Source organism: Kitasatospora sp. NPDC023176 (genome assembly GCF_055560495.1).
Genome location: NZ_JBVHIP010000002.1, coordinates 132,964 through 190,634 on the forward strand (window position 1 = coordinate 132,964; position 57,671 = coordinate 190,634).

Consider the following 57,671-nt stretch of genomic DNA (forward strand, 5'->3'; position numbering starts at 1 on the left):
GCCGCTCGCCGTCGAGCAGGCCGACCTTCTCGTAGAAGCGCAGCGTGTCCCTGGACACCCCGGTGCGCCTGGCCAGTTCTCCGATCCGCATGCCCCTCCCGTCGATCGCGTCGACCGCCGGCCACCCGGCTCGTCCGACTTGACCTTGGAGCGTACTCCACGGTTTAGCGTCGGCGGCACCTCAGCAAACCTCCGAAGGAGCCCCGGTGTCCCCGACTTGCCCCGCCTACCTGCGCCTCGTCCGCTCCAGCGGCTGGTACGACCTGATCGTGACGGCCGGCTTCGCCACGCCCTGGACGTACGCGCTGCTGCACCACCTGCTGTCGGCCGCCGGGACCGCCACCGGCCTCGGCGCGATGCCCGCCCTGACGCCGATGCAGACCCTCTACGCCAATCTGATGGGCTCCGTCGTGGTGATCTGGTCGCTGCTGCGGATCCTCCGGCCGCTGCCCCTGCACGGCCTCCTGGACGGGGCCGCGCGCGTCCTGTTCTCGCTGTGGGAGACCTACGCGCTGCTGCATGACGGACCCCGGCTGCTGTCGGTCTTCCTGGTCCTGGAGGTGACGTTCGGGCTCCTCCAGCTGGCCCCCTGGGCCAGGCCCCGCACCGGGCGAGCGGTGGCGACCGGGGCCCGGCACCGATGACCCGGCCCGCCATCGGCGCCTTCCAGGCGGCCACCGCGCCGGCCTGCCTCCCGCACATCCCGGCCTCGTCGCGCGCTGGTCGAAGGAGGACCGCGGCGGTGACCGGCGGCTCCCCCGGGCCTGGTCGTCCTGACCCGGGCCGGCCGAGCCGGACGTGCCGGGGGCTGATTCCTGCCGGGTCCGTGTGGAAGCGCCCGTCCGGGGCAGACGCCGCTCAGGGGCCCACCACCGCCGGCCCCCACCCGTCGGAACCAGGAGAGGAGCCCATCCCATGGGTACCGAGGACAAGCTGCGCAACGCGGCGGAGAAGGCCAAGGGCAAGGCCAAGGAGGTTGCCGGCAAGGCCACCGGCGACCGGGTGGTCGAGGCCGAGGGCCGGGGAACCCAGATCAAGAGCGACCTCAAGCAGGCCGCGGAGAAGGTCAAGGACGCCGGCAAGGACTGACCCCCGTACCCGGCGGGCCCGTCCCGTCGCCAGGAGGGGAAGGCGACCAGGAGGTGAAGGCGATGAGCACCACGAGAGAGCCCGTGCCACCGGATCCGCCGGCGCCGGTCGAGACGCCGGAGGCCCGGATGACCGGCGAGGGCGGTCCGCCACCGGAGCACGAGGAGGACAAGGGGCCGCAGGACGGCCCGGAGTTCGCGGTGACGGAACCGACCCACGAGCCGGGGCAGCGGGCCTGACGCGAACGGGGCCTACCCGCCCGCAGGCTGCTCGGGCGCCGCGCACGGCGGCTGTGCCGGGAGGCCTGCGGGCAGGCCGGCCCGTTCATCAGCGGTGAAGGTCCGGTAGCCGATGATCTGGCAGAGTTCGCTCCGCCACACCTGCGGATCCAGTGTCAGTGGCCCGCCGGCGCCCGAGGAGCGCGCGTAGATGACGGTCCGGCCGTCCCTGGAGACGTCCATGAACTGGTACGAGCTGTCCGTCCGGCCCGGCGGTTTGCCGAACTCGTACGAGTCCTGCGGGACGCGCTCCCCGACCTGGTAGGTCCGCACGGCGTTGTTGGCGGCGAGCAGGAAGTGCCCGTCGCCGTCGAGGAAGGAGGCGACGAACGGGGTCACCAGATCCTCGGCGACGCTCTGCAGCGGGCCGAGTTCCCGGCGGAGCGGGTCGCGGCGCCACAGTTCGACGATCGACCCGCGGCGCATCAGCGCGAAGTAGCGGCCGCTGGGGTCGAACTGGATCGAGAGGACGTCCTCACTGGTCCGCACGGTGTCCGTGACGGTGCCGGTGGTGATGTCGACGATACGGACCTCGGGATCGCCCAGCACGATGACGGCCACCTTGTTCGGCGCCGGGTAGGGGGCGATCACGACCTCCGGCTTGCCGTCCGGCAGCAGGGGCTTCACATCGAACCGCGCGAGTTCCCGGCCGGTGCGCGGTTCCCAGCGCTGCACCACGCTCCCCGAGATGGTCAGGATCTTCCCCTCGGGATCGAAGAAATGGGCGAAGCCCCACTTCCAGGCCTCCCCCGGCGGCAGCGGGGGCTCCACGACGGACGGTTCGGGAACGGGCAGGGGCGGGGGTTCGGCGGCCGTGATCGCGGCGACCTCCCGGAGGGTGGAGACCTCGCGGACGGACACCACGTTCTTCGCCTCCTGGTCGGCGAGCAGCGCGTCGTCCGGGCTGAACCTGACCGGGTCGGCATCCCCCGGCTTCCAGTACGGCTGACGGCGGGTCGCCTCGGCGAGCAGCCGGTCACTGTCACGGGCGGCCGCGGGGCGCAGCTGCAGGCCGGACCCGTCGGAGAGGATGCTGACCGTCCGGGTGCCGTCGCGGGTGAGCCCCTGCTGGCCGACCGACAGGACGTCGGCGGCGGGCGGGAGTTCGGTGTAGATGATCGCCGCTCCGTCCCAGCTGATCTGGTAGAGGTGCCCGGCGGCCTCCACCAGGGAGTTCGTCCCGTAGGTGAGGCTCGGCGCGGGGACGGTGGCGGTCACCTTCCCCTGGTTCAGGTCCACCACCCGGATGGTGTCCATGTGCCCCACAGCCACCCGGGCCCCGGTCGCGTCGACCGCCCGACTGAAGCACATGTTCCCCTGGAACTTCTCGTCCTGCTCGCTGAACGGATGGCCCTGCGGGGCCCCGTCGGAGATCCGGACCAGGCTCACCGTGGAGTTGTCGGCCCCCCGGCGGCACACCACGGCTCCGCTGCGGTCCCCGGAGACTTCGAGGTCGTCCACGCCCGTGACGACGGGGCGGGTGGCTCCGGAGTCCGGGTCGTAGGCCAGCAGGCCGCTGTCGTTCTTCCCCATGCCGGTGCGCCGCAGCAGCAGGGTCCTGTCGTCCGCACCGATCCACAGCGGCCCGTTGTCGCCGCCACCGTCCTTGGGCGCGGGCGTGGTGCGGACCAGGGCGTCGCGGTCGAGGTCCCACCAGACCAGGTGGTCGAGCACCCGGGCGACGATCAGCCTGCCGTCCAGCGACATCGACGGCCCCAGCCCCTTGTCCGTCCCGGTGTCCGCCCCCGGCGCCCCGGGCAGCCGGTGAAGCCCGCCGACCGGCTGGTCGGCGTCGGCGTCGACGGGGAACCACACGGCCTTGCCGTCCTCCTGGAGGTAGCCGGCCCGCCGTCCGTCCGCGGAGACCAGCGGGTACAGCACCTGTCCGACCGAGGGCACCTGGGCGCTGCGGACGGCTCCGGTGGCGGCGTGCACGAAGAGCGTCGCCCGGCCCTCCTGGGAGGTGGCCAGCACCACGTTGCCGTCGCGGCTCGTCACCACGTGGCTGACCGTGCCCAGCAGGCCGGAGAGCACCCGCCCGTCGTCGCTGTGCGCCAGGTACAGGCGCAGCAGCTGGTTGCGGGCCTCCTGGGTGGGCGAGGTCCGGTAGGCCGCCAGTGCCAGCATCACCGCGCGGGCCGGGTCGGTGGCGGTGACGTCCTCCGAGGCCTGCGCCAGGGCACGGGAGGTGGCCAGCGCCTCCCGGTCGCGGCTCTCCTGGCGGGCCGCCACCAGGAGCGTGGTGGAGACCAGGGCGAGTGCGGTGAGGACGGCGACGACGGACACCACGGCCCGCCGGCGGCGGGTCCGGGAGCGGCGGTGGGCCCGGACGGCCGCGAGGTAGGCGTGTTCGGCGGCGCTCAGGTCGGCGCCCCGCTCGTCCACCCAGCGCCGGGTGCTCTCGGGCATGGTGGTCCGGGGTGGCGCCGTCCGCCCGGAGTCCTCCCACTCGGCCAGGTCGTGGCGTACGGACTCCAGCCAGATCAGGAAGGCGCGGTCCTCGGCCGCCCACCGGGCCAGCCGGTCCCAGCTGGTGATCAGTGCCTCGTGCGCGAGTTCCACCGTCTCGTCGCCCTCGGCGTTCCGGCCGGTGACCAACAGCCGGGTGGTGGCGAGCTGTTGGGCGATCCGCCACTCGTCCTCGCCGAGTTCGCCGCGCAGCGCCGTGCGACGGGTAGCGGCCGGGGAGCCCGCCGGGACGCGGATCAGCCGGGTGAACAGCCGGCGGGCCGCCGGTTCGTCCGCGGCCTGGACCTGCTCCGACCAGGCCTGGTCGGCGTGGGCGCTCAACGCGCCCGTGACGCCGCCCAGTTCGCGGTACGCCTGGTAGGTGAGCAGGCCGCCGTGCTGGCGCTGCCACAGCAGGTCGAGGGTGAAGCCGAGCAGGGGCAGGGCGCCCGGTTCGGTGCCGGTGTCCTCCAGGATGCGGTCCACCAGGGCGGGTTCGTAGCGCACGCCGGGGGTCGCGTCGATCGGCGCGGTCACCACCTCGCGCAGCCGCTCGGGGCCCAGCGGTCCGAGTGCGTGGACCCGTCGACTGAGGCGGGGGCCGAGTCGGGGGTGGGCCAGTGCGAGTTCCAGGAAGTCGGCCCGCAGCGTGGTCAGCACCCGGACGGTGCGCGGCAGCGTGTCGTCGAAGAGGACGTCGGCCAGGGCGTCGACAGCGGCCGGGTCGAGGGCCAGCAGTTCCTCGAACTGGTCCACCACGACGAGCAGTCGGTGGCAGTCGCACAGTTCCAGCACCCGGGCCACCACATCGGCCAGACCGCCGTCGGCCAGCCGCTCCGCCAACTCGGCGATCCGGTCCAGGCGTTCGATCTCCGAGGGCTCCGAGGGCTCCGAGGGCTCCGAGGTCGCCGAGGTCGCCGAGGTCGCCGAGGTCGCCGAGGTCGCCGAGGTCGCCGAGGCCTGCGGAAGTCCGGGCTCCAGCAGTGGCAGCAGCCCGGCGGCGAGTGCCGTGAGCGGGCTGCTGCCCGAGGCCGGCCGGACGACCACCGCCTCGGCCCCCGTGGCCCGCAGCAGCGGGACGACCCCGGCCAGGGCCACCGACGACTTCCCGGAGCCGGAGGCGCCGACGATGCTCACCCACTGTTCGGCGAGCAGCGCCGAGGCCAGCTCCGCGCTCTCGGCCCGCCGGCCGTGGAACAGCGCGGCGTCGGCCTCCTGGTACGCCGCCAGGCCCCGGAACGGGGAGGGCGGCAGGGCCAGCTCCCGCAGCTGCGGCCAGGCCCGGAGCAGGCCGGCCGTCGGGATCAGGTAGCTGACCGGGGGCCGGCCCGACTCGGCGACCGCCATCATGCCGACCACGCCGACGAGGTGCTCGTCCCAGGCCGGGCCGCCGCTGAAGCCCCGGGAGACCGGGTAGCCCTGCCCGGCGAGGTCGGCCTGCACCCACCCGTGCGCCTGCTCCGCCCGCAGGACGCCCGAGTGCCACACCCCGCCGGGGCGGCCGGCCGGAAAGCCGAAGGCCCGCACCGGGTGCTCCCACACCTCGTCCGCCTCGATCAGCCGGACCGGTCGGCCGCCGGGCAGCGGGGCGTCCAGCCGGAGGACGGCGACGTCGCCGCCGCCGGACTCCTGGGGCGGCATCCAGTGCTCGACGCTCGCGGTCACACCCCTGCCCTCTCCGGCGGGGGCGGGCTGCAGGGGCAGGTCGACCTCCAGCCGGGCGGAGGCCGCGGGCTCCTCGTCCGGCCGCAGCCCGAGGGCGGCGGACACCACGTGCGCACAGGTCAGCGCCAGCTCTGGGGAGACCAGGAAGCCCAGTCCCACCGGGTCACCGCGCGGGTCGCGCACCCGCAGCACGGCCGAGTTCAGGGCCTTCGGGCCGATGCCCTGGGGCGGCTGCGGAGCCGGCGGCGTCACGCCGTCGGCTCCGCCTGCTCCACCTCTGCCGGTTCCGTCGGTGCGGTCGGTACCGTCGGTGCGGTCGGTTCCGTCGGTGCGATGGGTACCGTCGGCTCCTCCGGCGGGCGGTGCCAGGTGAGCGAGACCTTGAAGTTGGCCTGGGCCGCCGTACTGGAGATGATCACATCGGCCTCGGCGGACAACGACAGCCCGAACTCCAGGTTGAGTTCGTCGGGCGCGTGGGCCATGCCGCGGAAACCGTCGACGAAGCTCTGCGCGACCGGCCGGATCCCGGTCACCATCTCCCCGAGGGAGCGGGTGGCCCGGGCCATCACCTGCCCCGGCCGCGCCACCCGGACCAGGCCGTCCTCGCCGACCGGCGAGACCTCGACTCTGACGACGTTCTGCGCTCCGCCGTCGACATCGACGGGCAACTCCACGTGGTACACGGTGCCTCCCCCTCAGGGCTCCCGGCGGTGCCGTGCCAGAGCTTCTCCTGAAGGTCCCTCGGAGGCTCCCCGCACCGCCCCGCCGGCTACCGTACGCGCCGAACGTACAACAGTGTGCCCATCGGCGCGTACGGAAACACCGAAACCTGGAGGGGGTTGAGGGAGTCAGCGGCCGAGGAGGCGCTCGCCGTCCTGGGCGCGCAGCACCTCGCAGAGTGCGCGCAGGGCGGCCTCGGCCTGGTCGATCCGGGCGTCGGTGATCCCGACGGAGGGCTCGATCCGCAGGGTGGTCACCGCGCTGGCGGTCGGGAAGACCCGTAGCGCGTGGGCGTTGAGGAGGTGCCCGGCGGCGGCGTAGCCGAGGACGCCGGCTCGGGAGAGTTCGCGCAGCACCGGTGACGGGGAGTCGCTCTGGTCGCGCAGTTCCAGGCCGAGCATCAGTCCGCGACCGCGCACGTCCACCACGACGTCCTTGAAGTCGTCGCGCACGCCCGAGAGTTGCTTCAGGATCCGTTCGCCGCGCTCGGCGGCGCGCCGGTACAGGGCGCCGCCGTCCGCCTCCAGCAGGTCGAGGGTGCGGGCGGCGATCAGGGTGGAGAAGGCGTCCTTGGCGAAGGTGGAGCTGTGCAGCAGCTCGAACTCGGGCCGGTGGCGCCCGTGGTGGACCAGCGTCACCGCGGCCTTCGCGATACCGCCGCCGAGGCTCTTGGCGAGCACGTAGTAGTCGCCGCGCAGCCCGATGGCCGAGCTCGCCAGGAAGGTGCCGGTGCGACCCATGCCGCTCTGCACCTCGTCCACCACGATCGGGCAGTCCGCCTCGGCGCAGATCCGCTGCACCTCGCGCGCATACCCGGCGGTGAGCGGCCGGACTCCGCCCTCGCCCTGGACGGGTTCCAGCAACAGGGCGCACAGCCGGGGCAGTTGGTGCTCCACGAGGTCCACGGCGCCGCCGCAGAGCGCGAGGCCGAGCACCGTCCGGCGTTCCTCGGCGATCGCCGCCGCCAGCGCCTCCGGGTCCTCGGCGGGGACGAACCGGCACGGCGCGGCCAGGGCCCGGAACGGCTCCCGGACGGCCGGGTTGTGGGTGAGCTGGACGCTGCCGATCAGCTTGCCGTGGAAGCCCCCGGACAGGGCGAGCAGGACCGGCGGCTCCTCGGCGCGGGCCCGGTTGACGGCGGTGACGGCGGCGGCCAGTGCCTCGAAGTCCCCGCCGTCGGCGAGCCGTTGGGCGGCCGGGCTGAGGGGCGCGCCGTCGCGGGCGGCTCGCCGGGCCCGCTCGATGGACTCGCCGATCCGTTCGAGCAGCGCGGCCGCCTTCAGGCCGCGGTCGAGTTCGGCGTGTTTGACCGCGGCCTCCACCGCCTCGGCCCCGCTGTTGGCGAAGACGGCCAGGTAGGGGCCCGGGTCGCCGGTCTCCCGGCGGAGGATGTCGTTGAGCCGCCGGGCGACGGTCTCGGCGTACGGGTGCAGCGAGAACTGCGCGTGCACCGGCACCTGGGCGGCGAGCAACTCCTGGGCGAGGGAGGTGACTTCGGGGTGGTGGTGGCCGAGGATCGTGGCGCCGAAGCCGCCGACGAGGTCGAGCACGGGGATCTCGCGGCCGTCCTCGCCACGCCGGTAGAGGGTGTCGCCCTCGGCGCGGACGTACTCGACGGCCAGGCCCAGGGTTTCCAGCTGGGCGCGGAGGAACGGTTCGGCCAGACCGGTGGTGGTCATCGCGGTGCCTCTCTGGGGGTGCCGGTCAGAGCCGGGTGTCGATGAAGCGGAGCAGTTCGTCGTCGTCGGCGTCGGCCAGCTCGTCGGCCGCGACGGTGGCGGTCGCCGTGGCCTCCGGAGCAGCTGCCGGTTCGAGCCGCTGCAGCAGCGTGCGCAGCCGGGCGGTGAGGTCCTCGCGGGCGGCCCCGTCCACGGCGGTGAGGGTGCGCTCCAGGGTGTCGAGGGCGGCGGTGGCGGCCCGCTGTTCCTGGACGGAGCCCAGCAGGTGGCGCAGCTGTTCGGCGACGGCGGCCGGGTTCGGGTGGTCGTAGACCAGCGTCGCGGGGAGTTTGGCGCCGGTCAGCTGAGCGAGCCGGTCGCGCAGTTCGAGGGCCATCAGGGAGTCGAAGCCGGCGTACTCGAAGGGTTCCCCGGCCGGGATCCGCTCGTCCGCCCCGAGCACCTCGGAGGCCGCGGCGCGGACCAGTTCGAGCAGGGCGCCCGGGTCGGTGGCGACCAGCCGTACGGGCTGCGGCTCGGCGCTGCCGGGCGCCGGGTCCGTGGTGTGCGGCGCGGCGAGGTCCCGGAGCAGCGCGGGGGCGGGGTGCTGGATCGCTGCGGTGTCCAGGGCCAGGGGTACCAGCACCGGACGGCCGTCGGCGAGGCCCGCGTCGAACAGCCGCAGCGCCTCGGCGGGCCGGAGCGGCCGTACGCCGGTGCGGGCCAGTCGGGCGCGGTCGGCGCGGCCCAGGCTGGCCGTCATGCCGTCGGGGGCGTCCCAGGAGCCCCAGGCCAGCGAGACGCCGGGTCGGCCGGCGGCCCGGCGGCGCGTCGCGAGGGCGTCCAGGAAGGCGTTGGCCGCCGCATAGCCGGCCTGGCCGGCTGTCCCGACGACTCCGGCGGCGGAGGAGCAGAGCACCAGGGCGACGGGGGTGGGGAGGTCGCGGGTGGCCTGGTCCAGCCAGCGGGCGGCGTCCGCCTTCGGGCGCAGCACGGTGGCGAGGCGGTCGGGGGTCTGCGAGCCGACCACCGCGTCGTCCAGGACGCCGGCGGCGTGGACGACGACGGTCAGCGGCGCCTCGGCCGGGACGCCGGCGACCAGCGCGCGCACCTGCTCGCGGTCGGCGGCATCGCACTGGACGGCCTCGGCGTGGGCGCCCAACTCGGCCAGTTCGGCGCAGAGTTCGGCGGCGCCCGGCGCCGCCGGGCCGCGCCGGGAGGCGAGCAAGAGGCGGCGGATGCCGTGCCTGGTCACCAGGTGGCGGGCGATCAGCCGGCCCAGCAGTCCGGTGCCGCCGGTGATCAGTGCGGTACCGGCGGGATCGAGCACCGGGCCGTCGGTCGCGGGCGCGGCCGGGGCCAGGCGGGGCACCCGGACGGCCGCGCCACGGACGGCGAACTGCGGTTCGTCCGCCGCCACCGCCTCGGCCAGGGCGGCGCCGACCGCTCGGGCGCAGGCCTCGGGGGTCGCGTCGGCGGGCAGGTCGAGGTCGGCGAGGAGGAGCCGGCCGGGGTGCTCGGTCTGCGCCGAGCGGACCAGTCCGCCGACCGCGGCCTGCGCCGGGTCCACCGGCTCGTCCTGTTGGGTCGCGACGCCGTACCGGGTGGCCACGACCAGGCGGCGGTCCTCGGAGCGGGGTTCGGCGAGGAAGGCCTGGACGGCCGTCAGCACCCGGGTGGTCGACCGCCGGACGCTCTCGGCGTCGTCGGCGGCCTGGTCGGCCATCGGCAGGAGCAGCAGCCAGTCCGAGGATTCCGGCAGCGCCGTGAGGTCCGCGACCGGCGTCACGCGGACGGGCTCCGCGCCCCGCGCGGGCAGGTCGCGCCAGGCGATCCGGAACAGCGCTCCCCCGTCGGCCGGTGCCTGCGACCGGGGTGTCTCCGGCCAGTACCGCCTCCCCCGGAACGGGTAGGTCGGCAGGTCGACCCGGCGCGCGCCGGGCGGGATCAGCGGCGTCCAGTCGACGGGCACGCCCCGGACGAACGCCTCCGCGAGCGAGCGGGCGAACCGGTCCCGGCCGCCGTCGCCGCGGGTCAGCGTCCCGCAGACCGCGGCCGCCGGACCCGCCCCGGTGTCGGCGAGGGTCGCCTCGATCGCCGCGCCCAGCACCGGGTGGGCGCTGATCTCGACGAAGGCCGCGAAGCCCTCGTCCGCGAGCGCCCGTAGCGCCGGTTCGAAGCGCACCGGCCGGCGCAGGTTGCGGTACCAGTAGTCGGGCCCGACCGGGCCGGTGAGCCACGCGCCGTCGACCGTCGAGTACCAGGGCACCGCCGGGGCCGAGGAGCGCACCCCGTCCAGGAGCCGGAGCAGCTCAGGTTCCAGCTCCGCCACCTGCGCGGTGTGGGAGGCGTAGTCGACCGGGATCATCCGCACGTCGATGCCGCGGCCCGCCAGTTCGCCGTGGAAGTCGCTGAGCGCCGTGCTCGCCCCGCCGACCACGGTGCGCTCCGGCCCGTTCACCGCGGCGATCTCGACTCCCTTGCCGCAGGCGCGGATCCAGTCCCGGACCCGGCGTTCGGTCAGCGGTACGGAGAGCATCCCGCCGCTGCCCGCGAGCCGCTCGCCGATGGCCCGGCTGCGCAGGGCGACCGTCCGGGCGGCGTCCGCCAGGGACAGCGCGCCCGCCACGCAGGCCGCCGCGATCTCGCCCTGGGAGTGGCCGAGCACCGCCGCCGGGCGGACGCCGTAGGACTCCCAGAGGGCGGCGAGCGAGACCATCACGGCGAAGGACACCGGCTGGGCGACGTCCACCCGGTCCAGCGGCGGGGCGTCCGGCGCGCTGTGGACGACGTCGGCGAGCGACCAGTCGACGTACGGGGCGAGGGCCCGCTCGCAGGCGGCCATCCGCTCCGCGAAGACCGGCTCGGCCTGCCACAACTCCCGCCCCATTCCTGCCCATTGGGTGCCCTGGCCGGGGAAGACGAAGACCACGTCCTGGTCCGTCCGGTCGGCCGGTACGGCTCCCGTGACCAGTCCGGGCGCCTCCCCGCCCGCCGCCAGGGCCCGCAGCGCCGCGCGGACGGCCGCCGGCTCCGCCGCCATCACGACGGCCCGCCGCTCGAACAGGGTCCGCCCGGTGATCAGGGACAGCGCCGCGTCCTGCGGGCGGACCCCGCCGTCCAGCAGCTCGGCCAGCCGCCCGGCCTGGGCCGCCAGCGCCTCCGGTGTCCGCGCGGACACCGGCAGCGGCACCAACGGCGGCACGAGCGGCGGCACGAGCGGTGCCGACTCACCGTCAGAGGCGTCCGCCCGCTCTGGCGGGGCCTGTTCCAGCACCACATGGGCGTTGGTCCCGCTGATCCCGAAGGAGGAGACCGCGGCCCGGCGCGGGCGCCGCCGCTCGGGCCAGCGGCTGGTCTCGGTCCGCAGCCGCACCGCGCCCCCGGACCAGTCGACCCGGCTGCTCGGCCGGTCGACGTGCAGGGTGCGCGGCAGCACCCCGTGCTGCAGCGCCAGCACCGTCGCGGCCACGCCGACGGCGCCGGCCGCCGCCTGGGTGTGGCCCAGGTTGGACTTCACCGAGCCCAGCAGCAGCGGCTCGGCGCGGTCCGGCCCGTAGGCCGCGATCAGCGCCTGGGCCTCGATCGGATCGCCCAGCACGGTGCCGGTGCCGTGCGCCTCCACCGCGTCGACCTCGTCCGGGCCGAGTCCGGCGTCGGCCAGGGCCCGGCGGATCACCCGCTGCTGGGCGGGGCCGTTGGGCGCGGTGAGGCCGTTGGAGGCGCCGTCCTGGTTGACGGCGGAGCCGCGCACCAGCGCGAGCGGGCGGCGGCCGGCCCGGCTTGCGGCGGAGAGCCGTTCCAGCACGAGGACGGCCGCGCCCTCGGCCCAGCCGGTACCGTCCGCGGCTTCGGCGAACGGCTTGCACCGCCCGTCGGGGGCGATGGCGCGCTGACGGGAGAACTCGACGAAGGCGTCCGCCGTGGCCATCACCGTCGCGCCGCCGACCAGCGCCATGGTGCACTCGCCGGTCCGCAGCGAGCGCAGCGCCAGGTGCAGGGCCACCAGCGAGGAGGAGCAGGCGGTGTCCACCGCGACGGCCGGGCCGTGGGTGCCGAGGACGTACGCGACCCGGCCGGCCGCGATGCTGGTGGCGCCGCCGGTGACCCGGTAGCCGTCGGCCGCCCGGGAGACCGGGACGCGCTCGGTGTAGCCGTTGGCGAACACGCCGGTGAACACCCCGACGTCCTGGCCGCGCAGGGCGGTGGGGGCGATGCCGGCGCGTTCCAGCGCCTCCCAGGTGGTCTCCAGCAGCAGCCGCTGCTGGGGGTCCATCGCGGCGGCCTCGCGCGGGGAGATGCCGAAGAAGTCGGCGTCGAAGAGCGCGGCGGCGGCGAGGAAGCCGCCGTGCCGGGTGTCGGAGCGGCCGGGGGCCTCGGGGTCGGGGTCGCCGAGGGTGGCGAGGTCCCAGCCGCGGTCCTCGGGGAAGCCGGAGACGGTGTCCCGTTCCTCGGTGAGCAGCTGCCACAGCGCCTCGGGGGTGGTGATGCCGCCGGGCAGCCGGACGGCCATGCCGGTGATCACGACCGGGTCGTCCTCGGCGGCCTCGGGGGGCGGCGGCTGCTCGTCCGCTGGAGTGGTTTCGCCGAGGCGGGCGCGCAGCAGCTCGACCACGGCGGCCGGGGTCGGGTGGTCGAAGGCGAGTGTCACGGGCAGGGTCAAGCCGGTCGCGGCGGCCAGCTGGTCGCGTAGCAGGACGGCCTTGAGCGAGTCCATGCCGAGCGCGGCGAAGCTCGTGGTGGCGCCGTAGCGGCGGCCGGGCGGGAAACCGAGGGCCGTCTCGGTGGCGGCGGCGACCAGGGCGGCCAGGCCGTCCCGGCCGGTCGGGCGCGGATCGGTCGGGCAGGGATCGGTCGGGCAGGGGTCGGTCGGGCGCGGGGCCGGCAGGGCGTCGTCCCCACTGGGCAGCAAGGCCCGCAGCGCCGCCTGGTCCGCCTTCCCGGCGCCGTTGCGCGGGATCTCCTCGACCAGGTGCAGCCGGACCGGGAGCTTGTGCGGAGCCAGCCGGTCGGCGGCGAACTCCCGTAGCGCCTCCAGGGTCGGGGCGTCGCCGGGCTCGGCCACGGCCACCGCCACCACGGTCTCGCCCCACTCCCGGTGCGCGGCCCCGAGCACGGCGACCTCCCGCAGACCGGGGCAGCCGGCCAGGGCCCGTTCGACCTCGGCCGGGTAGACCTTCTCGCCGTTCTGGATGATCACGTTCTTCAGCCGGTCCACCAGGTACAGGCAGCCGTCGGCGTCCAGCCGTCCCAGGTCGCCGCTGCGGAACCAGCCGTCGGCGTCCCGCAGGGTCTGCTCGCCGCGCCAGTAGCCGGGTGAGACGTGCTTGCCGCGCACCCACACCTCGCCCGGCTCGTCCGGCCCGGCGACGTCCGCGCCGGTCTCCGGGTCGACGATCCGCAGCTGGGTGAAGGGCATCGCCCGGCCCGCCGAGCCGGCCTTGGTGACGGTGAGTCCGGCCGGCAGGTAGCTGGCGAAGCAGGCGGTCTCGGTCAGTCCCCAGGCCTGCTGCAGCATCACCCCGCGCGCCGCGTAGTCGAGCACGAGCCCGGCCGGTACGGGCGCGCCGGCCACCACGGCGCCGCGCAGCGCGGAGAGGTCGGCCTCGGCGAAGCCGGGCTGGCGGGCGAGCAGGGCGTACATCGAGGGGACGGCGAAGAAGGTGTCGACCTTCAGTTCGACCAGGTCGCGCAGGGTGCGCTCGGGGTCGAAGCGGCGGCGCAGCACGGTGGTGCCGCCGTGGCCGAGGTTGCGCAGGGTGAAGCAGTTGAGCCCGCCGATGTGCGACAGCGGGGTGACCACCAGGTTGACGTCGTCCTCGCGGGTGGCCATCGCCGCGTCGATGTTGGCGGCGTTCCACCAGATGTTGCCGTGGGTGAGCCGCACGCCCTTGGGGCGGCCGGTGGTGCCGGAGGTGTACAGCAGGACGGCGAGGTCCTCGGCGTCCAGCGGCGCGGGCGGGCGGGGCGGCTGCGCGGCGGCGGCCAGGGCGGCGGCCAGCGGCGTCCAGTGCGCGTCCGGCGCTTCGGTCACCGGGCCCGGCGGTGCGGTCACGGGGGCGGCCGGGTCGTCGTCCACCAGCAGCAGCCGCGCCCCCAACGCCCGGTCCACCAAGGGCGCGTGGCCCGGCTCGGCCACCACCGTGCGGGCTTCGCAGTCCCGCAGCAGCTCGGTCACCTCGGCGGCGCCGAGCCGGTGGTTGACCGGGACGAAGGCGGCGCCGAGCCAGCTGCAGGCGAGGTACGTGACCAGCAGGGTCGGGCTGTTCAGCCCCAGGTAGGCGACCCGGCTGCGGGCCGTCACCCCGCCCTCGGCGAGCACCTCGGCGAGCCGCCCGGCCCGGTCCAGCAGCTCGGGGTAGCCGATGACGGCTTCCTCGTAGTGCAGGGCCGGGCCGGCTCCGGGCCGCTGGGCCGCGCGGCGCAGCGCGTCGATCGGGGTGATCTCCAGATGCATGGTCGTCCTCCTGGTCGGGCGGGGCGCGGTCAGGCGGTGGGTACGGGCGGGCCGGCGGGTCCGGGCGGTCCGGCGGGTCCGGCGCCGGCCGGGGGTGGCGGGAGCCAGCCGGTCCGGACGAAGAAGTCCACGTAGCGCCGGAACAGCGGCAAGTCGATCGGCGGGCAGGCGATGCCGGTGCCTGCCAGGGCCCGTTCGGCGACGGAGACGTCCATCAGCGGGTGGACGGCCTCGTGGCCGGCGATCCGCTCGAACGGGTCGAGCAGCGGGGTGAGCGCGTTGCCCGGGTCGGCACGCACCGCGCGCCGCCAGGCCGACAACTCCACCTCGGGCAGCGAATACCCCAACTCCCTCAGATATCCGGTCAGTTCACCGTACCCCTCGGTGCTGGTGTTCTGCAGGTGGAAGGTCCGGCCGGCGTTCCCGCGCTGTCCGGCGAGGGTGGTGATGGCCGCGCTGATGTAGTCGACGGGGGCCAGATGAACGGCGCCCGCGGCCGCCAGCCCGGCCGGGACGGCCCCGGCCTGGACCAGGCCCTTGAGGCTCAGCCAGAAGAAGTCCCTGGTCTGGCAGGCTCCGTGGACCTGGTCGCCGCAGATCACGTCGGCCCGGTAGACCGTCACGGGCAGTCCGCGCTCCTGGGCGATCGCCACCACCTGCTCGGCCACCCACTTGCTCTGCGCGTAGCCGTTGGCCAGCGCCTGTGGCGGGCCGGTGGGGGCCGACACGGCGCGCGGACCGGGCACCGCGGCCTCGGGCGTGAACACGGCGGTGGAGGAGACGTGGTGCACCGGCACCGTGCGGTGCCGGGCGGCCAGCCGGAGCACCTCCCGGGTGCCGTCCACGTTGGCGGCCCTGAGTTCGGCGTACGGGCGCAGCCAGTTGACGGCGGCCCCGGCGTGGTGGACCACGTCGACGATCCGGGCCAGCCGGTCGAACTCCAGCTCGGTCAGGCCGAGTCGGGGCTGCGCGAGGTCGCCGACCACGATCGCGAGCCGGTCCTGGTCGATCTCGTCCCACACCCGGTACCAGCGCAGCCGTTCGCGCAGCCGTTCGGAGGCCGCGGCGGGGTCGGCGGCGCGCACCAGGCAGTGGACGGTCGCCTTGGTGGAGCGCATCAGGTCGCGCAGCAGGAAGGCGCCGAGGAAGCCGGTCGCGCCGGTCAGCAGGACCTCCCGGGGCTCGGCGGCCTCCGCGACCACCTCGGCGGCCGGGCGCACCTCCTCGTCCAGGCGGACGTCGGCCGCGAAGTCCCAGGCCCCGGTGGTCGTGGTGGTCGAGTTGGTCGAGGTGGTCGAGGTGGACGCGGCGGTCGCGGCGAGTGCCGCCAGCAGGTGGTCCGCCAGCGCGGCCGGGGTCGGGTGGGTGAACACCGCCCCGGGCGCCAGCCGCAGGCCGGTCAACGCGTCCAGCCGGTTGCGCAGGTGGACGGCGGCGAGGGAGTCGAAGCCCAGCGCGGGGAAGGCGTCCTCGGCGCCGACGGCGGCCGCGTCCGGATGGCCGAGCACCCGGCCGGCCTCCCGGCGGACCAGCTCGACGGCCTCCGCGTGCCGCCGCTCCGGCGGCAGCGCGGCGATCGTCCGGGCGAACGGCTCCGGCTCGCCCTCGCCCGTCCCGGCGCGGGGCCGGGGCGGCAGCGGCGCGAGGCCGGTGAACACCGTCGGGAGGTCGGCCGGCCGGCGCCGCAGGACGGCGAGGTCCAGCGGGGCGGCCAGTACGGCGGGCCGCAGGCCGGCCAGCGCCGCGTCCAGCAGCGCCGGGCCGTCGGCGGCGGTGACCGGGCGCAGCCCGCTGCGGGCGATCCGCCGCAGGTCCGCCTCGCCCAGGTGCCCGGCCATGCCGCCCTCGCCCTGCCACAGGCCCCAGGCGATCGAGGTCGCGGGCAGGCCGAGTCCGGCCCGGTGCTCCGCGAGGGCGTCCAGGAAGGTGTTGGCGGCGGCGTAGTTGGCCTGGCCCGGTCCGCCGACGATCCCGGCGACCGAGGAGAACAGCACGAAGGCGGACGGCCGGTACGGGAGCGTCAGCTCGTGCAGGTGCCAGGCGGCGTCCACTTTGGGGCGCAGCACCGCGGCCAGCCGCTCGGGACTCAGCGCGGCGAGCAGGCCGTCGTCCAGCACCCCGGCCGCGTGCACGACGGCGGTCAGCGGCCGGTCGGCGGGGACGGTCGCCAGCAGCGCGGCGAGCGCGGCCTGGTCGGCGGCGTCGCAGGCGGCCACGGTGGCCTGCGCCCCGAGCGCCGCGAGTTCGGCCACCAGGGCGGGCGCGCCGGGGGCCGCGAGCCCGCGCCGGCCGGTGAGCAGCAGGCGGGTCACGCCGTGGCGGCGTACCAGGTGGCGGGCGAACACCGCGCCGAGGGCGCCGGTACCGCCGGTGAGCAGGACGGTACCGCCGGTGGGCAGGACGGTGCGGCGGGCGGGCAGGACGGTGCCGCCGGTGGGCATGGTCGGGGTTCCGGTGTCGGACGGGGTTCCGGTGTCGGACGGGGTCATCGGCACGGCCCGGGCCAGGCGCGGGACCAGGAGGCGGCCGGCCCGGATCGCCGCCTGGGGTTCGCCGGAGGCGAGCAGCCCGGGGAGGGCGGCGGTGGCGGCCGGGTCGCCGTCGAGATCGAGGTCGACGAGGACGATCCGGTCGGGGGCCTCGGACTGGGCCGAGCGCAGCAGACCCCACACGGTGGCGGCCGCCGGGTCGGTCGCCCCGGCCACGGCTCCGCTGGTCGCGACCACCAGCGGCACGGTGGCGGCGCGTTCGTCCGCCAGCCAGGTCTGGGCCAACTCCATCGCCCTCAGGGCCAGTTGATGAGCCTGCGCCGGAACGTCGGCGCCGGCCACGGGCGTCAGCGGGGCGAGCACGGCGTCGTACCCGCCGATCGTGTCCAGTACCTCCGCGAGGTGTTCGACCCTGCGGCCCAAGGGCGTGGTCGGCCCGGCACCGAGCACGGCCCAGGTCAACGGCGGCACCGAGGCCGGCGGGGTGACCGGCACCCAGTCCACCTGGAACAGCCCGTCCCGCGCCCGGGCCCGCTCCGCCTCGGCCGCCTGGTCGCGCCCGGCCGACGGCCGCAGGACCACGGCGTCCACGGAGGCGACCGGACGGCCGACGGGGTCGGTCAGCCGCAGCGCGGTACCGTCCGGCCCGGGGCTGATCCGGGCCCGTACCAAGGTGGCGCCGGCGGCGTACAGCCGGACCCCGCGCCACTCGGCGGCGAGCCCGGGGCCGGTGCAGCGCAGCACCGCGTCCAGCAGCTCCGGCGGCAGGCCCCAGTCGTCCGCCTCCTCCGGGAGGGCCACCTCGGCGAACAGCTCCCCGTCCGTCCGCCAGAGCGCCGTCACCCCGTCGAGGTCCGTGTCCAGCGTCTCCGCGCCCGGCGGCGGCCAGGCCGCACCATCCGCGACCGGCCGGGCGGCACCCCGGCTGAGCGCGCCCGAGGCGGACGGCGCCCAGGCCCCGCTCTCCCCCGCCCGGGTGTGGACGGTGAAGGCCCGTCGGCCGTCACCGTCCGCCGGGGCGAGCACCAACTGTGCTTCCACCGCCGCGCGTTGCTCGTCCACCACCAGGTCGTCCAGCACGCCGTACCCGGCCTCCTCCCCCGCCCGCAGGGCCAGTTCCACCAGCTCGGCCGGCGAGCCGCCGGGCAGCCGGCCGGCGAACACCAGCTCGCCGCGCCCGGCCAGTTCCGTGACGCCGGTCAGCAGCGGGTGTCCGAGCGCCCGGCCGACTGCCTGCCCCACGGTCCGGGAGGGCGTCAGCCAGTACCGCTGCCGCTCGAACGGGTACGTCGGCAGTTCGGCCGCCCCCGTCCGCCGCGGCGGGCCGAGGACCGTACGCCAGTCGACCGGCACCCCGGCCGCCCACAGCGCGCCCAGCGCGCCGATCAGGCCGGGCGCCTCGGCGGTACCCGCCCGTACGCTCGGCAGTGCCGTGACCTGCCGGTCGCCGCCGTCCAGGCAGGCACCGATCAGCGGCGACAGCACCGCGTCCGGCCCCACCTCCAGCGCCACGCCGACCCCCTGGGCCGCCAGGGTGCGGACGGCGTCCAGGAAGCGCACCGGGCGGCGCAGTTGGGCGCTCCAGTGGTCCGGGGAGCACAGGTCCCCGGCGGTGGCGAGGCGACCGGTCACCGTGGAGACCAGCGGCAGCGTCGGCGCGGCCAGCCGGACGCCCGCCACCGCCCGCCGGAACTCCGGGAGCATCGCGTCCAGCCCGGCCGAGTGCACGGCCCGGCTGATCGTCAGCCGGCGCACCCGGCGGCCGCGCCGCTCGACCTCGGCGGCGACCTCGCCCACCGCCTCGGCGTCGCCGGACACCACCACCGACGCCGGCGCGTTGACGGCCGCCAGCGACACCTGCTCGCCGTGCCGCGCCAGCAGCTCGACCGCCTCCGCCTCGGAGGCCTCCAGCGCCACCACCGCCGCGTCGGCGGGCAGCGCCTCGACCAGCCGGCCGCGGACGGCGAGCAGGGTCGCAGCGTCCGGCAGCGACAGCACCCCGGCCACGTGGGCGGCGGTTAGTTCGCCGACCGAGTGCCCGGCCACCACGTCGGGCCGCACCCCGAAGGACTCCAGCAGCCGGAACAGCGCGACCTCGAAGGCGAACACCGCGGCCTGCGCGTACCCGAAGCGCTCCAGGGCTCCCCCGCCGTCCAGCACCTCGCCGAGCGGCGCCGACAGGTGCGGGTCCAGCGCGGCGCAGACCTCGTCGAAGGCCGTCGCGAACGCCGGGAACGCCCGGTGGAGTCCGCGCCCCTGCTCCGGGCGCTGCGAACCGTGCCCGGGGAACACGAAGGCGAGCCGCCCCGGCCGGACGGGCTCCCGGTCCGACTCCCCGTCCGGCCGGTCGGTGAGCGCGCGCAGGCCGCGCAGCAGGGTGTCCTCGTCGGCGCCGACCAGGGCGGCCCGGTGCCTGAGCGCGGCGCGGCCGGTGGCGAGGGTCTCGGCCACCTCCCGGGGTGAGGTTCCGGGGTGGCGTTCGAGGTGCTCCAGCAGCCGGGCGGCCTGGGCGCGCAGGCCGGTCGCCGTCGCGGCGGACAGCAGCCAGGGGACGGCGGGCAGTGGCGGGGCCTCGGGCGCGGGTTCGGGCGCGGGCTCAGACACGGGTTCAGCCTCGGGTGCCTGTTCCAGCAGCACGTGGGCGTTGGTCCCGCTCACGCCGAACCCGGACACACCCGCGCGGCGCGGCCGACCTGTCGGGGGCCAGGGCCGCCGCGAGGTGAGCAGTTCGACCCCGCCGGACGGCCAGTCGACCAGCGGGGTCGGCCCGTCCACGTGGAGCGTCGGGGGCAGCACGCCGTGCCGCAGTGCCTGCACCGTCTTGATCACCCCGCCGATCCCGGCGGCGGCCGTCGCGTGCCCGAGGTTGGACTTGACCGAGCCCAGCAGCAGCGGTCGTCCGACCGGCCGGTCCGCGCCGTAGACGGCCTGGAGGGCCTGCGCCTCGATGGGGTCGCCGAGCCTGGTGCCGGTGCCGTGTCCTTCGACGGCGTCGACCTCGGCGGGGGTGAGTCCGGCGTCGGCCAGGGCGCCGCGGATCACCCGTTCCTGGGCGGTGCCGTTGGGCGCGGTCAGCCCGTTGGAGGCGCCGTCCTGGTTGACGGCCGTGCCGCGCACCACCGCGAGCACCCGGTGACCGTGGCGGCGGGCGTCGGCGAGCCGCTCCAGCAGGACGAGCCCGGCGCCCTCGGCCCAGCCGGTGCCGTCGGCCGCCGCGGCGTAGGACTTGCAGCGGCCGTCCGGGGCCAGGCCGCGCTGCCGGGCGAAGTCGACGAAGCCGAGCGGCGAGGCGAGTACCGTCACCCCGCCCGCCAGGGCCAGCGTCGACTCGCCGTCGCGCAGCGAGCGTACGGCCAGGTGCAGGGCCACCAGCGAGGAGGAGCAGGCGGTGTCGACGGTGACGGCCGGGCCGTGGAAGCCGAAGGTGTACGCGATCCGGCCGGAGACCACGCTGCCCAGGCGCCCGGTCAGCAGGTAGCCCTCGTACTCGGCCGGGGTGTCCGGGCCGAGGTAGGACTGCTCGGTGGCGCCGGCGAACACCCCGACGTCGGTGCCGCGCAGGGTGGTCGGGTCGATGCCTGCGTGCTCGAACACCTCCCAGGCGGTCTCCAGCAGGAGCCGCTGCTGCGGGTCCATGGCGGTGGCCTCGCGCGGGGAGATGCCGAAGAACCCGGCGTCGAAGCGGGTGGCGGTGTCCACGAAGCCGCCCTCGCGGGCGTAGGAGGTGCCGGGTACGGCCGGGTCGGGGTCGTAGAGGGCGTCGAGGTCCCAGCCGCGGTCGGTGGGGAAGGGCGTGACGGCGTCCCGGGCGTCGAGCACCAGCCGCCACAGGTCGTCGGGCGAGGCGACGCCGCCGGGGAGGCGGCAGGCCATGCCGACGATCGCGATCGGCTCGCCCGAGGGCGAGGGCGAGGGCCGGGTCAACTGCTGCTGCGCGGACTCCAGTTCGGCGATCCGGCGGCGTGCTTCGCGCAGGTCGGCGGTGACCCAGCGCAGGTAGTCGACGAGCTTCTCCTCGTCCGACATGGTGGATTCCTCTCTCGGCGGGCGTGCTGTCAGCTCCGGAACCGACCGGTGCTGTCAGCTCCGGGCCCGGCCGAGCTCGTTGTCGATGAGGTCGAACAGCTCGTCCTTGGTGGCGGTTTCCAGCCGCCCGAAGCGGTCGAGCAGTTCCCGCAGACGTTCGGTGACGGCGAGGAGGTCCGCGCCGCCGACCGGCAGGCTCGCCAACGCCTCCTCCAGCCGGTCGACTTCGGCGAGCACGGTGAGCTGGTCCGGCCCGTTCCTCTCGGCCAGCCGGTCGAGCAGCAGGTCGGCCACCGCGTCCGGGGTGGGGTGGTTGAACAGCACGGTGACCGGCAGCTCGATCCCGGCGAGTGCGGCCAGCCGGTTGCGCAGCTGGACGGCGGTGAGCGAGTCGAAGCCGAACTCCCGGAAGGGGCGGGACACTTCGATGGTGGCCGGGTCGGCGATCCGCAGGACGGCCGCCGCCTCGGTGCGCACCGCGTCCAGCAGCTGGGCGCGCCGCTCCCCGGCGGGCAGCTCGGCGACGCGCCGGGCGAGCGCCCCCGCGTCGACCGTCGCCGCGGCAGACGGAGCGGACTGAGCCGACGAAGCGGGCGGGACCCCGGGATTCGCCGGTGTGGTCGGCTCCAGCCAGTAACGCTCACGCTGGAACGGGTAGGTCGGCAGGTCGACGTGCCGGGCGCTGGTCCCCGCGAAGAAGGCGGACCAGTCGACGGCCGCCCCGGCCACGTACCGATCGGCCAGCGCCCGTACGACGGCATGCGGCGCGTCCTCCCCGACCGCGGCCACCAGCACGCCCCCCAGCCCCTCCGCTGCCGGCCCCTCCGTCACCGGCCCCTCCCCCGCCAGGGCGCGCTCGGCCCAGGCCTCCGCATCCGCCCACCACTCGACGCGCTCCTCACCACCGCTCACCGCCGACCCCAGGGGCGAGGTCCGCGCGGCGAAGGCCAGCGCCGAAACCTCCCGCCGGAACTCCGCCCGGGCCGCCGGGTCGTCGCCCTGCCGGAGCAACCGCCCGCGGGCCGCGAGCAGCGCCACCGCGTCCGGCGCGGAGAGCACCCCGGCCAGGTGGGCGGCCACCACCTCGCCACTCCCCACACCCACCACCACCGGCCTCAATCCCCAAGCCGTGTAAAGGCGGTGAAGCGCCACCTGCCCGGCGAACCCGCCCGCCGCCCCGGCAACCGCGGCCGCTTCGTCGTACGCTGCCGCGAACACCGGGAAGGCGGAACGGAGTTCAGCCACCGCATTCGAACCGGGCCCGTCCCCGTCCGGGCACAGGAAGACCGTCCGCGCCTCCCCCTCCGTCCGCCGGACCCCGTCCGTTCCGACCCTTCCGGCCAACTCTCCCAGCGCGTCGATGAGTTCGGCAGCCGTACGGCCGACCACCGCCGCCCGGTACGGCAGCGCCGCCCGGGTGACGGCCAGCGCCCGGGCGACATCCCGGTGGTCCGGCACCGCCCCCGGGCCGCCGACCAGCGCCAGCAGGTCCCGCGCCCGCTCCGCCAAGGCCGGGGCGGAGCGCGCCGAGAGCACCCACGGCACCACCGGCAGCACGACCGACGGCTCGACCGGCTCCTCCGGCGGGGCCTCCTCCAGGATCACGTGCGCGTTCGTCCCCCCGAGCCCGAAGGAGGACACCGCCGCCCGGCGCGGACGGTCGACCGCAGGCCAGTCGCGGGCCTCGGTGAGCAGGGCGAGCGCCCCCGAGTCCCAGTCCACGTGCGGGGAGGGCTGTTCGGCGTGCAGCGTCGCGGGCAGCCGGCCGCGCCGCAGCGCCTCCACCGTCTTGATCACCCCGCCCACCCCGGCGGCGGCCTGGGCGTGCCCGAGGTTGGACTTGAGCGAGCCCAGCCACACCGGCCGCCCCGGCGAGCGCTGCCCGTAGGTGCGCAGCAGGGCCCGGGCCTCGATCGGGTCGCCGAGCGCCGTCCCGGTGCCGTGGGCTTCGACCGCGTCGATGTCCTCGGTGGTCAGCCGGGCGTCCGCGAGGGCGGCGCGGATCACCCGTTCCTGGGCGGGGCCGTTGGGCGCGGTGAGGCCGTTGGAGGCACCGTCCTGGTTGACGGCCGAACCCCGGACCACGGCGAGCACCCGTCGGCCGTCCCGGCGCGCGTCGGAAAGCCGGGCGAGCATCAGCAGCCCGGCGCCCTCGCCCCAGCCGACGCCGTCGGCGGACGCCGAGAAGGCCTTGCACCGCCCGTCCGGGGCGAGGGCGCGCTGGCGGGAGAAGCCGAGGAAGGCGGCGGTGGTGGCCATCACCGTCACGCCGCCGGCCAGGGCGAGGTCGCACTCGCCGCGGCGCAGCGCCGCGCAGGCCAGGTGGAGGGCGACGAGCGAGGAGGAGCAGGCGGTGTCGACGCTGACGGCGGGGCCCTCCAGGCCGAAGGCGTAGGCGAGTCGGCCTGAGAGGATGCCGGGGGCGCTGCCGCTGAACAGGTAGCCCTCGAAGTCCTCGCGGGGCAGGTGGGGCCGGCTGCCGTAGTCGTTGTACATCACTCCGGCGAACACCCCGGTGCGGCTGCCGCGGAGGGTCTCGGGCGCGATTCCGGCGCGTTCGCAGGCCTCCCAGGCGATTTCCAGCAGAATGCGCTGCTGGGGATCGGTGCTGAGGGCCTCTCTCGGGGACATGCCGAAGAATTCGGCGTCGAATCGATCGGCGTCGTACAGGAATCCGCCTTGTTCGACGTAGCTGGTGCCGACGGTGTCGGGGTCGGGGTGGAACAGGGAGTCGAGCGGCCAGCCCCTGTTCGCCGGGAATCCGCCGACCGCGTCGACACCGTCGGCGGCCAGTTTCCAGAGCAGTTCCGGGGAGTCGGCGCCGCCGGGGTAGCGGCAGGCGGTGCCGATGATCGCGACCGGTTCGGACTGCCGCTCCTCCAGGGCCCGCAGCCGTTCCCGGGTGTCGACGGCGTCGGCGACCACGCGCTTGAGGTACTGGCGCAGGGTGTCATTGTCGGCCACGTGGGTCTCCGGTCCTGGGTCGGGCGGGCAGGGCGGCGCGACGTCGGACGATCGCGGACGCACCCTAGCCGGGTAGCTGATCTCTATCAGATCTGACCCGCCGTCAACATTTCGACCAGGAAAGTATGCAGAGCATGCAATCGGCCCGGCGTTTCCGAGGCAGCGTCACAATGCCTTTCCTCCAGGCATGTTCGGATACGATCACCGAGCCCTCCCCACCCAATCCGATTTCTCGGGACCACTCTTGGCACTCGGCAGGTCGTCCCGGCTGCCCTCGCTCACCGGCCTGCGCTTCGTCGCGGCCGCGGCGGTGGTCGCCCAGCACTCCAGCCTGATCTGGACCCACGGGCACGGCGAGAGCGCCACCCTGCTCCGGCTGGGCTTCGCCGCGGTGACGTTCTTCTTTCTGCTCAGCGGCTTCCTGCTGACCTGGGCGTGGCGGCCGGACCAGCCGGTCCGGGTGTTCTGGCGCCGCCGGACGGCCCGGATCATGCCCACCCACCTGGTGACCCTGCTCGCCGGCGTGCTGCTGCTCGCGGCCGCGGGGCAGACCGTGCCGCTGCGGGCCTGGCTGCCCAACGCGCTGCTCGTCCAGACCTGGTCGCCCGGCTTCGACCTGCTCGACCCCGGGGTGAACGGGGTGTCCTGGTCGCTCTGCTGCGACCTGGCCTTCTACCTGCTGTTCCCCGTCATCGCCCGGCGAACGGCCGCGATCCGCTCCGAGCGGCTCTGGCACTGGGCCGCGGCGGCCGTCGCCGCGATCCTGCTGATCCCGCTGCTGCTCACGGCGGCGCGGCCGCTGCTCGGCGGGCCGCCCTTCGGCCTAGGACTGACGCTGCGTCAGATCTGGCTGGGCTACACCTTCCCGCCCACCCGGATACCGGAGTTCCTGCTCGGCATGGTGCTGGCCCGGCTGGTCCAGGAGGGCCGGCTCGACCGCGTACGGACCTGGCACGGCGCCGCCGCCTTCGCGCTGCTCTACCCGCTCGACCACGCCTCCCCGCTGCTGTTCGGCGTCGCCGCGATCACCGCCCTCCCCCTGGCCGCGCTGATCGCGGGAGCCGCCAACGCGGACCGGCTGGACCGGCCGTCCTGGCTCGCCCACCCGCTGGCCGAGCGGCTCGGGGCGCTCTCCCTGACGCTCTACCTGACGCACTACCTGGTGATCGAGCACGGCGACGCGCTGCTCGACCCCTACGGCACGGCCGATGGACTCCGCCGGCCGCTGTACACGGTCGTCCTGGCCGCCGCCTCGCTGGCGGCCGCCTGGCTGCTGCACACCTTCGTCGAGGAGCCGATGGTGCGCGTCCTGAACGGACCGCGCCGCGCCCGGCCCGCCGAACTCCTCGCCACCGCCGACCGGAGGGAAACCCCATGACCACCACCCGCACCCCCGTCGCCGTGCTCGGCCTCGGCCTGATGGGCACGGCCCTCGCCGACGCCTTCCTGAGCGCCGGGCACCCCACCACGGTCTGGAACCGCACCGCCGCCCGCGCCGACGGCCCGGCCGCCCGGGGCGCCCACCGCGCCGCGACCCCCGCCGAGGCGGTGGCGGCGGCGCCGCTGGTCGTGCTGTGCCTCGGCGACCATCGCGCCGTGGCCGAAGTCCTCGACGCCGCAGGCGCCGCCCTGAGCGGCCGGGTCCTGGTCGACGTCACCTCCGGCACCTCCGCGGACGCCGCCGCCGTCGCCGCGACGGCGGCCCGCCACGGCGCGCAGAGCCTCGACGGCGCCCTGCTGGCCACCCCCGACGCCATCGGCCTCACCGAGACCACCGTGCTCTACAGCGGCCCCGAGGCCGCCTTCCGCGCCCACCAGCCGACCCTGACCGCGCTCGGCGGCTGCCCCACCTACCTCGGCGAGGGCACCGGGCTCGCCTCGCTGCACGACCTCGCGCTGCTGACCGTCCTGTGGTCCGGCCTCAACGGATTCCTGCACGCGGCGGCGCTGCTGCGCACCGCCGGGATCGGCGCGACGGAGTTCGCGCCGAGCGCCGAGCTGCTGTTCGGCAGCATGGACGGCTTCCTGTCCCGCTACGCCCGGCAGATCGACGAGGGCGACTACCCGGCCGAGGACTCGGCCCTGCGCACCCACCTGGCGGCGGCCGCCCACCTCCTGGCGGAGAGCGAGCGGCGCGGCCTCAACCCCGCCCTGCCCCGACACCTGACGGCCGTCATGGAGGCGGTGGCGGCGCGCGGCCACGCCGCCGACAGCTACGCCGCCGTCATCGGCCACTTCGCCAAGCCGACGGCGTAGCCGGGCCCGACCGCGCGGGCCCTGACGACCGGGCTCACCCCTCGGCCGCCGCCTCCCGCAGCCTTCCGGCCGCGATCAGCTCCGCCACCAGCGCGATGTCCCGCTCCATCCCCCGGTCCCCGTCCATCACCGGCGACACCCCGCGCACCGCCGCGTGCACGGCCGCCGTCGGGCCGCTGAGCCGTTCGACGCCGCGCAGGTCGGCGGCCTGGCAGAGGGCGAGCAGGTGGATCGCCGCTGTCTGACGCACCAGTTCGATGACCGTCCGGGCGTCCCGGGCGGCGATGGTGCCCATGCTGACCTTGTCCTGGTTGTGGGCCTCGGTGGAGCGGGAGAACGAGGTCGCGGGCATGGTCAGCTTGAGTGCCTCGGCGACCAGCGAGGAGGCCGCCAGCTGGAGGGACTTGAAGCCGTGGTGCAGCCCGGCCTCCCAACTGTCGTCCGGGAAGCGCGGGATGAGGTTCGCGGTGAGCCCGTTGTTGTACTTCTCGTCCACCACCAGCTGCAACTGCCGTTCCAGCAGGTCGCCGACGCTGGCGGCGGCGGTCTTCAGCGAGTCCATCGCCTGGCCGATGTGCCCGCCGTAGAAGTTGCCGCCGTTGACGACCACGCCCGCCTCGGTGTCGAACAGCGGGTTGTCGTTGGAGGAGTTGATCTCCACGTGGGTCCAGTCGGTGGCGAAGCCGAGGGTGTCCCGCAGCACGCCGTTGACGTGCGGGGCGCAGCGGATCGAGTACCGGTCCTGGACGGCCTCGGCGAGCCGGCGGTAGCCCGTCCCGTCGGGCATGACGTCGGCCGGGCCCACGCCCCCGTCCCCCGCGAAGGGGCCGACGCCGTCCCGGCCGAGCAGCCGGCGCACCGTCCGGGCGGAGTCCGCGGTGCCCGGGTGCGGCTTGTGGTCGAAGACGAACGGGTCGAAGTGGCGCGGATTGCCGTTCAGGACCTGGGAGGCGAGCGCCGTGCACAGGTCGGCGGCGAAGGCGAGTTCGGTCGCGTCCCGCAGCGCCAGCACGGCGAATCCGGCCATGAAGGAGGTGCCGTTGACCAGCGCCAGTCCCTCCTTGGAGGCGAGCACCACCGGCTCCAGCCCCGCCTCCCCGAGCGCCTCGGCGGCGGGCCGGGCCTCACCCCGGTGGAGCACCGTGCCGTGCCCGGTGAGCATCGCCCCGAGGTAGCTGAGCGGCACGAGGTCACCGCTCGCCCCCACCGAGCCGCGCTCCGGCACGACCGGCAGGATGTCCGCTTCCAGGCAGTCCAGCAGCAGTTGGACGACCTCCGGGCGGATCCCGGAGTTGCCGCGCGCCAGGCAGTTCGCCCGGGCGATCACCGTCGCCCGCACCACGTCGGGCGAAGCCGCCGGGCCGACACCGCAGTTGAAGCCGCGGATCAGGTTGGCCTGCAGCGCCTCGACCTTGCGCGGCGAGATCTGCCGGGTGTTGCTGTCACCGAAACCGGAGGTGACGCCGTACACCCGCTGCCCGGAGTCGACGATCGCGTTCTTGAGGTCCACCGACCGCTTCATCCGGTGCACCGCGCCGTCCGCCAGCACCACCCGCCACGCCCCCGGCCGACGGGCGGCCGCCGCGGTCTCCTTGACGGTCAGCGAGCGGCCGTCGAGCAGCAGTTCCGCTCTGGGCGCACCGGCGGTGGCGGGGCGCTGCTGGGTCCTCTGCGGGCTCCGGGTGCTGTCAGACGACAACTCGACTCTCCTGTCTACGGGCCGTCCGGAGGCCGTCAACCGGCCTCGGACGGGCCTTGGGCGGGCCTTCGGGCGGGCCGTGGTGACGCGACGGCGGACACCCGAGGCCGATGGGGGGAACGACTTCGACTCCCCCCTGTTGATCTCCTATCACCCTACGTCACCACGCTCCACTCGCCGCAACACGCCAGCTGATACGCCACGGCCCGCACCCCCGGGGGTCGGGGTGCGGGCCAGTGCCGGTCGGCGGGGGCCACTCAACCCAGGGCGCGGTCCAGGTTGAACGCGGCGCTGATCAGCGAGAGATGGGTGAACGCCTGCGGGAAGTTGCCGAGTTGCTCCCCGGTCCGGCCGATCTCCTCGGCGTAGAGGCCCAGGTGGTTGGCGTAGGTGAGCATCTTCTCGAAGGCCAGCCGGGCCTCCTCGAGGCGTCCGGCGCGGGTGAGCGCCTCGACGTACCAGAAGGAGCAGATCGAGAAAGTCCCCTCGGAGCCGTGCAGCCCGTCCGGACTGGCCCCGGGGTCGTAGCGGTAGACCAGGGAGTCGGAGACCAGGTCCCTGCTGAGCGCGTCCAGAGTCGCGAGCCACTTGGGGTCGGTGGGCGAGACGAACTTGGCCATCGGCATCATCAGCACGGAGGCGTCGAGCACGTCGGCGCCCAGTGACTGGGCGAACGCCCCGCGCTCGGCGGACCAGCCCTCCCGCATGATCTGCCGGTAGATCGCGTCCCGGTTGCGCTGCCAGCGGGGCAGATCGGCCGGCAGGCCGCGCCGGTGGGCCATCCGGATGGCCCGTTCGATCGCCACCCAGCACATCAGCCGCGAGTAGACGAAGTCCTGGCGGCCACCCCTGGTCTCCCAGACGCCCTCGTCGGGCTGGTCCCAGTGGTCGCAGAGCCAGTCCACGACGGCGCCGACCTCGTCCCAGTGGTCGCTGCTGATCGGCTGACCCCACTTGTCGTACAGGTAGACGGAGTCGATCAGCGCCCCGTAGATGTCGAGTTGGAGCTGATGGGTGGCGGCGTTCCCGACCCGCACCGGGGCGGAGCCGAGGTACCCCTCCAGGTGGCGCAGTTCGGACTCCGGCAGGTCGCTGCGCCCGTCGATGCCGTACATGATCTGCAGCGGGCCGGTCGGGCCGGCGCCCCGCATGATGCCGCGCTCGGACAGGAAGCCCATGAACGCCTCGGCCTCGGAGGTGAAGCCCAGCCGGAGCATGGCGTAGACGCAGAACGCGGCGTCGCGGACCCACACGTACCGGTAGTCCCAGTTGCGCTCACCGCCGACCCGCTCGGGCAGGCTGGTCGTCGGCGCGGCCACGATCGCACCGGTCGGCGCGTAGGTGAGCAGCTTCAGCACCAGCGCGGAGCGGTGCACCATCTCCCGCCAGCGGCCGCGGTAGCGCGAGCGGCCCATCCAGTTGCTCCAGAACCGGACGGTCGCCTCGAACTGCTCCTCCGCCTCGGCGTGCGGACAGGCCCGCGGCCGGACGTCACCGCCGATCCGGTCGAGCGCGAACACCACGGACTCGCCCTCCAGTAGCTTGAAGTGCGACCACACGTCCGTGCCGTCGCACTCCAACGGCGCGGTGGAGGTCAGCGCCAACGACATCGACGGCGCCTCGAAGACCGCCTCGTGGGCCTGTACCCGCGCCGTGTGCCGCTCCGCCCCGTAACCGAACCGGGGCGCCACCCGTGCCGCGAACGGCAGCGTCCCCCGCACGCAGATCACCCGCCGGATCAGCCGGTGCCGGGAGGACTCGCGCGACTCGTCGACGACCGGCATGAAGTCCTGGATCTCCGCGACGCCGTCCGCCGCGTAGAACCGGGTGATCAGCACATTGGTGTCGGGGAAGTAGAACTGTCTGGTCCGCGCCGGCACGTCGGCGGCCAGCTTGAACGACCCGCCCCGCTCGGCGTCCAGGATGGACCCGAACACGCTCGGCGCGTCGAACCGCGGGCAGCAGTACCAGTCGATGGTCCCGTCCGTCGCGACCAGCGCGGCGGTCCGGAGATCACCGATCAGCCCGTGCTCGGAGATCGGCGGATAGCGCGAACCGCCCACCCGCCCGGACCCGCTCCCGAACTCCATCCCGGCCTCCCTACCATCTCGCCATGGCAGCCACGGGGATCAAGAGGACCACCTCTCATGGTAGGCCGCCCCCGGAAACCGGCACGGCGGACCGGAGAGCAGCCAAGTCGTACCCGCTTCCCATCCGGTGGGTCGCCGATCTACCCACCGTGCCCCCCCGTCCCGGCAGACTGGCCCGACGGCTTCGTGGACAGTGCACTTCTGGGGCAAGATCCGCTCCGGTTTCCACTCCCCGACGCCACCGAACGCTGGACGGCGCGGGCGGCCTGGGCGATGGCCACCGCCTCGGTGCTGCTGGTCCTGCTCTTCGCCGCCCTGTTCGGCGCCGAGGCCGCCGGCACCCCGGCGGACCGGCTCATCCGAGCACCCGGAGCTGGGGTGATACGGTCGCTGGCCGTGACAGAGCCGCTTCCTGTGTTCCCGTATCACCCCGACCCGGTCGCCACGGGTGCCATCGTGCGGTCCGACGCGGAGTGCAGCTGCTGCGGTCGAGCCCGCGGCCACATCTACACCGGCCCCGTCTACGCAGTCGAGAACCTTCGTCACCGGCTCTGCCCATGGTGCATCGCGGATGGGAGCGCGGCTGACCGCTTCGAGGCACAGTTCACCGACGTGGTCGACGACGTCCCGCTGGATCGGCTGATCGCGATCACGCAACGCACGCCAGGATTCAGCGGATGGCAGCAGGAACGCTGGCTGATCCACTGCGAAGACGGCGCTGCCTTCCTGGGAACCGCCGGAGCCGCTGAGCTCGCCGCCTGCCTCGAGGCCTGGACATCGCTTCGGCAAGAACTCGCATCCTGGCCCGCGTCGCAGGCCGAGCAGTACCTCAAGGCATTGACCAAGGACGGTCAGCCAACCGCATACCTCTTCCAGTGCCGCAGCTGCGGTACCCACCGCGCCTACTCGGACGCCACGTAGGTCGGGCGCAGGTCAAACGGCAAGCAAAGCCGGGGTTCGTCAACGTGGCCGAGACGCGAAAGAGGCGATTCTGGCGCGGGTGCCGATTCGGGAGGAAACGCCCGACCGCCTGGCACCCGAAGTCCTCGACGAGACCGGCGTCCTGGTCCGGCTCACGCGGGCCTGGCTCAGCTGGAGACGGAAGCGCGGGACAGGGCCGTGCGCAGCGCGAAGGCGCCGAGCAGGGCGCCTGCCGTGAACCGCTGGGCGGTCATGACGCGGGGCCTGACGGCCAGGAACCCCGACACGCGTGCTGCGCCCAGCATGACCACAGCGTTCACGCAGATCCCCACGATGATCTGCACACCACCGAGCTGGAGCAGTTGCTTCCAGGCCGGACCTGACTGTGGGTCCAGGAACTGGGGCAGCAGGGCGCCGTAGAGAAGAGCGATCTTGGGGTTGAGCAGGTTGGTCAGCAGCCCCATCGAGAACAGGCGGGTGTCGGAGAGCGGCGGCAGGTCCTGGGCCGGGGTGAAGGGCGAGCGGCCGCCGGGCTTGAGCATGCCCCAGGCGAGGTAGGCCAGGTAGGCGGCTCCGGCGAGCTTGACCACCGTGAACGCCATCGGCACAGCGGTGAACACCGCGGACAGGCCCGCAGCCGCGGCCAGCAGGTAGCACAGGAATCCCACGGCGGTCCCGCTGAGGCTGACGAGGCCTGCCCTGCGGCCTTGGGTGATGGCGCGGGAGGCGAGGTGGATCATGTTCGGTCCCGGGGTCAGGGCCATGCCCAGTTCGACCAGGGCCACTCCTCCCGCTGCGGCCAGAGTGATCACCGGTCAACTCCCTGCTCGTTCGTCGAATGACCTGGCACCCGAAGTGGGAGTAGCCCGGCTGCGACGCATCAACAGCACCTGCCTCGCCTCCGGCAGGATACGGCCCTGCTGATCGGCGTCCTAAAGCGCCCTCGGCCCCGCGACGATCAAGAACGCCGACAAGTACTCGGGTGGCTGGTGGTCCTCGCGCTCGGATTGCCGGTCCGGCCCCGGAGCACCCGGGCCCGGCCCGCGGATTCGTGAAGTCCGCGGTGATGCCGGCCTGGAGCGCGGCGATCGGCCTGGACACCTGGGGCACCTGCGGGCGGGTGGTGCTGGTGAGCCGGCGTCTTGACCGGCTCTCCGTGCACAACAGCGCGTCAGGCTCTCGTGGAACTCGACCCGACAGCGGGACAGAAGGCTCAACTGGTCCCCTACGGGCGCGTCGACGGGAGGGCTCATGGACAGCGGCCGTTCTCTCGCGCTTCGTGACTCGACATCTCGAAGCGTGGAGAACGGCCGCCTCCGCTGTCCCGGAACGAACCGTAGGTCAGCAGGTCGGGTGACCCGCGAGGTTCAACACCGAGCGCAGCTCAGACGCCTCGCGTAACAGAGGCTTCCTCGGAGCTCTGGTTCCGGCTTCAGGGGCCGACCCGGTCGTAGCGCAGCGACGTGCGACCGGCGGCGTCGGAGTAGATCTGGGCAACGGACGCCGTCCCGACCGCGTCGCGTCGGATGCCCTGCAGCTGGATCGTGGTCGGCCCGTTCACGTGGATCAGCTCGCTGATCGGTGCGGTCGCGTTACCGCCGGCCTGGGCGTTGCCGGGGTTCAGGTCGATGACCTGGTAGACGAGCCGCTCGCTGTCCGCGACGGCGGTGTTCGATGTGGCATCCCACAGCCGAGCGGTGATGTACGTGTTGACCGGCGGAACGCCCGCGAGACGGCCACGGACGTTCGCGTCGAGCTCGTAGGTCCCGGCCCGGGGCAGGGTGACCTCCAGCGGGGTGTTGGTCCACACACCGGGCGGCAGGTCGACCACCGTGTTGAGGTGGGCGATTCCTCGGACCACCGTGGGCGCCGCCGGCGCCGCGGTGACGGTGTTCTGGGTTGCGACGGTCGTGGCGCCCACGAGCACGGCGACGGTTACGGCGGTGAGGCCGGTGCGCAGCGATGACATGATGCCTCCGAGACGGATGCCAGCGGAATGTGCCATCGCCAATGTAGGGACGCTCGCAAGGCGGGTATATCACCCGATAGGGGGATGCCCGCTTGCAAGTAGACGGTCGCGAGCGGGCGTGCGCCGGGAGCTTCCGGAGCGCTCGGCCATCGCCGTTTCGCGAGGCATCGGGCCTGGTCGAGGAACCGCACGACCGGCTGCGCGGGAAGGTCCGCGAGGCCGAGGGCCGGGCTGCGGAGCCGACCGCGGGGATCATCGGCGCGCGCCCCGAAGGGCGTTCAGGCCGGTGACGGCCGGCGCCCGGTGCAGACCGGATCCCGGCGGCTTCGGCGCGCCGCAGCGGTCGGCGGTCCGTCAGCAGGTGAGGACGTTCCAGGGGGGTGGCCCACCGGTCCAGCGCCTACCAAATCCTCGGGCCGACGATGCCGTCGGCCCGGAGCAGACACGTCGGTGGATGCCCCGTGGTCATTGCGTGACATTCACTCCGTCAGCCGTGCCCACGGGTTGAGTGTCTTCACCCACAGCCACGCACCCGCGCGGGCACCCCCGATCGTCCGCGACAGCGTGTACACCGCCCCGTGTGCCGTGGTGTCCGGGCCTCTGGTTCGATGGAGGCACCGTCACCGTCGCCTGCGAGGAGCAAGACCCTGAGTACGTCGTTCGCCGAGGCCCTGTCCGTCGTGCTGCTGGTGCTGGTGCTGGTGGGCGCGGTGGTCCGGCCGTGGGGTTGGCCGGAGGCGGTGGTCGCGGTGCCGGCTGCGGGCGTGGCGATCGTCGCCGGGGCGATCCCGCTGGACCACGCGCTGGCGGAGGCCGGGCGGCTGGGGCCGGTGATCGGGTTCCTGGCGGCCGTGCTGGTGCTGGCCAAGCTGTGTGACGACGAGGGGCTGTTCCAGGCCTGCGGGGCGTGGATGGCGCGTGCCTCCGCCGGGAGTCCGCGGCGGCTGCTGGCGCAGGTGTTCGTGGTGGCGTCGGTGATCACGGCCGTGCTCAGTCTGGACGCCACCGTGGTGCTGCTGACGCCGGTGGTGTTCGCCACGGCGGCCCGGCTCGGCGCCCGGCCCAAGCCGCACCTGTACGCGTGCACCCATCTGTCGAACACCGCCTCGCTGCTGCTGCCGGTCTCCAACCTGACCAATCTGCTGGCCTTCGCCGCCAGCGGGCTGAGCTTCACCCGCTTCGCCGCGCTGATGCTGCTGCCGTGGCTGGCGGCCATCGCCGTCGAGTACGTGGTGCTGCGCCGGTTCTTCGCCGCCGACCTGGACGCGGGCGCGCCGGCCCCGGCCTCGCCGGAGGCACCGGAGCTGCCGGTGTTCGCCCTGGTCACGGTGGCGGGCACGCTCGGCGGCTTCGTGCTGACCTCCGCGCTCGGGGTGGATCCGGCCTGGGCGGCGCTGGCGGGCGCCCTGGTGCTGGCGGTCCGGGCCCTGGCGCAGCGGCGCACCACCCCGGCGGCGATCGTCCGCTCGGCGGCCGTGCCGTTCCTGGCCTTCGTCCTGGCGCTCGGGGTGGTGGTCCGGGCGGTGGTCGACAACGGGCTGGCCTCGGGGCTCGGGCACCTGCTCCCGCACGGCACCTCGCTGCCCGCCCTGCTCGGCACCGCGGCGCTGGCGGCCGTGCTGGCGAACGTCATCAACAACCTGCCCGCGACCCTCGTCCTGCTCCCGCTGGCCGTTCCCTCCGGCTCCGGCGCCGTCCTCGCCGTGCTTCTGGGGGTGAACATCGGCCCCAACCTCACCTACGCCGGGTCCCTGGCCACCCTGCTGTGGCGGCGTATCGTCCGCGAACACGACACCGACGTCGGCCTGGGCGAGTTCACCCGGCTCGGGCTGCTCGTCGTGCCCGTCGCCCTGACGCTGGCCGTGGTGGCACTGTGGGGGTCCCTGCACGTCATCGGATCGTGAGGAGACCGACCGCCGTGACCGTCGTCGTCTGGATCACCGAGGGCACCTGGCCCGCCTGCGTCGACGCCGCCCGCGCCCACGCACCGCAGGACGCGGAGGTCGTCCTGCTGCACGTCAGCGGCCAGGACGTGCCCGGTGTCGCGCACGGCGCGTTCGCCGGCCTGCTCGGCCGCGGCCATCGCGAGCAGGACCCGGGCAACCGGGTGGAGACGCTGGCGGCGGCGTCGGGCCGGCAGCTCCTCGACGCCGCCGCCGATCGCCTCGGCCGTCCCTGCACCCGGCTGGAGCGCACCGGCCGCACCGAGCACGAGGTCCTCGCCGTGGCGGACGCGGCCGACCTGCTCGTCCTCGCCCGCGACGGCGACTCCGCCCACCCCGGGCCGCACAGCCTCGGCCCGGCAGCCCGCTTCGTGGTCGACCACGCCCGCTGCGCGGTACTGCTGGTGTGGCCGGGGCGGCCCGGGCGGGGCTTCAGTCCAGTGCCGTGATCCGGTTACTGAGCGTCCCGAGCCCCTCGATCGAGCACTCCACCACATCGCCGGGGGCCAGGTAGCCGGGCGGGTCGGCGGCGAAGCCCGTCCCGGCCGGGGTGCCGGTCAGGATGACGTCGCCCGGCTCCAGCGGCACGATCCGGGAGATCGCGGCGATGGTCTCCGGGATGGAGAACACCATCTGGTCGGTCCGGGAGACCTGTCGGGCCACACCGTTGACGCTGAGGGTGATCGCCAGGTCGTGCGGGTCCGGGACTTCGTCGGCGGTGGTGATCCACGGGCCCAGCGGGCAGCTGCCGGGCAGGCTCTTCGACAGGTAGTACTGCTTGTGCCGGGTCTGGAGGTCCCGCGCGGTGATGTCGTTGGCCACGCAGTAGCCGAAGACGTGGTCCAGCGCCCGGGCCTCGTCGACCCGCCAGGCGGGGCGGCCGATCACCACCGCGAGTTCCACCTCCCAGTCGATCTCCTTCGAGAGCGAGAAGTCGATCCCCAGCGGGCCGACGGGTGCGGCCACGCTGCGGCGGTCCTTGGTGAACACCACCGGGTGTCGGGGCCTGCGGTACTCCCGGCCCGCCGCGCGGTAGGCCTCCTGGCCGTGGTCGGTGTAGTTGAGCCCCAGGGCGAACAGGTTGTTCGCCGGGCGTGGCAGTGGCGCCAGCAACTCGACGTCACTGAAGGGCAGTCGGGACCCGGACGGGCTCCGCTCGGCCAGCTCCGTCCAGGCCTCCGGTCCACGGCGGAGCAGGTCGGGCAGGTCGGGCAGGTCGGCCGGCCCCGGCCGGCCGGGGGCGGGCAGCGTCAGGGCGGCGCCGTCCGGGTCGACCAGCGCGAGTCTCTCCGCTCCACCGGTCCGGATGGTCGCAAGGCGCATCGTTTCTCCTTCTCGCGCTCGGCGGGACGGGCGGGCGCCGGTAGCGGTCACGGCGCCCGCCCGTCCCTTGGGACAGGTCGGTCGACGCCCCGGCCGGCCTGCGGACGACCGACGTACGGGCGCTGCACGACCGGCGTACGGGCCGGCCGGTGGTGGGCCGGGGCGTCGGCCGGGTGGTGGGTGCTGGCGGGCTCAGTCGAGCAGGCGGTCCAGCTGCTGGGCGACCGTACCGCGCAGCACCTCGGACGCACCGCCGGCCATGGTGAGCATCCGGGCGTCCCGCATCAGCCGGGCCAGCGGCATCTTGTCCGACAGCCCGTTGGCGCCGCACACCTGGGCGGCGGTGTTGGTGATCCGCTGGGCGAGGTCGCCCGTCACGTACTTGGCCATCGCGCTGGGCGCACCGGTGTCGTCCCCGGCGGCCCACTCGCCCGCGGCCCAGTCGATGAGCGACTGCGCCGCGCGCAACTCGCTGACCAGGGGAGCCAGCGCGGTCCGCATCGCGAGGTGGCCCGGGGAACCGGCCGGAAGGCGGGCACTGGAGTAGTCGAAGGCCGTCCGCAGCGCGCTCTTCGAAAGGCCGAGGCAGATCGCCGACTGGCCCAGGCGCTTTCCGTTGTAGTGGCGCATGATCCGGCGCAGCGAACTCCGGTCGAAACCGAGGACGACCTGCTCGACGGGTACGAACACATCGTGGTAGCGGACGTGGAATTCGCCCAGTCCGCGCAGCCCCAGTTTCTCCTTGCGGTCGTCGATCTCGACCGTTCCGTCGCCGGCGCCGAGCCGGGTCCGGTCCACGAGGAAGAGGCCGACCTCGCGGGATTCGGGGGAAGGCTTGGCGACCACGAAATGGACCGTCCGACGGGCCGCGCCGGTGATCCAGTCCTTCTCGCCGCTGATCCGGTAGCCGCCCTCCACCGGGGTCGCCACCGTGGTGAAGCGGGCGACGTTGGAACCGGTCTGCGGCTCGCTCATCGCGAAGGCGGCCTGCTGCTCGCCGGTGGCGATCGCGTCGAGGTAGCGTTCGCGCAGCTCGCGGCCCGCGTACTCACGCAACATGCCGATCTGGCCCATGTTCTGGTCCATCACCGCCTTGGCGACGGACGGTGAGACCCGGGCCAGTTCCTCCAGCACCTGGAGGAGGAAGCGCACCCGCTCGGGCCCGCCGTGGGGCTGGTCGGCGCGGTAGCCGAGGGAGTTGGCGAACAGGCCGCGGCGGGCCATTTCGCCGAAGAGTTCGGTGCCGATCTCGTCGCTGCGGTCGATCAGCCCGGCCACCGGGGCGACTCTTTCCCGAGTGAAGCTCCGGACGTCGTCCAGAAAGGCCGCCGCTTCGGTTCCGGCGGTCTGGTCGAGGTGGTCAGCGGCGGCGGGACGCGGCTGAACGGCTAAGGAAGTCACGGTTTTGCCCTTTCCTCGGAGGAGAGGTTGCAGGCTCGCGCCGGTCGCACATTCCGGTGCGAGCGGAACCGACAATGCCACTCCCGAAAGCCCGCCATGTTACCGACAAGTAAACTGTCCGATCCAGATCGGTGGTGTGCGTCACAGTCGGGCATTCCACTGATCCTGCGTCAACTAACGTTCGACCGCCGGAAGATGACCTTTCGACTCGCGCAGTGCACGCGCCCCCGTCCCCCGCCCCCGGAAAGGGCATGCCGATGACGCTGACGTTCTCCACCCTGCTCGTACTGATACTGATGGGCGCCGCGGCCGGCGGCGTCGGCGCGCTGACCGGGATCGGCGGCGGCGCGGTCGTGGTGCCGGTGCTGGTGCTCGGCTACGGCGTCTCGTTCCGCTCGGCGGTGGCCGTCTCACTGGCCGCCGTCATCGCCAACTCGGCCGCCGGCTCGGCCGCTTACCTGCGCCAGGGCCTCACCCACAAGCGCCTCGCGTTCAGCCTGGAGGTGACCACCACCATCGGCGGCATCGCGGGGAGCCTGGTCACCGCCTTCATCCCGCGCCCCGCCCTGGAGGCCGTCTTCGGCCTGAGCCAGTTCCTGTCCGCCGAGCTCACCCGCCGCCGCAAACGACTCCCCTCCCCCGCAGGGGCGTTGGTGACCGCCGCGACCCCGCCGGACGCCCTCACCCGGCACGGACTGCGCGCCTGCGAGGGCCGGGACGCCCTCACCGGTCTGATCGCGGACGACACCGACAGCACCGCTCGCGCCTACCGGGCCCGGCGCCCGCTCCTCGGCGCCGGCGCCTCGATGGTGGCCGGGATGCTCTCCGGCATGCTGGGCATCGGGGGCGGCTTCCTCAAGGTGCCGGCGATGACGGTCGGCATGGGCGTGCCGGTCCGAGTGGCCACCGCCACCAGCCAGTTCATGATCGGCATCACGGCGGTGGCCAGCTTCGTCGTCTACTTCGCCGCCGGCGTGGTGCAACCCCTGCTGGTGGCCCCGATCGTGCTCGGCATCACCACCGGGTCACTGCTCGGCTCCCGGCTCTCCGGCCGGCTCTCGGTGAGCACCATCGAGGCCGTCTACACCACGGTCGTGCTCGCCTCCGGCCTCTCCTTCCTCCTCGGCGCCTTCGGAGTGATCAATGTCTGACCTCCCCACCACCGAACCCGGCCGCACCGCCACCGCTCCGACCCCGGACCCGCTGGCCGAGGAAGTCCGCACCAACCGGTTCACCGCCACCGCGCTGCTGGCCACCAGCGCCCTCGCCCTGGCGCTGATCCTGGCCGGCCTGGTCACCTCGCTGGCCGCCGGCGACCGCACCGCCCGCCCGCTCGCCCTCGCCGACCTCACCTCCCAGCACAGCGCCGGCCCCCTGCTGCTCGGCCTCGGGCTGCTCACCCTCGCCGTCGCCCCCGGACTCGGCATCCTGGTCACCGTGGCCCGCTGGCTCCGGGCCGGCGACTGGCGGCACTCCCTGCTCGCCGCGCTCGTGGTGGCCCTGCTCCTGGGCGGCGCCCTGCTCGGCTGACACCCGCCCCACTCGGCTGACGCCTCCTCAGGCAGCGGTTCCCGCGCGCGAGCCGTCCTCGTACGCGGTCCCCCGACGTGCGGCGACGGCGCGCCGGAGCCACCAGCCGGCGACGTACAGGGCGAGGGCGGCGATCAGGCCCGCGCCCGCACCCTTCGCCGCGTCGGACAGCACCCCTTCGAGGACGGCGCCCAGCGGCTGACCGGCCGTCCCCGCGTCCGGCCCGGCGAGCCACCGCCAGGCGTGGGCGACGGCCCCGGCGGCCGCACACAGCGCCAGCGCGAGCAGGACCCGGCGCGGCGCCGCACCCGCACCCGCACCCGCACCCGCACCCGCACCGATGCGCAGCCGGTCCCGCCTGCGCCAGCCGTACACCGCGATGGCCACCAGGCCGCCGACGGTGCTCAGGTGCTGCAACGCCCGGGCCCAGGTGAGGCTGCCCGCCAACGGGGAGTTCAGCCAGGGCGTGCGGGCGACCACGAAGCCGTCGAAGTGGGTGAAGGAGTCCCAGGCCAGGTGGGTGGCGAGGCCGATCAGCGCGGAGAGCAGGACCCAGGCCGCCCGCTGGATCACCGCGCCCGCCGTCCGGGCCTGCGGCACGTCGACCGGCAGCGACAGCAGCGACGCCAGCGGCCGACGGCCCGCCAGGAACGACGCCCACAGCGCCAGGGTGTACGGCAGGCCGACGGTCAGGGCACCGGGCAGGGTGTGGGTGGTGGTGGCGTTGGTGAACGGCTCGTACCAGGACTGCGCGCTGACGGGCAGGCCGACGGTGGCCACGAAGTAGGGCATGTCCGGCGCGACCGCACCGGCGACCAGCGCGGCCCCACTGAAGGGCCGGCGCAGCAGCGGCAGCACGGCCGCGGGGTGGGACAGGGTGAACGGCATGGGCATCCTCTCGGGCGGACCGATAGTCCGTCGAACGGAATGCTACGTCAAACGGACTAATAACCGCGCGCCGAACCCCGTCCTCGGTCGGCGAACACCGCACGACAGGGCCCCGTCCGCAGCGGAGGATCCGCCCGGTCGAAATGTGGTGGCCGATCGGGCGGAAAGCCGGGAGACTCGGCCCGTGGACATGGGGATCTACGGCTTCGAGCCGTCCTTCCTGGTCGGGATCGACGCGGTCCGGCAGGCGCACGGATCGCGCCTGGCGGCGCTCGCCGGCAGACGGCTGACGGGCTTCGCCGTGGTGCGGTTCGCCGAGGACGGGGACTGGTTCGCCGACTGCCCGGTGGTGCTGGACTTCGACGGTGTCCAGGTGGAGGTGTGCCACCGGCAGCTCGACAACCTCTCCATCGGCTGGGACTCGATCGACACCGCGCGGGCCATCTCCGGGTGGGAGTGGTCCGAGCTGACACCCCGGTGGTCCCGGCGCGATGAGCGCCTCGAACCCTTCGTCGGCCAGGAACTGCGCGAGGCCGCACTCCTGGAGTGGCGGCCGGCGGGCCATGACCTGGCGGCCGGAACCGTGGCGGTGGAATTCCGCTTCGCCGGGGGCCGCCTGCAGATCGCCAACGGGCTCGACGAGAACGACATCGAGGTGGGTGAAGCCCACCCGCACTATGTCCGGCACCGGCTGGGCGGCTGAGCGTGAGGGTACGCCAGGTGGTCAGTCGTGCCGGCAGCAGAGGCCCCCGCCGGTGCACAGCGCGGTCACGGCGAGCCGGGCGACACCCTGGAGGACGTCCAGAGGCGAGCCGCTCCCCGCGCCGGGTGACCGCTCAGGACGCCCGGCGGAGGGCCCGCCCCAGGCGGCCCGCGAGCGGGACGCCGGCCGCTGCCGCCGCCAGGACGGTCGCCAGGCAGGTGACGGCGGTCGGGTCGCCCCAGGCCGTGGTGCCGGCCTGGCCGAGCAGCGGCGGCGAGGCCAGGGCCAGCGCCGCCAGGTCGCGGCCGCCCCGCGATCCGCTGCGCCAGGCCGACGCGGCAGCCGCCGCCGCGAGAACGAGGAGCGGCCAGCATCCGTAGTCGGTGCTGACCCCGGGCAGGGCGTGTGCGCCGACGGCGGCCCGGGGCACCAGGACGAGCGCGATCACGACCCCGGCCCCGCCCACCCGGAACGGCCCCGCGCCCTCCGCGCGCCGGTCCGGCGGGCAGGCGAGCAGCAGGGCCGCCGCCAGGGTCGCCGCGGCCGGGGCGGCGACCGGGTCACCGTAGGCGGGCCCGCTCACCACCGCGGCCGCCGCGAAGGTGAGCAGCCCGAGCACCGTGCAGGGCACGCCCGAGCGCCGGCGGCCGGCCAGGGCGGCGGCCGCGCCCGCGAAGACCAGCAGCGAGGAGACCAGCAGCGCGCCCCAGGCCCCCGCCAGGTCGACGCGCAGCTGCGGCCCCAGCGGGGCGGGCGAGGTGACCAGGGCGGTGTACCAGCGCAGCAGGTGGAGTCCGCAGGCGGTGGCCGAGCCGGCCAGCACGAGGGGGTAGGCCAGGCCGAGCGCCCGGGCGGCGGGGGCGGCCGGGCCGAGCCCCGCCCGCATCCGCAGGGCGTTGGCCGCCAGCTCCGCCGCGTCCCGCAGGCGCGCGCGCAGCGGCTCGCCGGCCGTCATCTCGTGGAAGGTCGCGGCGATCTCCTCGCCGTGGGCCCGGCGGTAGGCGGTGGGGTACAGCCGGAGGACGTGCTGGATCATGTGCCGGTCGCTGCCGGACGGGTGACGGAGAGGCGGCGGGTGGCCTCCCGGGCCGTCGCGGCGAGGCGTTCGGCTTCGGCCGCCAGCCGTTCGCGTCCGGTCGGGGAGAGGGTGAAGATCCGCCGGGCCCGGCCGTCGACGATCTCCTCGCGGTCGACGTCGATCAGGCCGTCGGCCAGCAGCCGGTCCAGTGCCCCGTACAGGGCGCCGGTGCGCAGGGCGACCCGGCCGTCGGTCATCGCCTTGATCTCCTGGGCGATGGCGTATCCGTGCCGGGGGGCGTCTGCCAGGGCGGTCAGGACCATCACGGTGGGTTCTTGCATCACACGCTCACTCACCCCATGACGATAGTCACTCCGTCGGACTATCTCAACGAGCCGGGGGGGTCGGCCGCGCCATCACGCCCCGGCCCTCGGCTCGTGTCGGATCCGTGAACCCGGCCGCAACGCGACGGGCAACCCCGATCATCGAGCCAGACAGACCACCCGCCCCCCCTGGAGGCCCCGTGTCCGACCTGCCCGGCTCCGACGCCCTGCTCGACCAGCTGTCCCTGACCGAACTGGCCCGCTCAGCCGCCCGCCTCCAGCCCGAACTGGTGGCACTGCGGCGGGAGTTGCACCAGGAGCCGGAGCTCGGACTGGACCTGCCCCGCACCCGCGACCGCCTGCTCGCCGCGCTCGAAGGACTGCCCCTGGACCTCACCCTCGGCACCGGGCTGACCTCGATCACCGCGGTGCTGCGCGGCGGGCGCCCGGGCCCGGCCGTACTGCTGCGCGCCGACATGGACGCCCTGCCCGTACAGGAGAACCTGCCGCTGCCGTACGCGTCCACGATCCCCGGCGCCATGCACGCCTGCGGACACGATCTGCACATGGCCGCACTGGTCGGCGCCACCCGGCTGCTGGCCGAACGGCGCGCCGAGCTGGCCGGGGACGTGGTGCTGATGTTCCAGCCCGGCGAGGAGGGAGCGGGCGGCGCCCAGCTGATGGTGGACGAGGGCGTACTGGAGGCGGCCGGCAAGCCGGTGGTGGCCGGGTACGCGCTGCACGTGGCCGCCGCCCTGCTGCCCAACGGGCTGATCGCCACCCGCCCGGGGCCGGTCCTGGCCGCCTCCGACGCGCTGCACGTCACCCTGCGCGGGCGCGGCGGGCACGGCTCCAGCCCGCACTCGGCGCTGGACCCGGTGCCGGCACTGTGCGAGGCGGTACTGGCCCTCCAGACGATGGTGACCCGGCGGATCGACGTCTTCGACCCGGTGGTGCTCACCGTCGGCACGCTCAGCGCCGGCACGGCGGCCAATGTGATCCCCGACGAGGCCCGGTTCTCGGCGACCATCCGCTCCTTCTCGCCGCACGCGCGCGAACTGGTGCACCGCGAGGCGCTGCGGGTGGTGCACGGGATCGCGGCGGCGCACGGGCTGGAGGCGGTCGCCGAGCTGGAGCCCGGCTACCCGGTGACCGTCAACGACCCGGTGGAGGCGGAGTTCGCGGCCGCTCTGGCGGCCCGGCTGGTCGGGCCGGAACGGTACGTCGAGATGCCCCAACCGGTCGCCGGATCCGAGGACTTCGGTGTGCTGAGCGCGATCGTCCCGACCGCGTACCTGATGCTCGGCGCCACCCCCACCGACGGCCGAGACCCGTACACCGCGCCCTACAACCACTCCCCCGAGGCCGAGTTCGACGACGGCGTCCTCGCCGACGGCGCCGCGCTGCTGGCCGGCCTGGCCCTGGGGAGGCTGGCCCGGGGGTAGCGGGGCCGGGGGGCAGCCGGGCCGGGGTGCCAACCGGGCCGGTTGCCTCCCGGCAGCGGGGGAGATTCGGTGTGCCCATGGTGCTCTGCCGGTGTCGCAGCTGCTCAGGGGCCCCCTGCCGACAACGGGCCGTCGTGCGCTGCGCCGATTCGTCGCGTTCCGTTCAAGCGCCGCTTACCCCATCATGGAACGGTGTCAGCGCGCCTACGCGCGTAGCTCTCCCCTGTACTTCCCCACACCACAGAGGACTTGACCCATGTTCAGACGCATCGACGCGGTACGCCCGCTCGCCCTGGGCGCCGCCGCCCTGACCGTGCTCGCCGGCGCGAGCGCCGCCCCCCACCCGGCCGTCGCGGCTCCGGCGAAGAGCGTGGCCCCCACCACGACGACCACCCAGCACCGCGTCCTGTTCGACGACAGCAAGGCGGAGACCGCCGGCAACGCGGACTGGATCATCAGCACCAGCCAGCCGGACCCGCTCGGCCAGAACGCCAACCCCCAGTCCGGGACCGACTGGACCGGCGCCATCTCCAGCTGGGGCGTCGCCCTCCAGAAGACCGGCCAGTACAGCCTCAAGACCCTGCCGAGCGGCTCCACCATCACCTACGGCACCGGCGGCGCGCTGGACCTCGCCAACTTCGACGAGTTCGTGCTGCCCGAGCCGAACATCCGGCTCAGCGACGCCGAGAAGACCGCGGTCATGACGTTCGTCCAGAACGGCGGCGGACTGTTCCTGATCTCCGACCACACCGGCAGCGACCGCAACAACGACGGCTGGGACTCCCCCGCCATCATCAACGACCTGATGACCACCAACTCGGTCAACAGCAACGACCCGTTCGGGCTCTCCGTCGACCTGCTCAACATCCAGACCGACAACCCGACCGCCGTCAACGACGCCACCGACCCCGTCCTGCACGGCCCCTTCGGCACCGTCACCGGCAGCATCATCCGCAACGGCACCACCTTCACCCTCAAGCCCGCCGACAACCCCACCGTCAAGGGCATCGTCTACCGCACCGGTTACTCCGGCACCACCGGCGCCTTCTTCGCCACCAGCAGCTTCGGCAAGGGCCGGCTCGCCATCTGGGGCGACAGCTCGGCCATCGACGACGGCACCGGCGAACCCGGCAAGACCGTCTACGACGGCTGGGACGACCCGGCCGGCACCGACGCCGCCCTCGGCCTCAACGCCACCGCCTGGCTCGCCGCCGGCAGCGGCGGCGGCACCACCGGCGGCGTCACCCTCACCAACCCCGGCGCCCGGACCGCCACCGCCGGAACCGCCACCAGCCTCCAGCTCTCCGGCACCGACACGGCCGGCGGCACCCTGAGCTACGGCGCGACCGGCCTGCCCGCCGGCCTGAGCGTCAACCCCACGACCGGTCTGATCAGCGGCACCCCGACCACCGCCGGGACCTACTCCGTGACGGCCACCGCGACGGACTCCACCGGCCCGTCCTCCTCCGCCACCTTCACCTGGACCGTCCAGCCCACCGGCGGCGGCACCGGCTGCACCGCCGCCCAGCTGCTCACCAACCCCGGCTTCGAGGCCGGAACGACGGCCGGCTGGACCGAGACCAACACCGGCGGCAGCAGCACCATCAACAACAGCTCCAGCGAGCCGCCGCACTCCGGCAGCTACGACGTCTGGCTGGACGGCAACGGCAGCACCAACACCGACACCCTCGCCCAGACGGTGACCCTGCCGACCGGCTGCAACAGCTACACCCTCAGCTTCTGGCTGCACATCGACACCGCCGAGCCCACCACCACCGCCTACGACAAGCTCACGGTGACCGCGAACGGCACCAACCTGGCCACCTACTCCAACGTCAACGCCGCCGCCGGCTACCAGCAGCACAGCCTCAACCTCTCCGCGTACGCCGGCCAGACCGTCACCCTCAAGTTCACCGGCGCCGAGGACTACACCAAGCAGACCTCCTTCGTCCTCGACGACACCGCCGTCAACGTCGGCTGATCCGAAGCCGGTTGTCCTCCCCGCACCGGGGAGGGCAACCGGCCGGAACCTCCGGGTCCGAAAGCCGCCAGCCACGACCGTCGCAGCGCCGCATTCTGGAACCAGCGCGGCCACCCCGACGGACCGCGGTGAGGAACCGAGAGCGATGGCCTTCCGCATGACGCCCGTGAGCACCCGAACCGAGAGCGGCCGCACAGCGACCGCCGATGCCCGGCAGCGCGTCCAGGCGGCCGAATGGCCGGCCCTCGCCGAGGAACTCGACGCCCACGGCTGCGCGCTCACCCCGCAGCTGCTCACCGCCCGGGAGTGCCGCGACCTGGCCGCGCTGTACGACCAGGACGAACTGTTCCGCACCACCGTGGACATGGCCCGGCACCGCTTCGGCTCCGGCCAGTACCGCTACTTCACCCACGAACTGCCCGAGCCCGTCCACGCGCTGCGCCAGGCCCTCTACCCGCAGCTGCTCACCATCGCCCGCGGCTGGGCCGAGAAGCTCGGACGGCCCGCACCCTGGCCCGACACCCTGGACGAGTGGGTCGAGCGGTGCCACGCGGCCGGGCAAGCCAAGTCCTCGCAGATCCTGCTCCGTTACCGGCCCGGCGACTGGAACGCGCTGCACCGCGACGTCTTCGGCGACCTCGTCTTCCCGCTCCAGGTCGTCATCGGCCTCGACGAGCCCGGCAGCGACTACACCGGCGGCGAGTTCCTGCTGGTCGAGCAGCGCCCCCGTGCGCAGTCCCGTGGCACCACCACCGTCCTCCCGCAGGGCCACGGCCTGGTCTTCACCACCCGCGACCGGCCCGTCCGCTCCGCCCGGGGCTTCTCCGCGAGCCCCGTTCGCCACGGCGTGAGCACCGTGCGCTCGGGCCGGCGGCACGCCCTCGGGCTCGTCTTCCACGACGCCTGAGGCGGCGCCATGACCACCCCCGACTCGACCGCCGCAAGCCGGACGTACCGCCTGATCGGCCCCGACGGCCACCCCCGCACCGGCAGCCGGCCCAGCACCCTCGGCGGCCACCGGCGCGCCCGCAGCTACGGACGCCTCGACTGCCCGTCCGCCCGGCGCCCCCTCGCCGCCGGCCACGACGTACGCCGCCGGGTGTTCTTCGCGGACGAGCCCACCGCGCTCGCGGCCGGCCACCGACCGTGCGCCGTCTGCCTGCCCACCGCGTACCTCCGGTGGAAGGCCCAGCAGCAGGAGCAGCAGCCATGAGCCCCGCCACCCCCGGCCCGTCCCCGCTGGTCCGCCCCGCCGAGCTCGACGGCTCCCGGCCCCTGCCCGCCCCCGACGGGCACACCGAGGCCGAACTCGCCGCGCTGCTCGGCCTGTTGACCGCCGCCCGCCCCCGGGTGCACACCATCACCCTGGGCCACAGCCGCGACGACGCCTCCCGGGCGGCCACCGAGGCCTTCGCCGAGGCCTGGCGGGACCGCGGCGGATCCGTCCTCGCCGTCACCGACTGGCCCGAGCAGGCCGCCTCCTGGCTGCGCCCGGCCCAACGCTTCACCGCCCTGGCCCCGGACGCCTGGGTGGTCGCCGCCGCGCCCCTCGGCTGGGTCCAGATGGCCCGGCGGCTGCGGCAGAGCACCGCCTGGGCCCCGGATCGGACCTTCGGCTTCGCCGCCCTCGCCGAACCGCGCGCCATCGCCCTCGCCGGCCCCGACACCCTGCACGGCCTGCGCGGGGCCACCGCGGACGGCAGCGCCTGGGAGGTCCGGCACGGCCGGCTGACCACCCGGCTCCCCCAGAACGGGAACACCCGGTGACCACGACCCCGCCGCTCTTCCCGCTGCCGCCCGCGCCCCGTACCGGACCCGCCCCGGGGGCCGTCCACGTACCCGGCCGGCTCACCGTCGAGGAGCAGCGCCACCTCGTCGCCGCCTGCCGCAGCTGGGAGAGGGGCCCGGTGCCGATCCGGCACACCCGGGTCCCGGGCGGAGGCGTCATGTCAGTGCGTGTCGATGCGGCCGGCGGTGCATCGGTGGCGAGCGTCCGGGCAGCGCGGAGCGGCGGGAGGACACCGGGCCCTGCCGCCGCTCGTGTCCGTGCGGGTCAGCCGATGGTGGCGGTGTCGATGACGAAGCGGTAGCGGACGTCGGAGGCCAGGACCCGTTCGTAGGCGTCGTTGATCCGGTCGGCGGAGATCAGCTCGATGTCGGCGCCGATGCCGTGCTCGGCGCAGAAGTCGAGCATCTCCTGGGTCAGGGCGATGCCGCCGATCATCGAGCCGGTCAGGACGCGCCGGGCGCTGCCGAGCAGGAACCCGTTGACGGCCATCGCTCCGGGGGCGGCGCCGACGTTGGCGAGGACGCCGTCGACGGCGAGCAGGCCGAGGTAGGCGTTGATGTCGAGGTCGGCGCTGACGGTGTTGACGATCAGGTCGAAGCGGCCGGCGAGCTCGGTGAAGGTGCCGGGGTCGGAGGTCGCGTGGTAGTGGTCGGCGCCGAGGCGGCGTCCGTCCTCCTGCTTCTTCAGCGACTGGGAGAGCACGGTGACCTGGGCTCCCAGGGCGTGGGCGAGCTTGACGGCCATGTGGCCGAGGCCGCCGAGCCCGACGACGGCGACCTTCTTGCCGGGGCCCGCGCCCCAGTGGCGCAGCGGGGCGTAGGTGGTGATGCCCGCGCACAGCAGCGGGGCGGCAGCGGCCGGGTCGAGGCCGTCGGGGACGGACAGCACGAAGCCGGCATCGACGACGACGTGGGTGGAGTAGCCGCCCTGGGTGGGGGTGCCGTCGCGCCCGACGGAGGCGTAGGTGAAGACCGGTCCTTCCGTGCAGTACTGCTCGTCGCCGCGCAGGCACAGGGCGCACCGGCCGCAGGAGTCGACCATGCAGCCGACACCGACGCGGTCGCCGACCCGGTGGCCGGTGACGGCGGCGCCGACCTCGGTGACGGTGCCGATGATCTCGTGGCCGGGGACGACGGGGAACGGCTGCGGGCCCCACTCGCCCCGGACGGTGTGGATGTCGGAGTGGCAGATGCCGACGTACTGGATGGCTATGAGGACGTCGTTCGGACCGACCTCACGGCGCTCGATGGTGGTGGCGGCCAGCGGCAGGCCGGCGGCCGGGGCGGCGTAGGCGTTCACACGCATGGGCGGGTGCTCCTCGCGGGGGGTCGGGGCAGGGTTCAGTCGGCGGCGGGTGCGGTGGCGTACTCCTCGTCGGTGACGGGCGTCAGCCAGTGGACGATGTCGTGGTCGGCGTCGCCTTCGTTGATGGCCAGGTGGACCATCAGGCGGTTCGGCGCGGCACCGTGCCAGTGCTCCTCGCCGGCTTCGAACAGGACGCGGTCGCCCGGCCGGATCACCTCGACGGGTCCGCCGCGGCGCTGGCACAGGCCGACACCCTCGGTGACGAAGACGGTCTGGCCGAGCGGGTGGCGGTGCCAGTGGGTGCGGGCGCCGGGCATGAAGTGCACCAGGTTGGCGGTGACCCGCGAGGGCGCGGGCGCGGCGGCGACGGCGTCGAGGTAGACGTCGCCGGTGAACCAGTCGGCCGGGCCCTTGAGGGTGTCGGTCGAGCTGCGGGTGATCTGCATGGAACTGCCTTCCAGAGTGGGGTCAGGGCTTGAGCAGGCCCTTGAGAAAGGGGAAGGCCTGGGCCGGTGCCGCCCGGGGGCCTTCTTCCAGCTAACCGCGCTTCCCGGCGGCGGGCGAGGCACCGGCGAGGGGTGTACTGCCAGTACGTCCCTCGCGCGGCGGGCAGGCCGTACCGTCGAAGGCATGGGCCGCCGAACCCGGACCCCATCTGACCGTCCGCACCGCCGAACCCGGCTCCCCCGCCGAGGAGGGCCTGCGCCTGCTCGCCTCCCTGGCCGCCACCGAAAGCGCCTGCCGAGCCGTTTCACCTGGCCTGCGACGAGCGGGTTCGGACTCTGCCGCGCTCAGGAGTCCGGGAACCGCGCGCTGCCCGCCGTTCGGACGGGTTGTCAGTCCGCCCCGCTAGGGTGCGGCCATGGTGAACTTCGTACTGGTTGCGGGTGCTTGGCTCGGTTCGTGGGCCTGGGACGACGTCGTGCCGGAGCTGCGGGCGGCCGGGCACGGCGCGCACCCGCTGACGCTGTCCGGGCTCGCGGAACGCCGGGGTGTGCCGGCCGGGCAGCAGACGCACGTGCGGGACATCGTGGGCGAGGTCGACCGGCTCGGGCTGCGGGACGTCGTCCTGGTCGGGCACAGCTACTCGGGCATCCCGGTCGGGCAGGCCGCCGAGCGGATCGGCGACCGGCTGCGACGGATCGTCTTCGTCGACTCCAACGTGCCGACGCACGGCGAGTCCTTCGCCTCCGCCTGGTGGCAGGGGCGGGCGGCCTTCGAGGCGGCACTCACCGACGACGGGTTCTGGGCCCCGCTCACCGCGCCCGACTACCAGGGGCAGGGGCTCACCGACGAGCAGATCGCCCGCATCGTCGGCGGCTCCACCCCGCACCCCGGTGCGACGCTCACCGAGCCGGCCGTCCTGGAGCGACCGCTGGCGCAGCTCCCGGCGACGTACGTCAAATGCCTGCTCGACGGCGCCGAACCGAGCGGCGACGTCGCCGAGTTGCTGAAGGGCGAGCGGTGGCGACTGGTCGAACTGGACACCGGCCACTGGCCGATGTTCTCCACGCCGCGTGAACTGGCGCGGATCCTGCTCGATGCCGTGGAGTGACCCCGCGAACGGAGGGAGCGATCCGCGTCAGCGCCCGGCCTGGGTGAAGCTGCCGCCGAGGTAGCGGTACTCCGGGTCGTCGGGGGCGAGTTCGCCCAGCTTCGCGATCAGCTCGGCGGCGTAGGCCTCGGCGTCGTCCTGTGGCTGGTAGCCGAGGGCCCTGGCCGTGGAGAGGTCCCACCAGGCGCGGGTGTTGGCGGAGATGCCGTAGGCGACGGTGTGGCCGGCCACCGGGCCGGTGAGAGCGGCGTGCACCAGGCGGGCGCAGTCGCCGGCGCTGAGCCAGGTGGAGAGCATCCGGATGCTGCGGGGCTCGGGGGTGAAGGAGCCTATGCGCAGCGAGACGGTCTCGATCCCGTGCCGGTCGGCGTACAGCGAGGCGAGGTCCTCGCCGAAGCACTTGGACAGCCCGTAGTAGGTGTCGGGCCGCTGCGGGGCGTCCACCGGTACGGAACTTCCGTCGGCGGGGCGCTCGGTGAAGCCGGTCGCGTGGTTGCTGCTCGCGTAGACGATCCGGCGCACGCCCGCGGCCCGGGCCGCCTCGTACAGCCGGTAGGTCCCGTCGATGTTGGCCGCCAGGATGTCGGCGAACGGCGCCTCACCCGGTATCCCGGCCAGGTGGACCACGGCGTCGACGCCCTCCATCGCGGCCGCCAACACCTCGGCGTCCGCCAGCTCGGCGGTGATCGCGTCGGGTTCGCCGGGCACCGGCAGGCGGTCGAAGCAGCGCAGCCGGTACCCGTGGGCGGGCAGCAGTTCGCGCAGGCTGCTGCCGATGCGGCCGGCGGCGCCGGTGAGCAGGACCAGACGGGGCTGGTTCACCATCCGTGGTTCTCCCATGGTTCCTCGAAGGCTCGGAACCGAGTCCGTTCCAGGTGGGCGAACTCGGCGACGGGCGACGATACCTGACGTGACGACAGAGTTCGCGGCAATATTCAAGCGGCGGACCGAGCCTGGCGGCGCGCCGGTCCGTACGCGTGGGACCGACTCACGGAAGGCTGGCGCCATGCGGAAACTGATCTACGGCATGAACCTGACCCTGGACGGCTACATCGCCGCACCCGGCGACGACATCGGCTGGAGCGTGCCGAGCGACGAGCTGTTCCAGTTCTGGTCCGACCAGGTGCAGGCCACCGAGCTGTCGCTGTACGGGCGCAAGCTGTGGCGGACGATGAGCTCCTACTGGCCGACCGGCGACCAGCAGCCCGACGCCACCCCGGCACAGATCGAGTTCGCGCGCCGCTGGCGGGACATGTCGAAGGTGGTGTTCTCCTCCACGACCGACAAGGTCGACTGGAACACCCGCCTGGTCACCGGCGACGCGGTCGCCGAGATCACCCGGCTCAAGGCCGAGGACGGCGGCCCGATGGCCGTCGGCGGCGCGACCCTCGCCGGGGCGGCCATGCGGGCCGGGCTGATCGACGAGTACGTACTGGCCACCGCGCCGGTCCTGGTGGGCGGTGGCACGCCGTTCTTCACCGCGCTCGACAGCTGGGTGAACCTGAACCTGGTGGAGACGCGGACGCTTCCCTGCGGCGTGATCCTGACCAGGTACGAGACGAGGCGCTGAGCACCCGTCCCGCGACTCGACCGCTCGCCCGGTCCACCCGAACGTGAATGCCACCCGCCCTGCGAGCGTGGGCGCGACCGCGACCGCGACCGCGCTGGGCGATCACGAGGACGACGGGGGCGCCCCTCCCCCGCCGTCATCGGCGTCCCGACGCCGGCGCTCCGGGCGTCAGCGGACCAGGCGTCAGCGGACCGGCAGGACCCGGGTGTGCTCCTCGCGGACGGCCTCCAGGGCGTTCGGCTGGAGGCCGAGCAGCTTCAGGATGGTCGGCGCGATCTGCTTGGTCTCGACCTTCGCGTCCTGGCGGGCGCCGTTCGGGGTGGCCGCGCCGGAGACGACCAGCGGGACGTCGAGGTCGTCGGGGTGGGCGCCGCCGTGCTCGGCGATCTTGCTGCCGCCGGTGTAGACGACGCCGTACTGGGCGATGCCGAAGACGTCCGGCACCCGGGGGTCGCCGGGCTCGACGCCGAAGTAGTCGGCGGCCGCCTCGCCGGCGTAGGCCTTCTGGACGCCGCTCCTGGTGAAGGGGCGGGGCTTGCCGTTGATGTCGACGCCGTTGCCGTTCTGCGCCAGTAGGTAGTTCTTGGCGAACTCGGTGGCGGTCTCGGAGCGGTCGTTGAGCCAGAGCAGCACGCCGTCGTCGTCGACGGCGTGGGCGACCAGGTCGCCGGCGCCCGGGTGGGCGGCCTTCCAGGCGGCGTTGAGGCCGGCCAGCAGCGGGCCGTCGTCGATCCGGTTGAGCGCGGCCGGGTCGGTCGGGGACTGGCCGTGCTTGGCGGAGAGGATGACGGTGGTGGAGCCGTCCAGGTGCTGCTTGCGCAGTTCGGCGGTCAGCGCGCCGATCTGCTGGTCGACGTACTCCAGGTTCTTCTCCACCAGCGGGCCGGGCACGCCCTTGCCGATGTAGCCGCCCTGGAGGCCCTGGGAGCCGGCGAGCTTCTGCGCGGTCGAGACTGACTGGAAGTTCAGGCCGAACACTGCCGGGGTGCCGACCTTCTGCGCGCGGCTGTGGTCGTAGCCGTCGATCTGGTTGAGGACGGCCTGCACCTTGTACGAGTCGTACTGCTCGGTGGCCTGGTTGTCCTTGGTCCAGTCGCCCTTGTAGCCGGTCGCGTTGCTGTTGATCTCGGGGGTGAAGAGGTCCTGGATGCCGTCGCCCGAGGGGCCGTTGAGGATGTCGTAGGCGGCGTGCTTGTCCGACCACGCGGTGCGCAGCCCGGCCTGGCGGGCCACCTCGAAGACGGTGTTCACCTGGAGGTAGGAATGCGGGTAGACCGGCTTGCAGGTGTCGGGGTCGACGGGCAGCTTGGCCGGGTCGATCAGGGTCTGCGGGCGGCCGGTCATCCGCAGGATGGAGCCGGGCAGTCCGGGCAGGCCCTGGCCGGCGTCGAGCGCGTCCTTGTTCTTGTCCAGGTCCTCGGTGAGGTCCACCTCGGCGCCGGGCTTGGCGCTCTCGCAGTCGGTCGTGCCGGCCGGGAGCAGCGCGGCGTTGTAGGCGTCGTCGTAGTAGACGCCGGTGGTGCCGGGGCCGCCGCCGGTCAGCTGGGCGACCATGCCGGGGAAGGAGTCCGAGGGGTTGGTGGTGCTGGCGTGGGTGTACTCGACACCGCCGCGGACCAGCCGGGCGAGCGCCGACTGCGGGTGCTCGGCCACGAACCGGGCGAGGTCCGACTGGTGCAGGCCGTCGACCGACACCAGCAGGACGTGCTGGGCGTGGGCGCCGCGGCCCTCCTCGGCGGCGGCGGCCTGGGCGACGGTGGATCCGGCCAGCATTCCGGCGGCGCCGATGGTGGCGGCCAGCCGGACATAACGACGGGTCACAGAGGTCTCCTGTGGAGGGGGGAGGTGAGGTGACTGCGGCGGTGCGCCCCCAGCGTGGGAGGTCCTGGTGTACCGGCGGCGGCCGGCACATGAACAACGCCGGACTCCTGCCCGGAGAGCCGCGCGATTTTACCTTGCCCTCACCAACTCGTTGTGCTGTCATGAGGATTGGTGGACCACCTTGGCCGCTGCCGCACCAGCGGCAGCGGTGCCCGGGGGCCCGAACGGGCTAACTCCCCGGGCGCGGCACATCGCCGGCGGCGATCCTGTAGTCCGACCGCCCGGGGCGGTCTTTCCGTGCGCGCCACGAGGTACCGCTGCGAGGTCCCGACGGGCGCCGCACGACGCGCGGGACGAGCCTGCGGGCTCTCCGGAGGCTCCGAGGAAGGAAGCAACAGGTCATGGACGCATCCGCACAGATCGGCGTGACGGGGCTGGCGGTCATGGGCCGCAACCTGGCGCGGAACTTCGCCCGCAACGGCTACACGGTCGCGGTGCACAACCGCACCCCCGCCCGGACCCGGGCCCTGGTCGAGGAGTTCGGCCACGAGGGCCGGTTCGTCCCGGCGGAGTCGCCGCAGGACCTCGTGGCCGCGCTGGAATGGCCGCGCCGGCTGCTGATCATGGTGAAGGCGGGCGGGCCCACCGATGAGGTGATCGAGGAGTTCGCGCCGCTGCTGGAACCGGGCGACATGATCATCGACGGTGGCAACGCCCACTTCGCCGACACCCGCCGCCGGGAGAAGTCGCTGCGCGAGCGCGGCATCCACTTCGTCGGCAGCGGCGTCTCCGGCGGGGAGGAGGGCGCCCTGCTCGGCCCCTCGGTCATGCCCGGCGGCTCCGCCGAGTCCTACACCGTGCTCGGCCCGATGCTGGAGAAGATCAGCGCCCACGTGGACGGCGAGCCGTGCTGCACCCACATCGGCAGCGACGGCGCCGGGCACTTCGTGAAGATGGTGCACAACGGCATCGAGTACGCCGACATGCAGCTCATCGCCGAGGCCTACCACCTGCTGCGGGAGGTCGGCGGGTACGCCCCGGCCGAGATCGCCGACATCTTCCGGCGCTGGAACCAGGGCCGCCTGGACTCGTACCTCATCGAGATCACCGCCGAGGTCCTCGCCCACACCGACGCCGACACCGGCAAGCCCTTCGTCGACATCGTCCAGGACGCCGCGGAGCAGAAGGGCACCGGACGCTGGACGGTACAGACCGCCCTCGACCTCGGTTCCCCGGTCACCGCCATCGCCCAGGCCACCTTCGCCCGGGTCGCCTCCTCCCGCGCCGAACTGCGCGCGGCCTACCGCCCGCTGCCCGGCGGCACCGTGCATGAGATGCGCCCGCACGAGGCCGACCGGTTCACCCGGGACGTCGAGCAGGCGCTGTACGCGTCGAAGGTCATCGCCTACGACCAGGGCTGGACCATGATCCGCGACGCGGCCGCCGAGTACGGCTGGGACATCGACCTCGGCGCGGTCGCGAAGATCTGGCGCGGCGGCTGCATCATCCGGGCCGCCTTCCTGGACCGGATCCGCGCCGCCCACGCGGACAACCCCGACCTGGTCAGCCTGCTCGCCGAGAAGCAGTTCGCCACCGAGATCGCCGACGCCCAGGCCGCCTGGCGCACGGTCGTCGCCGCGGCGGCCCAGCACGGCATCCCGGTACCGGCCTTCTCCGCCGCACTGGCCTCCTACGACACCCTGCGCAGCGAGCACCTGCCCGCCGCCCTGATCCAGGGACAGCGCGACTTCTTCGGCGCCCACACCTACCGCCGCACCGACCGGCCGGGCAGCTACCACACCCGCTGGGCCGAGCCCGGCCGCCCCGAGGAGCGCACGGACAGCGGGGCGTAGCCGGCCCGCGGTTTCACCTCTGGAGGACGCGCCGCAGCCAGCGGGTGCGGGCCTCCTGGGCGTCCCGGGCGAGGGCCGCGTCCGGGGCGAGGGTGTCGAACCCGTGGCAGGCGCCGGGCCACACGTGCAGTTCGGCCTCGCCGCCAGCCCGCCAGATCGCGTCGGCGTAGGCGACGCCCTCGTCCCGGAAGGTCTCGGCGGAGCCCACGTCGACGTACGCGGCGGGCAGCCCGGACAGATCGGTGGCGCGGGCCGGGGCCGCGTACGACGGGAGGTCGGCGGCGCCGTAGCGGTCGCCGAGCACGGCCTGCCAGGCGGTGGCGTTGGAGGCGCGGTCCCAGGTGTCGTGGCCGGCCATCTGGTGGCTGGAGAAGGTGTCGCCCCGGTCGTCGAGCATCGGGCTCATCAGCAGCTGGCCGATCGGCGCCGGACCGCCACGATCCCGGGACAGCAGGGCCAGGGCCGCGGCGAGCCCGCCGCCGGCGCTCTTGCCGCCGATGACCAGGCGCCGGGCGTCCACGCCCAGCGCGTCCGCGTGCCCGGCCACCCAGCCGAGCCCGGCATAGGCGTCCTCCACGGCCCCCGGGAAGCGGGTCCCCGGCGCCAACCGGTACTCGACGGACACCACCGCCAGCCCCAGCGGCAGCGCCCAGGAGCGCAGCAGCCGCGGCAGGACGGACCACGCGTTGCCCGTCACCATCCCACCGCCGTGCAGGTAGTACAGCACCGGCAGCACCTCGCGGACGCCGGCGGGCCGGGCACTGACCAGGGTGACCTCGCCGTCGGCCCCCGGTACCCGCAGCTCCGCCACCTCGAACCGGCCGCCGTCGCGCAGCCGCTCCAGCGTCGGCCGGGGCCGGACGGCCGCGTCCCGTTCCTGCCAGGCCGCCAGGCCCTCGGGGGTGAGCGCCTCCCGCGCCCGCCCACCGGCGGCCTCCACCGCCGCCCGCACCTGCGGATCCAACGGCGGCACCCGCCGGACTGCCGATCCACCCGTCACCGCTGCTCCCCCTCGCCCTGGCACGCCCACTCCCGGCCCAGCCTGCCATTCCCGTCCGCGCGGACGTCCGGCGCCCCCGGACCGCCCTGAGCCGGAACCGGTGCGAGAGGCCGGGCCGGGTGAGGTGCGGGCGCTCGGCGGCTCGGGTGCGCTCGGCGGCCCGCACCGAGGCCGTCCAGCACGTCTCTCGCAGCCACGTCCCCCTTGCTGACGCCCCGCCGGCAGGGCGCGGTCTACCAGCGCAGGAGGTGGCCGCGGGCGGCGAGGTGGTCGAGGGCGGTGCGGGTGGTGGCGCTGGCGCGGGGGTGGTCGCCGTGGGTGAGGTGGGCGAGCTCGGCGATCTCGCCGCACGGGGTGGGGGTGCCCGTGTGGTCGGCGGTGTAGCAGGTGGTGCGGACCAGGGTGCCGGGGGCCTTGTGGTCGGCCGGGGCCTCGATGGTCAGCAGCGGCCGGACGGTGGCCTGGTCCAGCGTGATGCCGAGTTCCTCCCGGATCTCGCGGACGAGCGCCTGGGGGTGGGTCTCACCGGGCTCGGGCTTGCCGCCGGGCAGGTAGTACAGCTCGCGGCCGTGGGTGCGGGTGGTGAGGAGCCGGCCCTCGTCGAGCCGGATCCAGGCCACCTTCTCGATCACGTGGGGCATCGGGGCCTCAGCCCGCGCTCGGGGCGCTCGGGCCGGTCGGGACGCCCGCGACGCGGCGTTCGCCGCCGTTGCGCTGCTGCCAGAGGCGGTAGACGTCGACCGCGCCCTCGCTCGGGGCGTAGCGCATCGGCAGCCGGCGCTCGTCCCAGTTCTTGGCGAACTCGTCGTAGAAGGTGGCGAGTTCGAAGTACTTGCGGTCGTCGACGTAGTGCGGCTCGTAGGCGTCGCGGGTGGTGAGGAAGACCACCTCGTCCGGCGAGCAGTAGTAGAGCGAGCCCAGGCACATCGGGCAGGGGTGGGCCAGCACGTAGATGGTGGTGCCGGTCAGGTGCTCGGTGCCGAGCTTGGTGCAGGCCTCGCGGATGGCGAGGATCTCCGCGTGCGCGGTGGGGTCGTTGGTCTGGGCGACCTTGTTGGCGCTCTCGGCGAGGATCCGGCCGTCCTTGACGATGACGGTCGCGAACGGGCGGCCGCCCTCGGCGACGTTCTGGCGGGCGATGTCGATGGTGCGCTGGGCGAAGTCCACGGTGGCCTCTTCCGGGTCGGATGCAGGTGCGGTACGGGTGCGAGTGCGGGGACGGGCGGGGGTGTGGAGGGGGAGGTGGGGCGGGCGGCGGCCCGCCCCACCGGGAGTCGGGTCAGCAGGGGCGGGTCAGAAGGGCTTGGTCGGCAGGTACTTGCCGTCCAGGGTGATGACGGCGCGCTCGCCGCCCTCGGGGTCGGCGACCTTCTTCACGTCGAGCTTGAAGTTGATCGCGGAGATGATGCCGTCGCCGAACTCCTCGTGGACGAGGGCCTTGAGGGTGGTCCCGTAGACCTGGAGCATCTCGTAGAAGCGGTAGATGGTCGGGTC

At 74.2% G+C, this 57,671-nt stretch carries 43 protein-coding genes and 2 pseudogenes (2 of these 45 only partly in view); 21 read left to right on the forward strand and 24 right to left on the reverse strand.

Annotated features, from left to right (window positions below; genetic code table 11):
* Positions 1–91, reverse strand: the start of a protein-coding gene (locus tag ACZ3YL_RS04830) for a MerR family transcriptional regulator (RefSeq protein ID WP_188304822.1). 332 nt of this gene lie to the left of the window's left edge; only the first 91 of its 423 coding nucleotides appear in the window; the start codon lies at positions 89–91; the stop codon falls past the left edge of the window.
* 115 nt (positions 92–206) lie between these two features.
* Here ACZ3YL_RS04830 and ACZ3YL_RS04835 point away from each other — a divergent pair, with 115 nt between their 5' ends.
* The 3 genes from ACZ3YL_RS04835 (at position 207) to ACZ3YL_RS04845 (ending at position 1,328) form a co-directional block, all read left to right on the forward strand.
* Positions 207–644 (forward strand): hypothetical protein, encoded by a 438-nt coding sequence (locus tag ACZ3YL_RS04835; RefSeq protein WP_465655432.1) that lies wholly within the window; start codon positions 207–209, stop codon positions 642–644.
* Positions 645–915: 271 nt separating this feature from the next.
* Positions 916–1,089 (forward strand): CsbD family protein, encoded by a 174-nt coding sequence (locus tag ACZ3YL_RS04840; RefSeq protein ID WP_188304824.1) that lies wholly within the window; start codon positions 916–918, stop codon positions 1,087–1,089.
* Between the two features lie 62 nt (positions 1,090–1,151).
* Positions 1,152–1,328: a hypothetical protein gene (locus tag ACZ3YL_RS04845; RefSeq protein WP_465655434.1), complete on the forward strand. Its 177-nt coding sequence runs from the start codon at positions 1,152–1,154 to the stop codon at positions 1,326–1,328.
* Between the two features lie 12 nt (positions 1,329–1,340).
* On the opposite strand, the gene ACZ3YL_RS04850 is transcribed toward ACZ3YL_RS04845, so the two are convergent.
* The 6 genes from ACZ3YL_RS04850 to ACZ3YL_RS04875 form a co-directional block, all read right to left on the reverse strand.
* Positions 1,341–5,732 carry an nSTAND1 domain-containing NTPase gene (locus ACZ3YL_RS04850; protein WP_465655436.1) on the reverse strand — a complete coding sequence of 1,464 codons (4,392 nt, stop codon included), beginning with the start codon at positions 5,730–5,732 and terminating at the stop codon, positions 1,341–1,343.
* A complete protein-coding gene (locus tag ACZ3YL_RS04855; protein ID WP_317621052.1) occupies positions 5,729–6,154 on the reverse strand; it encodes a CU044_2847 family protein in 426 nt (141 codons plus the stop codon). Before ACZ3YL_RS04855 ends, ACZ3YL_RS04850 begins: the two co-directional genes overlap by 4 nt.
* 174 nt (positions 6,155–6,328) lie before the next feature.
* Positions 6,329–7,879 (reverse strand): aspartate aminotransferase family protein, encoded by a 1,551-nt coding sequence (locus tag ACZ3YL_RS04860; protein WP_465655438.1) that lies wholly within the window; start codon positions 7,877–7,879, stop codon positions 6,329–6,331.
* Positions 7,880–7,904: 25 nt separating this feature from the next.
* On the reverse strand, positions 7,905–14,315 hold the full coding sequence (locus ACZ3YL_RS04865; RefSeq protein WP_465655440.1) for a type I polyketide synthase: 6,411 nt from the start codon (positions 14,313–14,315) through the stop codon (positions 7,905–7,907).
* Between the two features lie 29 nt (positions 14,316–14,344).
* Positions 14,345–20,830: a thioester reductase domain-containing protein gene (locus ACZ3YL_RS04870; RefSeq protein WP_465655442.1), complete on the reverse strand. Its 6,486-nt coding sequence runs from the start codon at positions 20,828–20,830 to the stop codon at positions 14,345–14,347.
* A gap of 54 nt (positions 20,831–20,884) precedes the next feature.
* The gene (locus ACZ3YL_RS04875; RefSeq protein ID WP_465655444.1) at positions 20,885–23,794 is read right to left on the reverse strand and encodes a type I polyketide synthase; all 2,910 of its coding nucleotides are present in this window, start codon (positions 23,792–23,794) and stop codon (positions 20,885–20,887) included.
* A gap of 244 nt (positions 23,795–24,038) precedes the next feature.
* On the opposite strand from ACZ3YL_RS04875, the gene ACZ3YL_RS04880 reads away from it, so the two are divergent.
* Both ACZ3YL_RS04880 and ACZ3YL_RS04885 read left to right on the forward strand, forming a co-directional pair.
* Positions 24,039–25,172, forward strand: coding sequence for an acyltransferase family protein (locus tag ACZ3YL_RS04880; RefSeq protein ID WP_188306478.1), 1,134 nt, complete (start codon positions 24,039–24,041; stop codon positions 25,170–25,172).
* Complete coding sequence (locus tag ACZ3YL_RS04885; RefSeq protein WP_465655446.1) at positions 25,169–26,050, forward strand: NAD(P)-dependent oxidoreductase; 882 nt, start codon at positions 25,169–25,171, stop codon at positions 26,048–26,050. The genes ACZ3YL_RS04880 and ACZ3YL_RS04885 overlap by 4 nt, the downstream gene beginning before the upstream one ends.
* 34 nt (positions 26,051–26,084) lie before the next feature.
* On the opposite strand, the gene ACZ3YL_RS04890 is transcribed toward ACZ3YL_RS04885, so the two are convergent.
* Together ACZ3YL_RS04890 and ACZ3YL_RS04895 are read right to left on the reverse strand one after the other, a co-directional pair.
* Positions 26,085–27,749: an HAL/PAL/TAL family ammonia-lyase gene (locus tag ACZ3YL_RS04890; RefSeq protein WP_188304973.1), complete on the reverse strand. Its 1,665-nt coding sequence runs from the start codon at positions 27,747–27,749 to the stop codon at positions 26,085–26,087.
* A gap of 257 nt (positions 27,750–28,006) precedes the next feature.
* Positions 28,007–29,839 carry a glycoside hydrolase family 15 protein gene (locus ACZ3YL_RS04895; protein ID WP_188304974.1) on the reverse strand — a complete coding sequence of 611 codons (1,833 nt, stop codon included), beginning with the start codon at positions 29,837–29,839 and terminating at the stop codon, positions 28,007–28,009.
* Positions 29,840–30,025: 186 nt separating this feature from the next.
* Here ACZ3YL_RS04895 and ACZ3YL_RS04900 point away from each other — a divergent pair, with 186 nt between their 5' ends.
* Entirely contained in the window at positions 30,026–30,760 is a 735-nt protein-coding gene (locus ACZ3YL_RS04900) for a CbrC family protein (RefSeq protein ID WP_465655449.1), read from the forward strand.
* A 167-nt stretch (positions 30,761–30,927) separates the two neighbouring features.
* Here the strand turns inward: ACZ3YL_RS04900 and ACZ3YL_RS04905 are convergent, their stop codons facing one another.
* Positions 30,928–31,572, reverse strand: a complete 645-nt coding sequence (locus ACZ3YL_RS04905) for a LysE family translocator (RefSeq protein WP_465655451.1) — start codon at positions 31,570–31,572, stop codon at positions 30,928–30,930.
* Between the two features lie 620 nt (positions 31,573–32,192).
* Complete coding sequence (locus ACZ3YL_RS04910; RefSeq protein WP_465655453.1) at positions 32,193–32,729, reverse strand: hypothetical protein; 537 nt, start codon at positions 32,727–32,729, stop codon at positions 32,193–32,195.
* 608 nt (positions 32,730–33,337) lie between these two features.
* Between ACZ3YL_RS04910 and ACZ3YL_RS04915 the strand changes: the two genes are divergently transcribed.
* Complete coding sequence (locus tag ACZ3YL_RS04915) at positions 33,338–34,633, forward strand: SLC13 family permease (RefSeq protein ID WP_465655455.1); 1,296 nt, start codon at positions 33,338–33,340, stop codon at positions 34,631–34,633.
* Between the two features lie 14 nt (positions 34,634–34,647).
* Positions 34,648–35,121: a universal stress protein gene (locus tag ACZ3YL_RS04920; protein ID WP_465655457.1), complete on the forward strand. Its 474-nt coding sequence runs from the start codon at positions 34,648–34,650 to the stop codon at positions 35,119–35,121.
* On the opposite strand, the gene ACZ3YL_RS04925 is transcribed toward ACZ3YL_RS04920, so the two are convergent.
* Entirely contained in the window at positions 35,105–35,995 is an 891-nt protein-coding gene (locus ACZ3YL_RS04925) for a fumarylacetoacetate hydrolase family protein (protein WP_465655459.1), read from the reverse strand. The two genes, ACZ3YL_RS04920 and ACZ3YL_RS04925, sit on opposite strands and share 17 nt — an antisense overlap.
* Positions 35,996–36,187: 192 nt before the next feature.
* Positions 36,188–37,477, reverse strand: coding sequence for an acyl-CoA dehydrogenase family protein (locus ACZ3YL_RS04930; RefSeq protein WP_465655461.1), 1,290 nt, complete (start codon positions 37,475–37,477; stop codon positions 36,188–36,190).
* 176 nt (positions 37,478–37,653) lie between these two features.
* Between ACZ3YL_RS04930 and ACZ3YL_RS04935 the strand changes: the two genes are divergently transcribed.
* Positions 37,654–38,547, forward strand: a complete 894-nt coding sequence (locus ACZ3YL_RS04935) for a sulfite exporter TauE/SafE family protein (protein ID WP_465655463.1) — start codon at positions 37,654–37,656, stop codon at positions 38,545–38,547.
* Positions 38,540–38,926 (forward strand): hypothetical protein, encoded by a 387-nt coding sequence (locus ACZ3YL_RS04940; protein ID WP_188304982.1) that lies wholly within the window; start codon positions 38,540–38,542, stop codon positions 38,924–38,926. Before ACZ3YL_RS04935 ends, ACZ3YL_RS04940 begins: the two co-directional genes overlap by 8 nt.
* Before the next feature lie 27 nt (positions 38,927–38,953).
* On the opposite strand, the gene ACZ3YL_RS04945 is transcribed toward ACZ3YL_RS04940, so the two are convergent.
* On the reverse strand, positions 38,954–39,814 hold the full coding sequence (locus ACZ3YL_RS04945; RefSeq protein WP_465655465.1) for a DUF4184 family protein: 861 nt from the start codon (positions 39,812–39,814) through the stop codon (positions 38,954–38,956).
* A 190-nt stretch (positions 39,815–40,004) separates the two neighbouring features.
* Here ACZ3YL_RS04945 and ACZ3YL_RS04950 point away from each other — a divergent pair, with 190 nt between their 5' ends.
* The gene (locus ACZ3YL_RS04950; protein ID WP_465655724.1) at positions 40,005–40,517 is read left to right on the forward strand and encodes a hypothetical protein; all 513 of its coding nucleotides are present in this window, start codon (positions 40,005–40,007) and stop codon (positions 40,515–40,517) included.
* A 133-nt stretch (positions 40,518–40,650) separates the two neighbouring features.
* Here ACZ3YL_RS04950 and ACZ3YL_RS04955 read toward each other — a convergent pair whose 3' ends face one another.
* Both ACZ3YL_RS04955 and ACZ3YL_RS04960 read right to left on the reverse strand, forming a co-directional pair.
* On the reverse strand, positions 40,651–41,553 hold the full coding sequence (locus ACZ3YL_RS04955; RefSeq protein ID WP_465655466.1) for a hypothetical protein: 903 nt from the start codon (positions 41,551–41,553) through the stop codon (positions 40,651–40,653).
* Positions 41,550–41,891 carry a PadR family transcriptional regulator gene (locus tag ACZ3YL_RS04960; protein WP_317621486.1) on the reverse strand — a complete coding sequence of 114 codons (342 nt, stop codon included), beginning with the start codon at positions 41,889–41,891 and terminating at the stop codon, positions 41,550–41,552. Before ACZ3YL_RS04960 ends, ACZ3YL_RS04955 begins: the two co-directional genes overlap by 4 nt.
* Positions 41,892–42,067: 176 nt before the next feature.
* Between ACZ3YL_RS04960 and ACZ3YL_RS04965 the strand changes: the two genes are divergently transcribed.
* The 6 genes and pseudogenes from ACZ3YL_RS04965 to ACZ3YL_RS04990 all read left to right on the forward strand — a co-directional run.
* Positions 42,068–43,303, forward strand: coding sequence for a M20 metallopeptidase family protein (locus ACZ3YL_RS04965; protein ID WP_465655725.1), 1,236 nt, complete (start codon positions 42,068–42,070; stop codon positions 43,301–43,303).
* 256 nt (positions 43,304–43,559) lie between these two features.
* Positions 43,560–45,284, forward strand: a complete 1,725-nt coding sequence (locus tag ACZ3YL_RS04970) for a putative Ig domain-containing protein (RefSeq protein ID WP_465655468.1) — start codon at positions 43,560–43,562, stop codon at positions 45,282–45,284.
* Positions 45,285–45,441: 157 nt separating this feature from the next.
* Positions 45,442–46,191, forward strand: coding sequence for a 2OG-Fe(II) oxygenase (locus ACZ3YL_RS04975; protein WP_188309553.1), 750 nt, complete (start codon positions 45,442–45,444; stop codon positions 46,189–46,191).
* Between the two features lie 9 nt (positions 46,192–46,200).
* Complete coding sequence (locus tag ACZ3YL_RS04980) at positions 46,201–46,497, forward strand: metal-binding protein (protein WP_465655470.1); 297 nt, start codon at positions 46,201–46,203, stop codon at positions 46,495–46,497.
* Positions 46,494–47,051 (forward strand): hypothetical protein, encoded by a 558-nt coding sequence (locus tag ACZ3YL_RS04985; protein WP_465655472.1) that lies wholly within the window; start codon positions 46,494–46,496, stop codon positions 47,049–47,051. Before ACZ3YL_RS04980 ends, ACZ3YL_RS04985 begins: the two co-directional genes overlap by 4 nt.
* A pseudogene (locus ACZ3YL_RS04990) lies at positions 47,048–47,257 on the forward strand (alpha-ketoglutarate-dependent dioxygenase AlkB); the annotation flags it as partial. The gene ACZ3YL_RS04985 and the pseudogene ACZ3YL_RS04990, both read left to right, overlap by 4 nt.
* 80 nt (positions 47,258–47,337) lie before the next feature.
* Here the strand turns inward: ACZ3YL_RS04990 and ACZ3YL_RS04995 are convergent.
* Complete coding sequence (locus ACZ3YL_RS04995; RefSeq protein WP_465655475.1) at positions 47,338–48,378, reverse strand: NAD(P)-dependent alcohol dehydrogenase; 1,041 nt, start codon at positions 48,376–48,378, stop codon at positions 47,338–47,340.
* A gap of 35 nt (positions 48,379–48,413) precedes the next feature.
* Positions 48,414–48,824 carry a (R)-mandelonitrile lyase gene (locus tag ACZ3YL_RS05000; protein WP_188309549.1) on the reverse strand — a complete coding sequence of 137 codons (411 nt, stop codon included), beginning with the start codon at positions 48,822–48,824 and terminating at the stop codon, positions 48,414–48,416.
* A gap of 188 nt (positions 48,825–49,012) precedes the next feature.
* Here ACZ3YL_RS05000 and ACZ3YL_RS05005 point away from each other — a divergent pair.
* A pseudogene (locus tag ACZ3YL_RS05005) lies at positions 49,013–49,231 on the forward strand (hypothetical protein); the annotation flags it as partial.
* Between the two features lie 9 nt (positions 49,232–49,240).
* Positions 49,241–49,933 (forward strand): alpha/beta fold hydrolase, encoded by a 693-nt coding sequence (locus tag ACZ3YL_RS05010; protein WP_465655477.1) that lies wholly within the window; start codon positions 49,241–49,243, stop codon positions 49,931–49,933.
* Positions 49,934–49,960: 27 nt separating this feature from the next.
* On the opposite strand, the gene ACZ3YL_RS05015 is transcribed toward ACZ3YL_RS05010, so the two are convergent.
* Positions 49,961–50,755: an NAD-dependent epimerase/dehydratase family protein gene (locus ACZ3YL_RS05015; RefSeq protein WP_465655727.1), complete on the reverse strand. Its 795-nt coding sequence runs from the start codon at positions 50,753–50,755 to the stop codon at positions 49,961–49,963.
* Between the two features lie 184 nt (positions 50,756–50,939).
* On the opposite strand from ACZ3YL_RS05015, the gene ACZ3YL_RS05020 reads away from it, so the two are divergent.
* Entirely contained in the window at positions 50,940–51,503 is a 564-nt protein-coding gene (locus ACZ3YL_RS05020; RefSeq protein ID WP_465655479.1) for a dihydrofolate reductase family protein, read from the forward strand.
* Positions 51,504–51,686: 183 nt separating this feature from the next.
* Here ACZ3YL_RS05020 and ACZ3YL_RS05025 read toward each other — a convergent pair whose 3' ends face one another.
* Complete coding sequence (locus ACZ3YL_RS05025) at positions 51,687–53,324, reverse strand: alkaline phosphatase family protein (protein WP_465655481.1); 1,638 nt, start codon at positions 53,322–53,324, stop codon at positions 51,687–51,689.
* A 401-nt stretch (positions 53,325–53,725) separates the two neighbouring features.
* Here ACZ3YL_RS05025 and gndA point away from each other — a divergent pair, with 401 nt between their 5' ends.
* Positions 53,726–55,177, forward strand: coding sequence for an NADP-dependent phosphogluconate dehydrogenase (gene gndA / locus ACZ3YL_RS05030; RefSeq protein ID WP_465655483.1), 1,452 nt, complete (start codon positions 53,726–53,728; stop codon positions 55,175–55,177).
* A gap of 13 nt (positions 55,178–55,190) precedes the next feature.
* Here the strand turns inward: gndA and ACZ3YL_RS05035 are convergent, their stop codons facing one another.
* The 4 genes from ACZ3YL_RS05035 to cynS form a co-directional block, all read right to left on the reverse strand.
* Positions 55,191–56,177, reverse strand: coding sequence for an alpha/beta hydrolase (locus ACZ3YL_RS05035; RefSeq protein ID WP_465655485.1), 987 nt, complete (start codon positions 56,175–56,177; stop codon positions 55,191–55,193).
* 233 nt (positions 56,178–56,410) lie between these two features.
* Positions 56,411–56,818, reverse strand: coding sequence for an NUDIX hydrolase (locus tag ACZ3YL_RS05040; protein ID WP_465655487.1), 408 nt, complete (start codon positions 56,816–56,818; stop codon positions 56,411–56,413).
* A gap of 7 nt (positions 56,819–56,825) precedes the next feature.
* Positions 56,826–57,344, reverse strand: coding sequence for a nucleoside deaminase (locus tag ACZ3YL_RS05045; protein WP_465655489.1), 519 nt, complete (start codon positions 57,342–57,344; stop codon positions 56,826–56,828).
* A gap of 126 nt (positions 57,345–57,470) precedes the next feature.
* Positions 57,471–57,671, reverse strand: partial view of a cyanase gene (gene cynS / locus ACZ3YL_RS05050; protein WP_188309543.1) — the 3' portion only. 270 nt of this gene lie beyond the right edge of the window; only the last 201 of its 471 coding nucleotides appear in the window; its start codon lies beyond the right edge, outside the window; the stop codon is at positions 57,471–57,473.

Excerpts from the sequence above, each read along its gene's own strand:
- ACZ3YL_RS04870 (WP_465655442.1), bottom strand. The coding sequence starts at position 20,830 with ATGTCGGACGAGGAGAAGCTCGTCGACTACCTGCGCTGGGTCACCGCC.
- ACZ3YL_RS04915 (WP_465655455.1), top strand. The coding sequence starts at position 33,338 with ATGGAGGCACCGTCACCGTCGCCTGCGAGGAGCAAGACCCTGAGTACG.
- ACZ3YL_RS04940 (WP_188304982.1), top strand. The coding sequence starts at position 38,540 with ATGTCTGACCTCCCCACCACCGAACCCGGCCGCACCGCCACCGCTCCG.
- ACZ3YL_RS04865 (WP_465655440.1), bottom strand. The coding sequence starts at position 14,315 with ATGCATCTGGAGATCACCCCGATCGACGCGCTGCGCCGCGCGGCCCAG.
- ACZ3YL_RS05010 (WP_465655477.1), top strand. The coding sequence starts at position 49,241 with ATGGTGAACTTCGTACTGGTTGCGGGTGCTTGGCTCGGTTCGTGGGCC.
- ACZ3YL_RS04985 (WP_465655472.1), top strand. The coding sequence starts at position 46,494 with ATGAGCCCCGCCACCCCCGGCCCGTCCCCGCTGGTCCGCCCCGCCGAG.
- ACZ3YL_RS04970 (WP_465655468.1), top strand. The coding sequence starts at position 43,560 with ATGTTCAGACGCATCGACGCGGTACGCCCGCTCGCCCTGGGCGCCGCC.
- ACZ3YL_RS04910 (WP_465655453.1), bottom strand. The coding sequence starts at position 32,729 with ATGTCATCGCTGCGCACCGGCCTCACCGCCGTAACCGTCGCCGTGCTC.
- ACZ3YL_RS05000 (WP_188309549.1), bottom strand. The coding sequence starts at position 48,824 with ATGCAGATCACCCGCAGCTCGACCGACACCCTCAAGGGCCCGGCCGAC.
- ACZ3YL_RS04845 (WP_465655434.1), top strand. The coding sequence starts at position 1,152 with ATGAGCACCACGAGAGAGCCCGTGCCACCGGATCCGCCGGCGCCGGTC.
- ACZ3YL_RS04860 (WP_465655438.1), bottom strand. The coding sequence starts at position 7,879 with ATGACCACCACCGGTCTGGCCGAACCGTTCCTCCGCGCCCAGCTGGAA.
- ACZ3YL_RS05020 (WP_465655479.1), top strand. The coding sequence starts at position 50,940 with ATGCGGAAACTGATCTACGGCATGAACCTGACCCTGGACGGCTACATC.
- ACZ3YL_RS04980 (WP_465655470.1), top strand. The coding sequence starts at position 46,201 with ATGACCACCCCCGACTCGACCGCCGCAAGCCGGACGTACCGCCTGATC.
- ACZ3YL_RS04840 (WP_188304824.1), top strand. The coding sequence starts at position 916 with ATGGGTACCGAGGACAAGCTGCGCAACGCGGCGGAGAAGGCCAAGGGC.
- ACZ3YL_RS04950 (WP_465655724.1), top strand. The coding sequence starts at position 40,005 with ATGGGGATCTACGGCTTCGAGCCGTCCTTCCTGGTCGGGATCGACGCG.
- ACZ3YL_RS04945 (WP_465655465.1), bottom strand. The coding sequence starts at position 39,814 with ATGCCGTTCACCCTGTCCCACCCCGCGGCCGTGCTGCCGCTGCTGCGC.
- ACZ3YL_RS04925 (WP_465655459.1), bottom strand. The coding sequence starts at position 35,995 with ATGCGCCTTGCGACCATCCGGACCGGTGGAGCGGAGAGACTCGCGCTG.
- ACZ3YL_RS04955 (WP_465655466.1), bottom strand. The coding sequence starts at position 41,553 with ATGATCCAGCACGTCCTCCGGCTGTACCCCACCGCCTACCGCCGGGCC.
- gndA (WP_465655483.1), top strand. The coding sequence starts at position 53,726 with ATGGACGCATCCGCACAGATCGGCGTGACGGGGCTGGCGGTCATGGGC.
- ACZ3YL_RS04895 (WP_188304974.1), bottom strand. The coding sequence starts at position 29,839 with ATGGAGTTCGGGAGCGGGTCCGGGCGGGTGGGCGGTTCGCGCTATCCG.
- ACZ3YL_RS04995 (WP_465655475.1), bottom strand. The coding sequence starts at position 48,378 with ATGCGTGTGAACGCCTACGCCGCCCCGGCCGCCGGCCTGCCGCTGGCC.
- ACZ3YL_RS04885 (WP_465655446.1), top strand. The coding sequence starts at position 25,169 with ATGACCACCACCCGCACCCCCGTCGCCGTGCTCGGCCTCGGCCTGATG.
- ACZ3YL_RS04935 (WP_465655463.1), top strand. The coding sequence starts at position 37,654 with ATGACGCTGACGTTCTCCACCCTGCTCGTACTGATACTGATGGGCGCC.
- ACZ3YL_RS05040 (WP_465655487.1), bottom strand. The coding sequence starts at position 56,818 with ATGCCCCACGTGATCGAGAAGGTGGCCTGGATCCGGCTCGACGAGGGC.
- ACZ3YL_RS04975 (WP_188309553.1), top strand. The coding sequence starts at position 45,442 with ATGACGCCCGTGAGCACCCGAACCGAGAGCGGCCGCACAGCGACCGCC.